Origin of the sequence: Streptomyces hygroscopicus, assembly GCF_026168105.1 — a bacterium.
Lineage (GTDB): Bacteria > Actinomycetota > Actinomycetes > Streptomycetales > Streptomycetaceae > Streptomyces > Streptomyces hygroscopicus_D.
Genome location: NZ_LBMW01000025.1, coordinates 1 through 56,586, shown reverse-complemented (window position 1 = coordinate 56,586; position 56,586 = coordinate 1). Strand labels below are relative to the sequence as shown.

The following is a 56,586-nucleotide window of genomic DNA, read 5'->3' as shown; positions in this document are numbered from 1 at the left end:
GCCGGGGTACCGCCGAGGCCGTACGGCACCCGTCGGCCGTATGCCTTACGACAGACCGCGTGCCGTGCGGCCGGATCGACCCGGTGCCGAGCACGGGCGAGCCGTGCCCTGCGCGTCTAGAACCCGTGCCGTGCTCCGCCGTCCACCGGCAGCATGACGCCCGTCAGGTACGACGCCGCGGGTGACAGCATGAACGCTGCCGTGCGGCCGAACTCCTCGGGGGTGCCGTACCGGCGCAGCGGGATACGGAACTCGTTGGCCGAGCGCGTCGCCTCCGGGTCGGCGGACAGCGCATCCAGCTCGCGCACGCGGTCCGTGTCGATGCGGGCCGGGAGCAGACCGACGACCCGGATGCCGCGCGGGCCCAGCTCGTCCGCGAGGGACTTGGCGAATCCCGCGAGGCCGGGGCGCAGACCGTTGGAGATGGTCAGGCCCGGGATCGGCTCGTACACGGAACCGGAGAGCACGAACCCGATGACGCCGCCCTCGGTCAGCTCCGCGGCGGCCGCGCGGGCCAGCCGCACCGCGCCAAGGAACACCGAATCGAACGCGGCCCTCCACTGGTCGTCCGTGTTGTCCGCGAGATAGCCGGTCGGCGGGCCGCCGACGCTGATGAGGATGCCGTCGAAGCCGCCGAAGTGCTCGCGCGCCGCCGCGATCAGCCGCGTCGGCGCCTCGGGGTCGGCGTTGTCGACGGCTAGACCCACCGCGTCCGCGCCCAGCTCGGCCGCGGCCTGAGCGGCTCGCTGCCCGTCGCGGCCCGTGAGGACCACCTTCGCCCCATCGGCGACGAGTTCCCGCGCGGCCGCGTTGCCCAACCCGCGCGTGGCGCCGGTGGCGACGTACACACGGTCCTTCAGTCCAAGATCCATGGCCCTATACTGCCGTCTCGGCCCCGTAGAGGGCGAGGGCGGTCCCCACCAGGCCCAGGTGGCTGAAGGCCTGCGGGAAGTTCCCGAGCAGGCTGCCGGTCTCCGGGTCGTACTCCTCGGCGAGCAGACCGACGTCGTTGCAGACCCCCACCAGCCGTTCGAACAGCTCGCGGGCCTCGTCCGGCCGGCCGATGAGGTGCAGGGCCTCCGCGAGCCAGAACGAGCAGACGATGAAGGCACCTTCGCTGCCGGGCAGCGGGTCCACGTCGGAGCGGTCCTGGGAGTACCGGCGCAGGAATCCGTCGTACGACAGCTCCGCGCGCACCGCGTCGATCGTGCCGGTCACCCGCGGGTCGTCCGGCGGCAGGAAGCCCACGCGGGGGATCAGCAGCAGCGACGCGTCGAGCGCGCGCGAGCCGTAGTACTGCGTGAAGGTGTTCCGCTCGGGGTCGTAACCGCGTTCGCAGACCTCCCGGTGCACCTCGTCGCGCATGGCCCGCCAGCCCTCGAGATCTCCCGCGAGCCCGGGGCTGCTCTCCAGGGCGCGTACGGCGCGGTCGGCGGCCACCCACGCCATCACCTTCGAGTACACGAAGTGGCGGCGCTCGCCGCGCACCTCCCACAGCCCGGCGTCCGGCTGCCGCCAGGCCTTTCGCAGGAACTCCATCAGCGCGCACTGCACCCGCCACATGTGCGGCTTGACCGGCAGGCCCGCTCTGCGTGCCAGCGACAGCGAGTCGATGACCTCGCCGTACACGTCGAGCTGGAGCTGCTTCACCGCCTCGTTGCCGATGCGGACCGGCGCCGAGCCCCCGAAGCCGGGCAGCCAGGACAGCTCGTACTCGGGCAGTCGCCGCTCGCCCGACAGGCCGTACATGATCTGCAGGTCCGCCGGGTCGCCGGCGACCGCGCGCAGCAGCCAGTCGCGCCAGGCCTCGGCCTCCTCGTGGTAACCGGCCCCCAGCAGGGCCTCCAGGGTGAGCGTCGAGTCGCGCAGCCAGCTGTAGCGGTAGTCCCAGTTGCGGACGCCGCCCAGCTTCTCCGGCAGCGAGGTGGTGGGGGCGGCGACGATGCCGCCGGTGGGCGCGTAGGTGAGGGCCTTCAGGGTGATCAGGGAGCGGACCACGGCGTCCCGGTGCGGGCCCCGGTAACGGCACTGCGCCGCCCATGCGCGCCAGTCCTCGACGCTGCTGTCCAGCGCCTCGAAGGGGTCGCCGAACGCAGGGCGGGGCCGGTGCGAGGGATGCCAGGTGAGGACGAAGGCGACCTTGTCCCCCTTCTCGAGGGTGAACTCGAAGTGGGTGGCGAAGTCCTTGCCCCAGGTGCGCACCTCGGGGTGGCTGCGCACCCACGCCGAGTCGGGTCCCGCGACGGCCACGCGGTGACTGTCGGCTCGCCGCATCCACGGAATGATCGAGCCGTAGTCGAAGCGCAGCCTGAGCTGGCCGCGCATGGCGACGTGGCCGTCGAGGCACTCGACGACGCGTACGAGGTCGGGGGCGCGGTCGCGCTGGGGCATGAAGTCGGTGACGCGGACCGAGCCGTCCGGGGTGTCCCACTCGGTGTCGAGGACGAGGGTGTCGGGACGGTAGGCGCGGCGGGTGCACAGCTGGGCGCCCTTCGGTGCGATCCTCCAGTGGCCGTGGTCCTCGGTGCCGAGCAGCTTGGCGAAGCAGGCGGGCGAGTCGAAGCGCGGCAGGCACAGCCAGTCGACGGAGCCGTCGCGGCCGACCAGGGCTGCGGTGTGCTCGTCGCCGATGAGCGCGTAGTCCTCGATGCGCAGGTCCACGCAGTTCCCGGTTCCCGATGGGCGGACGGGGCAATCAGGGGCGGGGCCGGGTGAGTGACGGTCGCCCGCCGTCGGGCGGTCCGGCCGTACGTCAGGCCGCGGCCGGCGCCGGTTCCTTGTTCGTCTCCTCGGCCGCCTTCGCACGCTCCCGTGCCTCACGGCGGACCAGGATCACCCAGCCGACGGGGACACCCGCCGCGAACAGCCACCACTGGATCGCGTACGGCAGATTGATGTCACCGAGCCCGATCCAGCTGGTGTCCTCCTTGGGCGACGGGATCAGTTCGGGGCTGCCGCCCTTGGGGGCCGGAGAGGTCAGCTCGATGTAGCCGCCGAGCACTTCCTTGGCGGAGGTGTCGCCCGCGTCGCGCAGGAGCGTGCCGATCTGCTTGCTGCTGATCAGCATGATCTGGCGGTCCGGCAACCCCTTGACGTTCTTGATGCCGCTCGCGGCCGTCGTCTCGTCCTGCATCAGCCGACCGGTGACCGTGATGTCACCCTGGGCGGGTGCCGGGATCTTGGGGAAGGCGGTCTGCGAGGCGGGGGAGGCGATCCAGCCCCGGTTGACGAGCAGCGTCCTGCCGTTGTCCAGCACGAACGGAGTCAGGACGTGGTAGCCGACCTGGTCGTCCGTGCTCGTACGACGGCGCACCACCAGTTCGTGCGCCGTGTCGAAGTGGCCCTTCGCGGTCACCCGGCGGTAGATGTCGCCGTGCGCGACCGCGCCGCCGACCGAGGTGAGCGACTCGACGGCCACGGGCTGCGCCGCCAGCGAGTCGTTGATCACCTTGTTCAGCGCCTGCCTGTGGTCGTGGCGGTGCAACTGCCAGAAACCCAGCCTGATCATCGTCGGGGTGAGCAGCAGGGCCACGAGGGTGAGGATCACCCACTGCCGGGACAACAGGAAGCGGTACACCCCACGACCGTACAACTCGGTCGTGGGGCGCATTCAGGCGGGTACCGGAAGGTCCTTCCGGTGCCGGGTCAGACGCTGTCGACGATCCCCACCCTCCCTTCGGCGCGCGCGCAGTGGGCGCCGCAGTACCAGTGGCCCTCGACCTCGACGCCCTGTCCGATGATCTGGACACGACAGTGTTCGCAGATCGGTGCCATGCGGTGGATGGCGCAGGAGAAACAGTCGAAGACGTGCACCGCGCCCTGCGCGTGCACCTCGAACGTCATGCCGTAGTCGTTTCCGCAGACCTCGCAACGTGCCATGCGCCACAGCGTGAGCCGTCGCCGCGGCACGAGCGAGGGGGCGCCGGGCGAGTCGCACGGCAATCACCCGTCCGTACGGGCCCCTGCGGGCGAGCGCCCCTCCCCGTGGGTCAGTCCCCCGACGCCGGCTCCACGTCCCGCAGCAGCTGGCCGAACGCCGCCTCGTCGATCACCGGTGTGCCGTACTGCCGTGCCTTGACCGTCTTCGACGTGCCCGAGTCGGGGTCGTTGGTGACGAGCAGGCTGGTGAGCCGGGACAGGCTCGTCGCGACATGCAGCCCCGCCTCGACGGCGCGGTCCTCCAGCAGTTCGCGGTCGACCGAGGTGTCCCCGGAGAACGCCACCCGCATGCCCTGCTTGAGTCGTTTGCCTTCTTCGTACCGTCCAGGGTTGGGGTAGGGGCAGGCGGGGCGCTTGCGTGAGGGGCGCCAACTGCCCGGAGGGTAGCTCCCCGAGGCCTGCCGGCCGATCGTGGGGGAGGCAGCCCACTCCGTCAGCGGGCGGCACTCCAGCAGCGGCAGCCGTACGCCGTCCCGCACCGCGGCCTGCAGACTCGGCCGGAACGCCTCGGCCAGCACGCGTGCGTCGTCCAGCGCGTGGTGCGCCCGCTGCTGGACGACGCCGAAGTGGGCGGCCAGGGTCTCCAGCTTGTGGTTGGCCAGCGGCAGGCCCAGCTCCTTGGAGAGCGCGATGGTGCACAGCCGCTGACGGACCGGTGCCTCGCGCTCCGCGCGCGCGTACTCCCGGGCGATCATCGACCAGTCGAAGACCGCGTTGTGCGCGACGAGTACGCGGCCGTGGAGCCGGGCCGTGAACTCCTCCGCGATGTCCCGGAAGAGCGGCGCCCCTTCGAGCGCCTCGCTCGTCAGACCGTGGATCCACACCGGGCCGGGGTCACGCTCCGGGTTGACCAGCGTGTACCAGTGGTCCTCGACCTCGCCGCGCGCGTCCAGGCGGTAGACGGCCGCCGAGATGATCCGGTCGTCCCGGGCCAGGCCCGTGGTCTCCACGTCGACGACCGCGTACCCCTCGGGATACGCGGTCGGCCAGGGTGCCGGGGGCGCTGCGGTCGTACGGTCCTTGAGCATGGTCACTGAGGATACGGGCCATGACCGACAGTCCAGCGCACCCCCGCACCTCGCATTGGGCCTGCGCCGCTTGCACGCCGGGGCGCGCACAACCCCGCGTTTCGGAAGCCGAGTTCGCCCCGGACGCTGCCGACGAGGAGTCAGTCATTGTCCCGGTTGTTCTTCTGCGCGGCTTTCGTGGCGCGTATCTGCGGGATGCGTGGAAGTCGCGAGCAGGGCGTGCACCAACGCCCGCACGGACGTGACGAACAGTCGCTCCGTGTCCAGCGGGCCGGCCAGCGCACGGGCGAGGGCCGGATCGTCCTCGGCGGGCGCGGTGCGCCACAGTTCCTCCTCTCCCGGGTTCTGCACCGGGGCGCGTTCGCGGTTGCGCTCCACCAGCACATGCCCGACCACCTGGAACTGCACGGCGCGTACGAGGTCGGCGGCCACGGTGCCACGCAGCCCCGCCGCGTGCGCCTCATGCACCAGCGCCTGCTGGGCGGGCAGGAACATCCGTTCCGTCAGACCGCGTTCGTGGACCATCGCGATCAGGTGGGGGTGGTCGCGCAGCTGCCGGCGCAGGGCGCGCGCGACGGAGACGACGCGCTCCGCGGGCGTGTACCCCGAGGGGCGGATCTCGCCGAGGTCGGCGACGGTCCGCTCGACGAGGGCGTCGAGCAGGGAGTCGCGGTTGCCGACGTGCCAGTAGATCGAGGTGACGGCGGTGCCCAGCTCGGCGGCGAGCTTGCGCATCGTCAGCACGCCCGGACCGTGCTGCCTCACCAGGCTCGCGGCAGCGTCCAGGACCTCCTCCCGGGTCAGCGCCGCTCTCGCCATGGTCCCCCCAACTTCCGCCCGTGCAGCCCTGTTTACCCCGCACGCCGTGTGCTGTAACCCTGTTACAGGTGACGGCCCATCAGAAGAAGGGCGGTACGACATGGCACGAGTGCGCTACGGCGCGCGGACCGGGGCGGAGATCGCCGCCGCGCGCGCCACGCAGACCAAGCTCCCCGATATCTGGTCCACGGGTGTGGTGGCCGTCTGGGAGAGCGACCCGGACGCGATCGCGGCGGTGCTGCCGCCGCCGCTCAAACCCATCGGGCGTCCCCTGGTGCGGGTGAACATCAGCACGGTGGATCTGCCCGGATACCCGCTGGGCGCGGGCTCGTTCGCGGTCGCCGCCGCGCACGACGGCGTCGAGGGCTGGTATCCGCTCGTCATGCCGATGACCCACGAACGCGCCCTGACCGGAGGCCGTGAGGTCTTCGGCGAGCCGAAGAAGCTCGGCGAGGTGAGCGTCGAGCGCGACGGCCCCGTCGTCCGTGCCCGTCTGGCCCGCCACGGCATCGCGTTCGTGGAGGTGCACGGCTCGGTCACCGGAGAGTTGCCCTTGCCGGGGCCGCAACGGAAGACCGACTTCTACTTCAAGTTCCTCCCGGCGGTGGACGGTTCGGGCTTCGACGGCGATCCCCTCCTCGTGCACTGCGTACGCGAGGAGAAGGTGCGCAGGCTGGAACGGATCGCGGGGGAAGTGGTCCTGCGCGAGTCGCCGTACGACCCCGTCGCCGACCTCCCGGTGCTCCGGCTGGTCGAGGTCACCCTCGGCGAGAAGACCAGCGACCAGCGGGGCACCGTGGTCGAACGGGTCGGCGCCGAGGCCCTGCTGCCGTACGTCCACCAGCGCTACGACGACCCGCAGCAGGTCCTGGACGGGCCTCCCGAGGGGAGCGTGCGATGAAGCTGGGGGCCGGACAGGTCGCCGTCGTGACGGGCGCGGCGAGCGGCATCGGGCTCGCCATGGCGCGGCGGTTCGCCGCCGAGGGTCTGCGGGTGGTCCTCGCGGATGTGGAGCAAGGGGCCCTGGAGAAGGCCGCGGCCCTGCTGCGCGAAGGAGGAGCCGTCGTCCACGCGCGCGTGGTGGACGTCGGCGAGCGCGCCGAGGTCCTCGCGCTCGCCGAGGACGTGTACGAGCGCTTCGGCGCCGTCCATGTGCTGTGCAACAACGCGGGCGTCGGCTCGGGAGCCGAGGGCCGGATGTGGGAGCACGACCCGAACGACTGGGCCTGGGCCTTCGCGGTCAATGTATGGGGTGTCTTCCATGGCATCCAGGCGTTCGTGCCGCGCATGATCGCCGGAGGTGAACCCGGGCACATCGTCAACACCTCGTCGGGCGACGGCGGTGTCGCACCGCTGCCCACCGCCTCGGTGTACGCCGTCACCAAGGCGGCCGTCGTGACGATGACCGAGTCCCTGTACGCCCACCTGAAGGCGGAGCACGCGCGCGTGGGCGCCTCCGTGCTCTTCCCGGGACCGCACATGCTGCGGACGGGGCTGTGGGAATCGCACCGCAACAGGCCGGCGCGGTACGCCAAGCGGAAGCCCCGCAGGACCCCGTACCGGGACCTCGCCCAGTGGGAGGCCGCGATGCGGGCGGCGGGGCACGAGGTGCGGTTCACACCGGTCGAGGAGGTCGCCGGTCTGGTGGTGGACGGCGTCCGCGCGGACCGCTTCTGGCTGCTGCCCGACAGCGAGCACAGCGACGCACAGATCAGGGCGCGGGCACGCTCGATGCTCGACCGCGCGAACCCGTCGTACCTCGAAAGCTTCATTCTGGACTGACAGGGGCTGCCGTGACCGACCACCAGGACCCATATCTGATCATCTCCTCCGACTGCCATGCCGGATTGCCCACCGAGGAGTACCGGCCCTATCTGGAGAGCCGTTTCCACCGGGACTTCGACGACTTCCTCGCGGGGCGGGAGCGCCGCCGTGAGGAGATGACCCGGCTCGGCATCCGCAACGAGGCGTTCGCCGACAGGTGGTTCAACGACAACGAGGAGGGCCTTCGCGGAGGCTGGGAGCCCGCGCAGCGCCTCAAGGAACTGGACGGCGACGGAGTGGCTGCCGAGGTGGTCTTCCCGGACGCCGACGCGGTCGACAGCCGGACGGCCGCGCCCTTCGGTGTGGGCCTCGGGCTCTCCGGCGACCAGGACCCGGAGCTGGGGATGGCGGGCGCGCGGGCGCACAACCGCTGGCTCGCCGAGTTCGTCTCCCACCACCCCGAACGCCACTGCGGGGTGGCCCTGCTGCCCGTCACGGCGGACACCGGCCGTGTCGTCGCGGAGGTGCATCGTGCCCGGGCCTCGGGGCTGGGCGCGCTGATGATCCCCTCTCTGTGGGGTGGCAAGGAGCCGTACCACGACCGCCGTTACGACCCGGTGTGGGCGGCTGCGGCCGAGTGCGGAATGCCGGTCCTCACCCACTCGGGTGCGGCGCCCCGGCACGAGTACGGGGACCACCTGGGGATCTTTGTGAGCGAGGTGACCTGGTGGCCCGCTCGTCCTCTCTGGTTCCTGCTGTGGTCGGGCGTCTTCGAACGTCATCCCGGTCTGAGGTTCGGCGTGGCGGAGTCGGGCTGCTGGTGGCTGCCGAACCTGCTCTGGTTCATGGACCGTCTGTACCTGGGCGCGCACGGCGGCAAGAAACTCTCCCCCTTCGCCGAACTCAAGCGCCCTCCGCACGAGTACCTGGACCGCCAGGTCTTCATCTGCGCGACCAACACCAAGCGGCGTGAACTGGCCCAGCGGTACGAGATCGGCGTGGACAACATCCTCTGGGGCAGCGACTTCCCACACCCCGAGGGCACCTGGCCCGACACCCGCGCATGGCTGAAGCGGACCTTCCACGACATCCCCGTGGCGGAGACGCGGCGCATGCTCGGCCTCGCCGCTGCGGAGGCCTTCGGATTCGACGTGGCGAAGCTGACCCCGCTCGCCCGGCGCATCGGCCCGACTCCGGCGGACCTCGGCCAGATCGACGACCAGGCAGCCGTCGAGGCGTCCTGGGCACGTTCGAGGCAGGTGGGCCGCCACTGGCTGACCGGCGAAGACTTTCCGGCCCTGGGGGTGACCCCGTGAGCGAGGACCGCTACACCGTGATCTCGGCGGACTGCCACGCCGGGGCCGACCTGCTGGATTACCGGCCGTACCTGGAGAAGCGGTACCACGACGACTTCGACGCCTGGGCGGCCACCTACGTCAATCCGTACGAGGACCTGCTCGCCGACACGGCCGAGCGCAACTGGGACTCGGACAGGCGCCTTGCGGAACTGGAGGCGGACGGGATCGTCGCGGAGGTCGTCTTCCCGAACACGATCCCGCCGTTCTTCCCGTCCGGGTCGCTGATGGCGCCCGCGCCCACGCGGGAGGACTTCGCGCGCCGGTGGGCGGGCCTGCGGGCGCACAACCGCTGGCTCGCCGACTTCTGTGCGGCGGCCCCCGGCCGCCGGGCGGGCGTCTTCCAGATCCTCCTGAACGACGTCGAGGAGGCGGTGCGGGGGATCAGGTGGGCGGTCGGCGCGGGCCTGCGGGGCGGCCTGCTGCTGCCCGGCACACCGCCGGGCTCGGGCCTGCCCGAGCTGTATGCGTCGTCGTACGACCCGATCTGGGCGGTGTGCGAGGAACTGGACGTCCCCGTGAACCACCACGCGGGCTCCGCGTCGCCGCCGCTCGGTGACGAACCCGCGGCGCGGGCCGTCTTCATGGTCGAGACGACCTGGTTCTCGCACCGGGCGTTGTGGCACCTGATCTTCGGCGGGGCCTTCCGGCGCCATCCCGGGCTGAAGCTGGTGCTGACCGAGCAGGGCTCGGGCTGGATCCCCGGGGTGCTCGACATGCTGGACTACTACCACGGCCGGCTGGTCGAGGCGGCGACGAACGGGTCGACGGCATCGACCGCGGAGTCCAAGTTCGGTGCGGGCCTCGAGGCCTCCATGGGGAAGCGCCCCTCGGAGGTGTGGCGCACGAACTGCTTCGTCGGCGCGAGCTTCATGCGCCCGCACGAGGTGCCGCTGCGGGACCGTATCGGCCTCGACAAGATCATGTGGGGGAGCGACTACCCGCACGACGAGGGCACCCACCCCTACTCGAGGGAGGGCCTGCGCTTCGCGTACGCGGGCGTGCCGCCCGAGGAGGTGGCGGCGATGGTCGGCGGCAACGCGGCCCGGGTGTACGGCTTCGACCTGTCCGTCCTCGATCCGATCGCGGCGAGGACGGGCCCGACGGTGAAGGAGATCGCCGAACCGCTGCCCCGGCCTCCGGCGGACGCGACGAGCCCGGTCTTCGCGCGGGGAGGGTCGGTGCGCGTCTGGTGACCGGCCCGTGGCCCGAGTCGGTACGGCGATGAGGGCACTTGGGGTGCCATCCTCCCCGTGTGACGGAACCCACGCACGACGAGGCTCACGCGGGCGCGCTCGGCTCGCGACTGAACTGGCTGCGGGCCGCGGTCCTCGGCGCCAACGACGGCATCGTCTCCACCGCCGGCCTCGTGGTCGGTGTCGCCGGCGCGACGACCGACCGTTCGACGCTGCTCACGGCGGGACTGGCCGGCCTGCTGGCGGGGTCGATGTCGATGGCGGCGGGCGAGTACGTGTCGGTGTCGACCCAACGCGACTCGGAGAGGGCGGCGCTGGCCCTGGAGCGGCGGGAGCTGAGGGAACAGCCGGAGGCGGAACTCGAGGAGCTGACGGAACTGCTGGAGGAGCGGGGCCTGTCGAAGGACGTGGCGCGGGATGCAGCCGCACAGCTGACGGAACGGGACGCGCTGCGCGCCCACGCGCGCGTGGAACTCGGCATCGACCCGGACGAGCTCGCCGACCCCTGGCACGCGGCATGGGCGAGCTTCCTGGCCTTCACGGTGGGGGCACTGCTGCCGCTGCTGGCCATCGTGCTCCCGCCCGCGGGCCTCAGGCTCCCGGTGACGGTCCTCTCCGTCCTGGCTGCACTCGTCCTCACCGGCTGGGCCAGCGCCCGCCTGGGCGCCGCAAGGCCGGGACGGGCGGTGACACGGAACGTGGCGGGCGGGGCGCTGGCCATGGGGGTCACTTATGCGGCGGGAACGCTGCTGGGGGCGGCGGGCGTGTGACCGTCGGTTGGCGGAGATCACCAACAAGCAAGCGCATACCCCCGGTAATACTTGTGGGTAACAGCCCCTGGCCGCGGCCGACCGGCGGTTCTACCGTGCCTGCATGCCGAACCTCCCCGATGTCGTGGTCTGGTCCATACCTGCCTTCGTGCTGCTCACGATCGTCGAGATCATCAGCGTCCGGCTGCATCCCGACGAGGACGACGCCGGATACGAGGTCACGGACGCGGCGACCAGTGTCGGCATGGGGCTCGGCAGTCTCTTCTTCGACTTCCTGTGGAAGTTCCCGATCGTCGCGATCTACAGCGCCGTGCACGCGCTGACGCCGCTGCGCGTGCCCTTCCTGTGGTGGACCGTTCCGCTGATGCTGCTCGCGCAGGACTTCTTCTACTACTGGTCCCACCGCGGCCACCACGTCATCCGGATCCTGTGGGCGTGCCACGTCGTCCACCACTCCAGCCGGAAGTTCAACCTCACCACCGCACTGCGCCAGCCCTGGACGTCGCTCACCGTGTGGCCCTTCTACGTCCCGCTGGTCGCCGCCGGCGTGCACCCGGCCGTGCTGGCGTTCTGCTCCTCCGCCAGCCTCGTCTACCAGTTCTGGATCCACACCGAGCGCATCGACAAGATGCCCCGGTGGTTCGAGTTCGTCTTCAACACGCCGTCGCACCATCGCGTGCACCACTCGTCCCAGGGCGGCTACCTGGACCGCAACTTCGGCGGGATCCTCATCGTCTGGGACCGGCTGTTCGGATCGTTCGTCGCCGAGACCGAGCGGCCCGTGTACGGGCTGACCAAGAACATCCGGACGTACAACCCGCTCAAGGTCGCCACGCACGAGTACGTGGCCATCGCCAAGGACCTCAAGGCGGCGGGCAGTTGGGGCGAGCGGGCCGGGCGGGTGTTCCGCGGGCCCGGCTGGCGGCCGCAGGAGAGGACGCCCGCCACGGCGGCGCCCGTCGCCGGGGAGCACGCCGCGTGAGACACCGCCCGCGCGCCTCGCGCGTGTGAAGAGCAGGGCCCTGGCCGCGGCGCCGCTACTCGGGTGGGGCGGCTCTCCGACACGCTCATCGCGACCGGCGTCGCCCACCGGCCGCAGTTCCCGTGGCCCGACTTCCGGATCGTCGATCACCATGCCGCGGCGCAGTTCCTGCTGGTCCCGCGGGACCCTCGACGAGCAACGGGCGCCGGCGGCGGCGTACGGTGAAGTGCGCTCGACCACCCCCCGAGCGCACCAGCACAGCACCGAACGCACGAGAAGGACCCTCGCCATGCGCGCCACCACCATCCACGCCCCCTACGACATGCGGGTGGAGGACGTGCCCGAGCCCTTGGTGCAGCTGCCCACCGACGCGGTCGTCCGTGTGCTGCGGGCCCTGCATCTGCGGCAGCGACCTGTGGGCCTACCGTGGTGAGGCGCCCCGTCAGCCGGGCCAGCGCATCGGGCACGAGTTCCTCGGCATCGTCGAGGAGACCGGCTCGGACGTGACCGGCGTGCGGCGCGGCGACCTGGTAGTGGCGCCCTTCATGTGGTCCGACGGCGTCTGCGACTACTGCCGCGAGGGGCTCACCACCTCCTGCGAGCACGGCGGCTTCTGGGGCTCGGTCGGCTACGACGGCGGACAGGGCGAGGCCGTGCGCGTGCCGTTCGCCGACGGCACCCTCGTCCGACTGCCCCGGGAGGCCGTCTCCGACGACCGTCTGCTGTCCGCGCTGCTGACGCTCTCCGACGTCCTGGGCACCGGGCATCACGCCGCCGTCGGCGCGGGAGCCCGTCCGGGCGCCACCGTCGCCGTGGTCGGGGACGGCGCCGTCGGGCTGTGCGCCGTGCTGGCCGCCAAGCGGCTCGGCGCCGAGCGGATCATCGCCCTCGGACGCCACGAGGTCCGTACGGAGATCGCGCGCCGCTTCGGCGCCACCGACGTCGTCGCCGAACGCGGGGACGCCGCCGTGGAGGCCGTCCGCGAACTGACCCGGGGCCAGGGTGCGCACGCGGTCGTCGAGGCCGTCGGCACCGAACAGTCGATGCGGACCGCGGTGCACATCACCCGCGACGGCGGCGCCATCGGCTTCGTCGGCGTCCCGCACGGCAGCGGCACCGGACTCGACCTCAGCGTCATGTTCGACCGGAACATAGCCCTGCGCGGCGGTGCCGCACCCGTGCGCGCGTACATCCCGGAGCTGCTGCCCGACGTCCTGGACGGCACCATCGACCCCTCACCGGTCTTCGACCGGACGGTCGACTTCGAGGGCGTGCCCGAGGGCTACCAGGCGATGGACGAGCGCACCGCCCTCAAGGTGCTCGTCACCAACGGCTGATCAGGCGCCCGTCACCAACGGCCGATCATTCCGGCCGCCCGATGACCGGCCTCCGGAAGACCGGCCTCCGGAAGACCGGCCTCCGGAAGACCGGCCTCCGGAAGACCGGCCGCCGGATGGCCGGCTCCGGATGACTCCGTGCGTCGGATGACTCCCCGCGCCCGACGACTCGCGCCGCCGGGTGACTCGCCGCCGGTGAGTCCCGTCGCCAGGTGGCTCAGGCTTCCGGCGGGGCCGGTGCCCATCGTGCCGGATCGACCCCCCAGCGGCCCGGCGGGCGTGCCCAGTCGGCCGGCCCGCCGACGAACCGGACCGGCGACAGCGCGTACCGCAGCCGGCCCAGCGCGCTGTCGGTCTCCGTGAGCCAGGGACCCGGACCGTCGTACGCCGCCTGCACGCCCCCGGCGTCCCGGACGGCACCGTCCGTCAGCCAGGCCGCCGTCCGAGCCAGCGACAACCGTACGACCCGGGTGCCCCCCTCCCGCGTCTGCTCGGTGAGAGACCTCAGCACCGCCGCGGCCAGCAGATAGCCCGTGCCGTGATCGAGGGCCTGGGCGGGCAGCGCACCCGGCCGCTCCGCCGAACCCTCCCTCACCGCGATGCCGGTGGCGACCTGCACCAGGCTGTCGAAGCCCCGCCGCCCGGCCCACGGCCCGTACGCGCCCCACGCCGACAGCTGCGCCACCACGAGGCCCGGCCGCCGCTCGGCCAGCTGTTCGGGGGCGAGCCCGAACCGGTCGAGCGCGCCGGGCCGGTAACCGGTGACGACGACGTCCGCGTCCGCGAGCAGCCCGTCGAGGGCCCGCCGGTCCACGGAGGCCGTCAGGTCGAGCACGGCCGACCGCTTGCCGATGTCCATGTCCGCGTGCTGGTCGGGGATCTCGGGCAGCGCCGGGCTGTCGATCCGCAGGACGTCCGCGCCGAGCAGCGCCAGCGTGCGGGTGGCCACCGGGCCCGCGATCACCCGGGTGAGGTCCAGGACGCGCAGACCCGCGGCGGGCAGGAGCGGCTCTCCGGCGAGCGGCGGGAGCGGTCGTACGGGCGCCTTGTCGAGTCGCGCACGTCCCACCAGCGGATGTGCGGCGACTGCGTGCGCCTGTTCGTGCGTCGCCCACTCCTCGGGCGTGCGCAGTGCGACCGCGAGCCCTCCGGCCGCGTACACGCTCTCCTCCACCTCGAGGGCGGACCGCTCGGCGAGTGCGGCCCCCACGGTCTCCACGCTCGCGTCCGCCGCCAGCCCGAGGGCGCCGAGCAGCCGCTCACGATGATGGGGATAGTTCGCGTGCGTGCGCACCCAGCCGTCCGCCGTGCGCCAGAACCGCGACAGGGGAGCGAAGTTGACCGGTTCGCGGCCGTCGACCCGCAGCTGCCGTTCGCTGTGGAAGGCGGTGGCCACAGCCCCGTCGTCGACCTCGGCCTCCGGCACGGTCGGCAGTCCGGCCCGCCGTTCGCCCCACTCGGCGGCAGCCAGCGCACACGCCCCGACACAGGCGCGTGCCATCTCCCGTACGGGCAGGCGCGAGTCGAGCGCCCCCTCCCGTACGACGGTCGAGATCCTTCGCGCCAGGGCGGGATCCCCGCCGAGTGCAGCCCAGGCCACATCTGTATCCGTCATGACTGCACTATGCAGTGTGTACTGAATCAATATGGGGAGGGGGCCCGGCGTCGGCCGAGCCCCCTCCGCGCGCACCGCCTACCGGCGCGCTGCCACTACCACTTCGTCACCTGCTACTGCTTCGTCTGCTACTACTTCGTCACCGCCTTCAACGCGTTCACGGTCCCCCACCCGTAGAAGCCGTTGTGGTTCTTCGAGCCCTTGCACACCGCGTCGACCTTGCCGTCGGAGTCGATGTCGTAGGGATCGGTGCACGGCGTGGCGTCGGCCTCCGCGTACAGCAGGGCCTTCACCAGGGCGGCGGAGGCATGCGGATGCGTCGACTTGATGAGGGCGGCCACACCCGCGACATGCGGGGTCGCCATCGACGTACCCGCCATGTAGCCCCACTTGCCGCCGGGCAGCGGGCCGAGGATCTGACCGTTGGTGGCCGGCGGGGCCGGGGGCTGGTAGCGGGTGGAGTCCCCGCCGGGCGCGGCCACGTCGATGACCCCGAGACCGTAGTTGGAGAACGACGACTTGATGCCCTTCGCTCCGGTCGCCGCGACGGTCACCACGCCCGGCAGCTGGGTCGGGATGTCGAAGCACCGGTGCGGGTCGATCACCCGGTCGCCGGGCGTGCCGTCGTTCGGGGAGGACGGGTCGGTGACGGAGGCCGCGTCCAGGTCGTAGTTCTCGTTGCCCGCGGCCGCGACGTTGACCGTGCCCTTGCGCTCGGCATACCGCGACGCCCGGGTGATGGCGTCGACGAGCGCCTTCTGGTCCGGATCGTCGGTGCAGTTGAAGTACCAGGGGTCGGTGTAGTAGCTGTTGTTGGTGACGTCGACGTGGTGCTCGGCCGCCCATACGAAGCCGCAGACCACGGCCTCCGTGTAGAAGTAACCCGCCGGCGAGCCCACCTTGATGCCCGCGACCCGTACGCCGGGCGCGACACCGGTGATGCCGACGCCGTTCCTGGCGGCCGCGATCTCCCCCGCCACATGGGTGCCGTGCGGGCTCTCCGACGCGCTCGGCCGCCAGGCGCCGTCGGTGGTGTCCGGCTTGCCCGACACGCAGTTGACGGACGCGTCGCGGTTGAAGTTCGGGGCGATGTCGGGGTGGGTGTCGTCCACGCCCGTGTCGATGACGGCGACCGTGACCTCGCGGCTGCCGAGCGTCCTCTCGTGCGCCTTGTCCGCCTTGATGGCGGGCAGGTCCCACTGCAGCGGCTCCAGCGGGTCCTGTCCGCCTGCCGCATGGGCGCTCGCGACCTCCTGGGAGGTGAGCACCTTCGACGTGTCCAGGTCGGTCGTCGACTGCGCGGGCAGGGGTGCGTTACGGGTCGCGCCCGCCGACTGCACTCCGCGCACCGTGCGGATGGCCTTGGCGAAGCCGGGGTTCGAGGAGTGGACGACGATCACGCCGATGCGGTCGTACGCGACCACGATCGTGCCGCCCGCGTCCGCGATCGCCTCCTTCACGCGCGCCAGGGTGCCGTACCCGGGACGGACGTTGACGACGTAGCTGAGCGAGGTCGCGTCGGCAGCCGTGGCCCCGGGGGCCGTCTCCGCCGCCGACGCCGCGACGTTCGGCAGCAAGGCGACGGCGGTCGCCATGGCCATCCCGAGCGGAAGGGCGACGAGGCGGCGGGAGCGCTTGCGCGGCGCTGTCATGAAAGCCTCCAGTTCGTTCGCGATACCAGCGGTACGAGCCGTGGAAAGGCTCAACGGACTCATCCGGAAGGGCTACTTGACCGCACGCAGCGCGTTGACGATCCCGAAGCCGTAGAAGCCGTTCACGCGCTTGCCGCCCACACAGGTCGCGTCCACGACCCCGTCGCCGTTCCCGTCGTACGGGCCCGTGGGGCAGCCGGGGTTGTCCGCCTCCGCCTTGAGGAGCGCCTGGAGCTGCGCGGCAGACGCCCACGGATGCGCGGACTTCAGCAGTGCGGCCACGCCCGCGACGTGCGGCGACGCCATGGATGTGCCCTGCAGGAAGCCGTACTGGCCGCCGGGCATCGTGGAGAGGATGCGGCCGTTCTTCGATGGCGTGTCCGGGATCTGGTACTTGTCGCCGCCCGGCGCCGCCACGTCGATGACGCCGTCGCCGTAGCTGGAGTAGTACGACTTGGCCTTGTCGACGCCGGTCGCGCTGACCGTGACGACGCCCGGCAGCTGGGTCGGCACGTCGAAGCACTCGTGCGGGTCGACCGTGCGGGTCCCAGCGGTGGAGTCGTCGGGGCTCGAGGCGTCGGTGAGGGCGTGGGAGTCGAGGTCGTCGTTGGAGTTGCCCGCCGAGGCGACATTGAGGGTGCCCCTGCGCTGGGCGTACAGCTGGGCCCGGTTGACGGCGTCGACGATGGCCCGCTGGTCGGGGTCGTCCATGCAGTTGTACAGCCACGGGTCCACGTAGTAGCTGTTGTTCGTGATCGCGACCCCGTGGTCGGCGGCGAACACGAACGCGCACACGACGCTCTCCGGGTAGAAGAGCTCGCTGACCGGGTCGGCCACCTTGATGGCGGAGACCTTGACGTTCGGGGCGACACCGGCGACGCCGATACCGTTGCGGGCCGCCGCGATCTCGCCGGCGACATGCGTGCCGTGGTAGTGCTCCGGCTTCGCCGGCCGCCAGGCGCCGTACGAGGTGTCCGCCTTGCCGCCGACGCAGTTCGCGGACTGGGAGGCGGAGAAGTTCGGGGCGAGGTCCGGGTGGGTGTCGTCCACGCCGGTGTCGATGACGCCGACCGTGACGTTGCGGCTGCCCGGGTTGATCTTCGCGGCCTGGTCGGCCCCGATCGCGCGCAGATCCCACTGGTCCGCCTCGAGCGGCTCGCTCTCACCCGCGGCTGCCGACGCTCTCGTGATCTTCGCCGCGTCGGCCTTCGACAGGTACTGCACGGCGCCCTCGTCCGTCGTGCCGGCGGCCGTCAGCGGCGCGGTCCGGGTCGCGCCCGCGGACTGCACTCCGCGCACCGCGCGGATGGTCTTGGCGAAGTCCGGGTTCGCGGAATGCACGACGATCACACCGATCCTGTCGTACGTCACGACGATGGTGCCGCCGGCCGCGGTGACCGCCTGCTGCACAGCCGTGAGTGTGTGACGGTCCGTCCGGGTGTTGACGACGTAGGCGAGTTCGGTTCCGTCGGCGGCCCGGGCCACGGCGGAGGCGCGCGGGGCGGCCGATGCGGTGCTCGGCAGGAAGCCCAGGGAGGCGGTGAGCGACAGCACGACCGGCACGGCGAGAGCGAGCCGGCGTCTGGAACGCAGATGAGCCATGGGGTCTCCACATCATCCGGAAACGTGAACGAGCCGGAACACGGATGGGTGTCCCGGCAGGTGCATGACGAGTGTTGCCAGGGTGAAGCTATCTGCCGTCCGGACAGGTCAGCAATGACTTCGAGGGACAACGTAAAAAAGAAGCCAAGGGAGTTGAACCGGTCCACGCGTGGCGCCGTGACCCGGAAAAGGGAGCACGAGGACGATCGAGGCCCCCTGTCCGCATCACACAACGGATCGATACCGTCACAGCTGGCTATGTGGCCCAGGTCACTGTGAGGTCAGGACCCACCGCACCCGCAACGCGAGGAGACACCGTGTCCACCGACGCACCTCCCCCCTCGAAGACCGAACCAGGCCTCCCCTCCGCCGAGGAGTTCACCGCGGTCCAGGACAGCGCCGAATTCCGTGAACTGCGCCGCTCCTACCGCTCGTTCGCCTTTCCGCTGACCGTGGCGTTCATCGCCTGGTACCTCGTCTACGTCCTGCTGTCGAACTACGCGGGCGGCTTCATGGGCGCCAGGCTCTTCGGCAACGTCAACGTCGCCCTGGTGCTCGGCCTCGCCCAGTTCCTCACCACGTTCCTGATCGCGTGGTGGTACTCACGGCACGCCGCCGCCGAGCTCGACCCCAAGGCCCAGGCCATCAAGTCCCGGATGGAGGGCGACGCATGAGCCACGCAGCCTTCCTGGCCGCCGGTGAGGCGAGCAAGCACCGGCCGCTCATCATCACCCTGTTCGCGGTGTTCGTCGTCGCGACGCTCGTCATCACCGTCTGGGCGGGCCGCCAGACCAGGAACGCCGCCGACTTCTACGCGGGCGGCCGCCAGTTCACCGCCTTCCAGAACGGTCTCGCCGTCTCCGGCGACTACATGTCCGCGGCGTCCTTCCTCGGCATCGCCGGAGCGATCGCCCTCTTCGGCTACGACGGCTTCCTCTACTCCATCGGCTTCCTGGTGGCCTGGCTGGTGGCCCTGCTGCTGGTCGCCGAGCCGCTGCGCAACTCCGGCCGCTACACCATGGGCGACGTGCTCGCGTACCGCATGCGCCAGCGCCCGGTCCGCACGGCCGCAGGAACCTCCACGATCGTCGTGTCGATCTTCTATCTCCTTGCCCAGATGGCGGGCGCGGGCGTTCTGGTCTCACTGCTGCTCGGCATCACCAGCGACGGCGGCAAGGTCGGCATCGTCGCCCTGGTCGGCCTTCTGATGATCGTGTACGTCACCATCGGCGGCATGAAGGGCACCACCTGGGTGCAGATGGTCAAGGCCGTCCTGCTGATCGCGGGCGCCCTGTTGCTGACCTTCCTGGTCCTGCTGAAGTTCCACTTCAACCTCTCCGACCTGCTCGGCAAGGCGGCCGCGAACAGCGGCAAGGGCTCGGCCTTCCTGGAGCCCGGTCTGAAGTACGGCGCGACCGGCACGACCAAGCTGGACTTCATCTCCCTGGGCATCGCCCTGGTCCTGGGCACCGCGGGCCTGCCGCACATCCTGATCCGCTTCTACACCGTGCCCACGGCCAAGGCCGCCCGGAAGTCCGTGAACTGGGCGATCGGTCTCATCGGCGCCTTCTATCTGATGACCCTCGCCCTCGGTTTCGGCGCCGCCGCCCTGATCAAGCCGGAGGAGATCATCGCCTCCAACAAGGCGGGCAACACGGCCGCGCCCCTGCTCGCCCTGCACCTGGGAGGCACGGATTCCAACGGGGGCGCGATCCTGCTGGCCACCATCTCGGCGGTCGCCTTCGCCACGATCCTCGCGGTGGTCGCGGGGCTGACCCTGGCCTCGTCCTCGTCGTTCGCGCACGACATCTACGCGAACGTCATCAAGAAGGGCCGGGCCACCGAGAAGCAGGAGGTGGGCGCGGCCCGCTGGGCGACGGTCGGCGTCGGCGCCGTCTCCATCGCCCTGGGCGCCCTCGCCCGCGACCTGAACGTGGCGGGCCTGGTCGCCCTGGCCTTCGCCGTGGCAGCCTCCGCCAACCTGCCGACGATCCTCTACAGCCTCTTCTGGAAGCGGTTCACGACCCGGGGCGCACTGTGGTCGATCTACGGCGGCCTGGTCACAGCGGTCGGCCTGGTGCTGTTCTCGCCCGTGGTCTCGGGCAAGCCCGCGTCGATGTTCCCCGACGTCGACTTCCACTGGTTCCCCCTGGAGAACCCGGGGATCATCTCCATCCCGGTGGGCTTCCTGCTGGGCTGGCTCGGCACGCTCCTGTCGAAGGAGGAACCCGACGCCGGCAAGTACGCGGAGCTGGAGGTGCGGTCGCTGACCGGCACCGGAGCGCACTGAGGCCCGTACCGGCGGCCGCGTCGTAGAGATCTACGACGCGGCCGCGGCGTGCCTCGTGGGATCTGGCTGCTGTCGCTGTCGGTGGGGTCACGTAGGCTCACACATGACGGAATACATGTGGTCCGCGACGAGGGAGGGGGCCCACGTGCTCATCGACACCTATGGCCGGGTGGCCACCGACCTGCGGGTCTCGCTGACCGACCGTTGCAACCTGCGGTGCACCTACTGCATGCCCGAGGAGGGCCTGCAGTGGCTGGCCAAGCCCGACCTGCTGACCGACGACGAGATCGTCCGCCTGATCGACATCGCCGTCACCTCCCTCGGTATCGAGGAGGTCCGCTTCACCGGCGGCGAGCCGCTGCTGCGCCCGGGCCTGGTCGGCATCGTGGAGCGGGTCGCCGCCCTGACCCCCCGCCCCCGGATGTCCCTCACCACGAACGGCATCGGCCTCAAGCGCACGGCTCAGGCCCTGAAGGCCGCGGGCCTCGACCGGGTGAACGTCTCACTGGACACCCTGCGCCCCGACGTGTTCAAGGCGCTCACCCGCCGGGACCGCCACCAGGACGTGTTGGACGGCCTGCGCGCCGCCCGGGAGGCAGGCCTGACACCCGTCAAGGTCAACTCCGTCCTGATGCCGGGCCTGAACGACGACGAGGCCCCGGACCTGCTCGCCTGGGCCGTCGAGCACGACTACGAGCTGCGCTTCATCGAGCAGATGCCGCTGGACGCCCAGCACGGCTGGAAGCGCGAGGGCATGGTCACCGCGGGGGACATCCTGGAGTCGCTGCGCACCCGCTTCGAGCTGGCCCCCGAGGGCGCCGGGGAACGCGGCTCCGCCCCGGCCGAGCGCTGGACCGTCGACGGCGGCCCGCACCGCGTGGGCGTCATCGCCTCGGTCACCCGTCCGTTCTGCGCGGCCTGCGACCGGACGCGGCTGACGGCCGACGGGCAGATACGGACATGCCTGTTCGCCACCGAGGAGACCGATCTGCGCGCGGCGCTCCGTTCCGGCGCGCCCGACGAGGAGATAGCCGCCATCTGGCGACTCGCGATGTGGGGCAAGAAGGCGGGTTCGGGACTGGACGATCCGTCGTTCCTCCAGCCGGAGAGGCCGATGTCGGCGATCGGGGGTTAAGCGTCCGGCGCGTCCCACTCCTCGAGCGCCACCACGTCCTTGAGGAATCCCCGTACTCCGAGAAACTTCGACAGATACTCGCGATGCTCCTCGCACGCCAGCCATGTCTTGCGGCGTTCCGGTGTGTGGATCTTCGGGTTGTTCCACGCGATCACCCACACGGCAGCGGCGCGGCAGCCCTTGGCGGAACAGATCGGCGTATCGGGATCAGGGACAATCACCCCCCGACCCTAACGTGTCAGGACCCCCCCAAAGGCGACGCCGAGCAGCCACGGGGGGAGCTGCCCGGCGTCGGTCTGTCGCTCCGACGGGGGATGCGGAGCGCGTACGCAGTATGTCACGGGTAACCCAGTGCCCGGCACCGGAACAACATGATTGATCTGAGCTTTTCTTGAGCTTGGCGCGGAGTGCGATTCCGCTCTCCGCGACCCGCGGTCAGGTCCGCTCGTGCGGCTCGCCGTGCATTCCGGCCGCGGACTCGGCCGGAATGTCCTCCGGGACGGATTCCGCGAAACCCGGCCCGCTCCCGGCTTCGCCCGCGTGGGACCCGCCAGCGGGCGGCGCGATCATCGGAGGCACCGGGGCGGTGATGAACGTCGACGGGAGCGACGGCGCGTTCTCGCGTCCGGCATTGGCGATGACGACGGCGATGTAGGGGAGGGCGGCCCCCAGGACCAGCGCAATGATGGCGACGGGCCGCTCGACGTTCCACAGGGTGGCCGCGAGGATCACCGCCACCGTGCGCACGCTCATCGAGATGACATAGCGCCGCTGCCGCCCGCGCACATCCGCCGCGAGGCCCTGCCGGGCACCGGTGATCCGGAACACCTCGGCGTGACCGCCGTTGCTCAGCTTCCGCATCACATTCCACCACCCGCCTGCCTGGCTCTCCCCGGCCCGTTAACCGGTCCGCACCCGGTCAGGAGCCTGGCCCGGACACTCACCACGTTACGCCGTGCCCCCGCCGCCTACGAGACCGGGGGACCGTCTGCCTGGGCGAACGCCCTGCGCGCCACCGAGTACGGGCCCACCCGACATGCGTCGTATGGCGGACAGCCCGAGACTGGGCGTACTGCTCACGTCGAGCCGTACGAGGAGGCAGCCATGGGCTGGTTGTGGGCGATCATCGTGGGATTCGTGCTGGGCCTGCTGGCCAAGCTCATTCTGCCGGGCAAGCAGCACAGCCCGATCTGGCTGACCACCCTCATGGGCATGATCGGCGGCCTAGTCGGCAACGCGGTCGCCCGTGCCATCGGCATCGCGGCGACGCCGGGCATCGACTGGGGCCGCCACGGCCTCCAGCTCGCCGCCGCGGTCCTCTTCGTCTTCCTCGGGGAGATGGCGTACATGTCGATGAAGGGCGGCAAGGAGCGGGCATGACGGTACGAGGAAGGGGGGGCGGCTCCGGTGGGGCCGCCCCCCTTCCTCACCTATGCGCGGGCACGCGCGGATGGGTGCCTCAGGCGCCCATGACCTCGACCGCGGCGAGGTTCTTCTTGCCGCGGCGCAGCACCAGCCAGCGCCCGTGCAGCAGGTCCTCCTTGGCGGGGACGGCGTCCTCGGCGGTCACCTTGACGTTGTTCACGTAGGCGCCGCCCTCCTTCACCGTGCGCCGACCGGCCGACTTGCTGGGCACCAGGCCGACCTCGGCGAACAGGTCGACCACCGGGGAGAACTCGGTGACCTGGATGTGCGGCACCTCGGACAGGGCCGCGGTCAGGGTCTTGTCGTCGAGGTCCGCCAGCTCGCCCTGACCGAAGAGCGCCTTGGACGCGGCGATCACGGCGGCCGTCTGCTCCGCACCGTGCACCAGCGTCGTCAGCTCCTCGGCCAGCGCTCGCTGTGCCGCGCGGGCCTGCGGACGCTCCTCGGTCTGCTCCTCCAGCTCCTCCAGTTCCTCGCGGGACTTGAAGGACAGGATCCGCATGTACGTCGAGATGTCCCGGTCGTCCACGTTCAGCCAGAACTGGTAGAACGCGTACGGCGTCGTCATCTCCGGGTCGAGCCAGACGGCGCCGCCCTCGGTCTTGCCGAACTTGGTGCCGTCCGCCTTGGTCATCAGCGGAGTCGCGAGCGCGTGGACCTCGGCGTGCGGCTCCAGCTTGTGGATCAGGTCCAGGCCCGCCGTGAGGTTGCCCCACTGGTCGCTGCCGCCCTGCTGGAGCGTGCAGCCGTACCTCCGGTTGAGCTGCAGGAAGTCCATGCCCTGCAGGATCTGGTAGCTGAACTCCGTGTAGCTGATGCCCTCGGAGGATTCCAGGCGCCGGGCGACGGAGTCTTTCGTCAGCATCTTGTTGACGCGGAAGTGCTTGCCGATGTCCCGCAGGAACTCGATCGCAGACAGACCCTCGGTCCAGTCGAGGTTGTTGACCATCACGGCCGCGTTCTCTCCCTCGAAGGAGAGGAACGGCTCGATCTGACGGCGCAGCCTGTCCACCCAGCCGGCCACCGTCTCCGGGTCGTTCAGCGTGCGCTCGGCGGTCGGGCGGGGATCGCCGATCAGGCCCGTCGCACCGCCCACCAGTGCCAGCGGCCGGTGCCCGGCCTGCTGGAGCCGGCGCACGGTGAGCACCTGCACCAGGTGTCCCACGTGCAGGGACGGCGCGGTCGGGTCGAAGCCGCAATAGAACGTGACGGGACCGTCCGCGAGCGCCTTGCGCAAAGCGTCCTCGTCGGTGGAGAGGGCGAACAGCCCGCGCCACTTCAGCTCGTCGACGATGTCCGTCACGGTTCTCGTGTCTCCTCGGATGGTCTTCGGGTAGTCGGGTGACAGCCGACTACGAGGTTATACGCCCTGACTGACAGAGCTCATGTTGAAATCGGGCACCCGCACGGGCGGCATCGCGGCGCGGGTGAACCAGTCGCTCCACTCTCGTGGCAGCGTCTTCTCGGTGCGGCCGGCCTCGGTGGTCCGGCCCAGCAGATCGACCGGGGACTCGTTGAAGCGGAAATTGTTGACCTCACCGGTGACCTCGCCGTTCTCGACGAGGTAGACGCCGTCCCGGGTCAGTCCGGTCAGCAGCAGCGTCGCCGGGTCCACCTCGCGGATGTACCAGAGGCAGGTCAGCAGCAGTCCGCGCTCGGTGTTCGCGACCATCTCCTCCAGGGTCCGGTCGGTGCCCCCCTCCAGGACCAGGTTCCCGATGGACGGTGCGAGCGGCAGGCCCGTCAGGCCCGCACTGTGCCGGGTGGTCGTCAGATGCCTGAGCTCGCCCTCGGCGATCCACTCGGTGGCCCCCAGCGGCAGCCCGTTGTCGAAGACCGACGCGTCGTCGCCCGAGGAGTGCGCGATCACGAAGGGCGAGGTCTCCAGGCCCGGCTCGTGCGGATCGCTGCGCAGGGTCAGCGGCAGTCCGGACAGCTTCTCGCCGATGCGCGTGGCGCCGCCGGGCTTGCTGAACACGGTGCGGCCCTCGGCCGCGTCCCGGGCGCCGGCCGACCACATCTGGTAGATCAGCAGGTCCGCGACCGCGGTGGGCGGCAGCAGCGTCTCGTACCGGCCCGCGGGCAGTTCCACGCGGCGCTCCGCCCATGCCAGCCGGCGGGTCAGCTCCGCGTCCAGGGCGGCCGGGTCGACGTCCTTGAAGTCCCGGGTCGAGCATCCCGCCCACGCCGACCGCGTACGGTCGGGCGACTTCGCGTTCAGCTCAAGGGTGCCGCTCGGCTGGTCGTGCCGCAGGCGCAGCCCGGTCGATGTGCCGACATACGTAGACACCAGTTCGTGGTTGGCGAAGCCGTACAGCTCGCGGCCGCCGGCATGCGCGCGTGCGAACGACTCGCCGAGCGCCGGCGCGAAGTCCGAGAAGACGGCGGACGACGTCTCGGCGGGGGCGTCCGTGAAGTCCGGCGACTGCGGAACCCCCGTCACCAGCGGCTGCGCGTCCTCGGCGGCCCCCGCGCCGCGCGCCGCGGTCTCCGCCGCCCGTACGAGCGACTCCAGTTCGTCGGCGGTGACGGCCGAGCGGGAGACGACCCCGGACGCCGTGCCCTCCTTGCCGTCGACGGTCGCGATGACGGTGAGGGTGCGCCCGCGGGTGACCCCGTTCGTGGTCAGCGCGTTGCCCGCCCACCGCAGATTGGCGGTGGAGTGCTCGTCGGCGATGACGACGCACCCGTCCGCGCGGGACAGCTCGAGTGCACGCTCGACGATCTCGTGCGGCTTGTTCGTGCGGGCACTCATCGGCCGGCCTCCTGCGTGGTGTTCAGAATGTTGACGCCCTTGAAGAGGGCCGACGGGCAGCCGTGCGAGACGGCCGCGACCTGGCCCGGCTGGGCCTTGCCGCAGTTGAACGCACCGCCGAGGACATAGGTCCCCGGACCGCCGACGGCCGCCATGGAGCCCCAGAAGTCGGTGGTCGTCGCCTGGTACGCGACATCCCTCAGCTGGCCCCTGATGCGCCCGTTCTCGATCCTGAAGAACCGCTGACCCGTAAATTGAAAGTTGTACCGCTGCATGTCGATGGACCAGGAACGGTCCCCGACGACGTAGATCCCGCGGTCCACGCCCCCGATCAGATCCTCGGTGGACAGCCCGGCCGGATCCGGCCGCAGCGACACGTTGGCCATGCGCTGCACGGGAACGTGCGAGGGGGAGTCGGCGTACGCGCACCCGTTGGACCGGTCGAACCCGGTCAGCCTGGCGATGCGCCGGTCCAGCTGGTAGCCGACCAGCGTCCCGTCCCTGACCAGGTCCCAGGACTGGCTCTCGACACCCTCGTCGTCGTACCCGATCGTCGCGAGCCCGTGCTCGGCGGTGCGGTCCCCGGTGACGTTCATCAGCGCCGAGCCGTACTTCAGCTTGCCCAGCTGGTCGAAGGTGGCGAAGGACGTTCCGGCGTACGCGGCCTCGTAGCCCAGGGCGCGGTCCAGTTCGGTGGCGTGGCCGATGGACTCGTGGATGGTCAGCCACAGGTTGGACGGGTCGACGACCAGGTCGTAGACGCCCGCCTCGACGCTCGGCGCGCGCATCTTCTCGGCGAGCAGCTCCGGGATCTGCTCCAGTTCGGAGTCCCAGTCCCAGCCGGTGCCCGTCAGGTACTCCCAGCCGCGGCCGACCGGCGGCGCGAGCGTGCGCATCGAGTCGAACTCACCGGTGGACTCGTCGACCGAGACCGCGGTCAGCTGCGGATGCAGCCGCACACGCTGCTGGGTGGTCACGGTGCCCGCGGTGTCCGCATAGAACTTGTTCTCGTGGACGGTCAGCAGCGAGGCGTCGACGTGGTTGACGCCTTCGGCCGCCAGCAGCCGCGCGCTCCAGTCCGCCAGCAGCCCCGCCTTCTCCGCGTCGGGCACGGTGAAGGGATCGATCTCGTACGACGAGACCCATTGCTTCTCGGCGTGCACCGGCTCGTCCGCCAGCTCCACGCACTCATCGGACCCAGCGGCCTTGATCACCTGCGCCGAGAGCTTAGCCATCGCCACGGCCTGCGACGCGACCTTGGCCGCCGCGTCCGGAGTCAGATCGACACCCGAGGCGAACCCCCAGGTCCCGCCGTGCACGACCCGCACCGCGTACCCCAGGTCGGTCGTGTCCGACGACCCGGCCGGTTTGCCGTCGCGCAGCCGCCACGCGGCACTGCGCACCCGCTCGAACCGGAAGTCCGCGTGCTCGGCCCCCAGCGCCCGCGCGCGTGCCAGCGCTGCGTCGGCCAGGGCCCTTAGCGGCAGTGCCGTGAAGGCTTCGTCCATGGAATGAGGCACGGAGGTCTCCCTGCTGTCGTGGCCTGTCGGGTCCGATCATGGCGCGCGACCGGGTGGGCGGACCACACGTTTCCGCACGACGGCCGGGCTTTCGCCCAAGGTGTCCGCGCGCCCGTCCCGGTCGCGGCTTCTGTAGGGATCCGACAGCGAGTCCCTTACGCGACTGTCGGTGCCCGATTGTCCGCGCGGCGTGCGGGACCGATAGGTTTTCGATGAAGGCGCCTGACTTGCAGGGGTTCCAGACCGCTATCGAAAGGGTGATCCGTTGAGCCGCTCGGTTCTCGTCACTGGAGGCAACCGGGGCATCGGCCTCGCCATCGCCCGCGCGTTCGCCGACGCCGGCGACAAGGTCGCGATCACATACCGCTCGGGTGAGCCGCCGGCCGGCTTCCTCGCGGTCAAGTGCGACATCACCGACACCGAGCAGGTGGAGCAGGCCTACAAGGAGATCGAGGCCGAGCACGGCCCGGTCGAGGTCCTCGTCGCCAACGCCGGCGTCACCAAGGACCAGCTCCTGATGCGCATGTCCGAGGAGGACTTCACCTCGGTCATCGACACCAACCTTGTCGGAGCGTTCCGCGTCGTCAAGCGCGCCAACCGCGGCATGCTGCGCGCCAAGAAGGGCCGCGTGGTGCTGATCTCGTCGGTCGTGGGACTGCTCGGCTCCGCCGGGCAGGCGAACTACGCCGCCTCCAAGGCCGCCCTGGTCGGCCTCGCGCGCTCGCTCGCCCGTGAGCTGGGCTCGCGCAACATCACCTTCAACGTCGTCGCGCCCGGCTTCGTCGACACCGACATGACCAAGGCGCTCACCGACGAGCAGCGCGAGAACATTGTGTCGCAGGTACCGCTCGGTCGGTACGCGCAGCCCGAGGAGGTCGCCGCGACGGTGCGGTTCCTCGCCTCCGACGACGCCTCGTACATCACTGGAGCCGTCATCCCCGTTGACGGCGGACTGGGAATGGGTCACTGATCACCATGAGCGGAATTCTCGAGGGCAAGCGCGTCCTGATCACCGGTGTGCTGATGGAGTCCTCCATTGCGTTCCACACCGCGAAGCTGGCCCAGGAGCAGGGCGCGGAGATCATCCTGACCGCGTTTCCGCGGCCCACGCTGACCGAGCGCATCGCCAAGAAGCTTCCGAAGCCCACCAAGGTCATCGAGCTCGACGTCACCAACGACGAGCACCTCGGGCGCCTGGCCGACGTCGTCGGCGAGGAGCTGGGCGGCCTCGACGGTGTGGTGCACTCGATCGGCTTCGCCCCGCAGGACGCCCTCGGCGGCAACTTCCTCAACACCCCGTTCGAGTCCGTGGCCACCGCGATGCACGTCTCGGCGTACTCCCTGAAGTCGCTGACCATGGCCTGCCTGCCGCTGATGCAGAACGGCGGCTCGGTCGTCGGCCTCACCTTCGACGCGCAGTACGCCTGGCCGCAGTACGACTGGATGGGTCCCGCCAAGGCCGCCCTGGAGGCCACCAGCCGTTACATGGCGCGCGACCTGGGCAAGCAGAACATCCGCTGCAACCTCATCTCCGCCGGGCCCATCGGTTCCATGGCCGCCAAGTCCATCCCCGGCTTCAGCGAGCTGGCCGCCGTGTGGGACAGCCGCGCCCCGCTCGAGTGGGACCTCAAGGACCCCGAGCCGGCCGGGCGTGGTGTCGTCGCCCTGCTCAGCGACTGGTTCCCGAAGACCACCGGCGAGATCATCCACGTGGACGGCGGTCTGCACGCCATCGGCGCCTGAGCGTCCGAAAGGCGCGCTTCAGCGGCGCGCAGGCGGCCACGCCCCCGTTGTGAGCCTGTTGGCTTGCGAGTGCGACGCCCCGCTCCCCGCACCTGCGGGGAGCGGGGCGTCGCCCGTTCGGAGCAACTGGCGGGGGTCCGTCGGGCACACAGCCCGCACGCTGGGAGTAACGCACCGCCCCGCAGCCGAACGGCCGAGGAGGTTTGCTTGTGCGCTCGTCCCGCCGCTTCGCCCCGGTCTTCCTCGCCATTGCCCTGGTGACGGCACTGCCGTACGACGCCATGCCGCACGCGCGTGTGCAGCACGCCGTGCCGCACGCGCGCGTGAAGGACGGAAAAGCCGACGACGCGCCCTTCGGGTCGGAGTGCCGTGTCGGCGTCACCGGCTCGCACGTGGTCGCCTACTGCCACAACCCGTATCCCGTGACCGACCACGTCAGCCTGCACATCGAGTGCGATCCCTGGTGGGACCTGGACACCGACACCGCCCCGGTCGACGCCGGGCCGGCAATGACCGTACGGCTGACCGGCCGGTGCTGGCAGCACGTACGCTCCGCGTGGGTCGGCCACGCGCGGTGAACCGCGGTCAGCGGCTCCCGGGACGGGGCCGGCCCGGACGGCACATGGACGGATAGCTCGCCGCCGCCGCGGCCGCCGCTGCGGCGTCGCCCGCACGGATGGCGTCCACGAGCCCCGTGTGGTCCATGTACGTCTCCGGTGTCAGCTCCTCGCCGACGTCGCCGCGCAGCCAGTCCCGCAGCACCTCACCGAGATCCGCGTACATCGCCGTCATCACGTCGTTGTGGGACGCCGCCACCACGGCCATGTGGAACGTCGCGTCGGCGGTCACGAAAGCCTCCGCGTCCCCGGACTCCCAGGCCTCCTCACGGCGTACGAGGAGTGCGTCCAGCTGTTTGAGGTCGCGCTCGGTGCGCCGCTCGGCGGCGAGCAGGGCCGCGCCCGACTCGAGGGTGGAGCGCAACTCGGCGACATGGCCGGCCTCCGCGTCGGCGAACCGGCGGTGCATCACGCCCGCCAGCTCGCTGGTGGCCACCACATAGGTACCGGACCCCTGGCGGATGTCCAGCAGACCGTTGTGCGCGAGCGCGCGGACGGCCTCGCGGACCGTGTTGCGGGCGACCCCGAGCTGTTCGACCAACTCGGGCTCGGTGGGGATACGGGAGCCCACCGGCCATTCGCCCGAGGTGATCTGGTTCCGCAGCTCGGCGATGACCTGTTCGGACAGCGCGGATCGGCGCGGGTGGCTCAGCGGCATGACGGTCCTTCGTGCGGGCCTGTGTGCGGGGCTGGAGGGTCCGGAGCGTAACGCAACCCAATTGGACAGCAAATCATCCCATGATTCTATGATGGCCCTTATGCTGAGCAAGGAGACCGGAACGACGACGTCCATACCGATACGCGGTTCCGCGGAGCCGAAGGCGGAGACGGGGCCGAGGAGGGAGCCCGGGACGGGGCCGGAGGGCGGACCGCTCGCCACGCGCACGTGGACGACACGGCTGCTGGTCGTCGGTATCGTCCTTGCCGCGCTCAACCTGCGCCCGGCCATCACCAGCCTCGGCGCCCTCCTCGAGGAGGTGCGCGACGGGCTCGGCATGAGCGGCGCCGTCGCGGGACTGCTCACCTCGGTGCCGCCCCTCTGCTTTGCCGTCTTCGGCGTCATGGCGCCGCGGCTGGCCCGCCGCTTCGGACCGGCCGCGGTCGTCTGCGCCGGAATGGCCGCGATCACCGCCGGGCTGGTGCTCCGTCCGTATGCCGGAACCACCGCCGGCTTCCTGGCCGCCAGTGCGCTCGCCCTGATGGGCATCGCCGTCAGCAACGTCCTGATGCCGGTGATCGTCAAGCGCTGGTTCCCGGACCGGGTGGGCTCGATGACGGGCCTGTACTCGATGGCCCTCGCCCTCGGCACATCCGTCGCGGCGGCGGCCACGGTGCCCATGACCGACGCGCTGGGCGGCCGTTGGCAGACGGGGCTTGCCGTCTGGGCGGCCCTCGCGGCGGTGGCCGTCCTGCCCTGGATCCCGTTCGTCCGCGGGCGAGAGGCCGTTTCCGCGGAGAGCGACCCGGCCGCCGGGCCCGGCCGGGACGAGCCGGACGGCCCGCGGATCACCCGCAGTGGTACCGCCTGGGCGCTGGCCGTCTTCTTCGGCCTCCAGGCCACGGCCGCGTACATCACGATGGGGTGGATGCCGCAGATCTTCCGTGACGCCGGGGTGCCCGCCGGCACCGCCGGTGTGCTCCTGGCCGTCACGATGGTGATGGGCGTGCCCCTCGCCTTCGTCATCCCGCGACTGGCCACGCGGCTGCCGCACCAGGGACCGATCGTGGCCGCGCTCGGTGTCTGCGGTCTCGCCGGGTACGCGGGCCTGTACTGGGCCCCGGAGCGCGGCGCCTGGGCTTGGGCCCTGCTGCTCGGCATCTCCAACTGCGCCTTCCCGCTGGCACTCACCCTGGTCGGCATGCGGGCGCGGACGGGTGCGGGCGTGGCCAGGCTGTCTGCGTTCGCGCAGAGCGCCGGGTACCTGCTGTCGATCCCGGGGCCGCTGCTGGTCGGCATCCTCTACCAGCGCAGCGGCGGCTGGGGCCTGCCGCTCGCCCTCATGGCCGCACTGATGGTCCCGCAGGTCGTGGCGGGTGTCCTGGCCGGCCGCAACCGGACCGTGGAGGACGAGGCGGCGCGCTGAGCCGTCGGCCGGACCGTCGGGCGTCGCCGCCGACCCCGCCCCGCCCCGACCCCGCCGGAGCCGGGGCGGGGGAGGGGTGCGAAACTGACCGTATGCCCGTGCTCGACCCGAACCCCCAGAACGGCCAGAAGAAGATGCTGCTCGTCTTCGGCGCGTTCTTCGCCATCTTCGTGATCATCGCCGTCATCGCCACGCTCGCCTCACCCTGATGGAGGGTGGGGCCAGCCCCACCATCCCCTAGGGGGCCAGTGTCAGGGTCAAGTGGGTGGGTCACCGGATGGGTTGAGGGCCGCGCAGTCCCTACCTTCGAGATGTGGCCGCGAGCGGCGGACCACGGATCGTCCGAGGACCCACGGAGGCAGTCATGTCGGCCCGCACGCACACCCGGCCCCACCCGGCGACCACGGGCGGCATCGACATCAGGCTGCCCTGGTGGGCGCTCGCCCTGCCCACGCTGGCCTTCGTCGTCCTGCTGGCGCTGATACTCAACCCGGCGGACCCCGGTGCCGGCGGCGCCCCCACCCTCAGCCATCTCGTCCAGCGCATCCAGCAGACGCTGACCCACCACGCATCGTGACCCCGCCCGGCCGGGCGCGCCTCGACACACCGGTGCGTCCACGTCCGGCGCCATGTTCCCTCCGGGCGAGGCAGGGGCGGCCGGAAGGCCCGGGTGAGCCGCCGATGCGGGGACGCGCTGACGACGCCGCCAACTGCCTGCGCCCGTTGGCCTGTTTCATGCGAAGCTGGGACGCATGAGCTCCGCAGAACCCCGCAGGATTGTCCTCTTCCGGCATGCGAAGGCCGACTGGCCGCAGGTCCCCGACCATGAGCGTCCGCTCTCCGACCGGGGCCGCACGGACGCGGTCGTCGCCGGACGCAAGCTGGCGGACACAGGCATCCACATCGACCTGGCCCTCTGCTCCACCTCGACCCGCACCCGCGAAACCTGGAAGCTCGCGGTCCAGGAGCTTTCGGAGCGGCCGAAAACCGTCTATGAGGAGCGGCTCTACGAAGCCTCGCCAGGCGAGCTGATCACCGTGCTCAACGAAACGCCCGACGACGCCCACAACGCGGTCATGATCGGCCACAACCCGGGGATCCACGGCCTGGCCGAGATTCTCCCCGGCGCGGCCGAGGACGACGCCCGCGAGCGCATGACCCGACGCGGCTTCCCGGCTGCCGCCTTCGCCGTGCTCGCCTTCGAGGGCTCCTGGAAGTCGCTGGAGCCGGGTGCGGCCACCCTGATCGACTACTGGGCGCCGAGCGAGTAATCCCTACGAGCGCGACGGGCCGGCACCCGCACGGTGCCGGACCCCGTCGACGCACGACATGCCGAGGCCGTGCGTGCGGCCGGGCGTACATGCGAGCCCGCACGTGTACGTGTAAGCGGTGTACGCACGCATGCGGCGATGCCGTACCGGGACCGCTTGGCGGCGCCCGGGGTGCGGACGGCGCTCAGTGCGCGCATCCAGCGGGCCCAGCGCGGAGTGACCCGCGGACTCAGCGCGGAGTGACCTGCGGGCTGACCTGCGGACTCAGCCCGGAGTGACCTGCCTGGTCGTCCCGCTGACTCAGCGAGCGTCGTCCTGCGTGTCCGCCGCCTCGACCTCTTCCCGGGTGACCCCGAGCAGATACAGCACGGTGTCCAGGAAGGGGAAGTTCACCGCGGTGTGCGCCGCCTCGCGGACGACCGGCTTGGCGTTGAAGGCGACGCCCAGTCCGGCCGCGTTCAGCATGTCGAGGTCGTTGGCCCCGTCCCCGATCGCCACGGTCTGCGCCAGCGGCACGCCCGCCTCGGCGGCGAACCGGCGCAGCAGCCGCGCCTTGCCCGCCCGGTCCACGATCTCGCCGACGACCTTGCCGGTCAGTTTCCCGTCGACGATCTCCAGCGTGTTGGCGTGCGCGAAGTCGAGCCCCAGCCGTTCCTTCAGATCGTCCGTGACCTGGGTGAAGCCACCGGAGACGACACCGACTTGGAAGCCGAGTCGTTTCAGCGTGCGGATCAGGGTGCGGGCGCCCGGGGTGAGCCGCACCTCGGCACGCACCTTGTCCACGACCGACGCGTCGAGCCCCTTGAGCAGCGCCACACGCGCGTGCAGTGACTGCTCGAAGTCCAGCTCGCCGCGCATGGCGGCCGCCGTCACCTCGGCGACCGCCGCCTCGCAACCGGCGTGCGCGGCGAACAGTTCGATGACCTCGTCCTGGATGAGCGTCGAGTCCACGTCCATGACGACCAGACGCTGGGCCCGCCGGTGCAGACCGGCCGCGACGACGGCGACGTCGACACCGAGGGCCGCGGCGTCGGTGACCAGGGCGGTGCGCAGCCGCTCCGTCTCCACACCCGACACCGCGAACTCGACGGCGGTCACGGGGTACTTGGCGAGCCGGAAGATACGGTCGATGTTGCCGCCTGCCGCGGCGATACGGGCCGCGATGGCGGACGTCGACTCGGCGGTCAGCGGGTGGCCGAGGACGGTGACGAGTGAGCGCCCGAGGCCGCGAGGACGGTTGTCGCCGATGCCGGAGATGATCTCCGCCTGCATCTTCATGGACTCCGCCCAGCCGTGGACGGTGGCGCGCAGATCACCCTCGAGCCCGGGCGGGGGCATGGTCACGAGGGCGCACAGCACCATCCGTCCCCGGGTGACGACCTGCTCGATGTCGACGACTTCGACGTGATAGGCGGCCAGGGTGTCGAACAGGCCGGCGGTCAGGCCGGGCCGGTCCTTGCCGAAGATCTTGACAAGGAGAGTGGGGGCGTCGGAGGTCTGCGAAGCGCTCATGGTGCTTCCACCGTATCCGGCACCCAGTGCCTTCCGCGTGCCCGGTCCGTCTAGCGGACGGGGAACAGTGGGTGGCGGGCATATGGCGTACGACTTGACCGGCGCCGAAGGCGCAGAGTACGGGCCGCGGGCGGCCGATGGAGCCGGGTCGCGTCAGCCGCGTCCCGGGGGCCGCCCGGGCGGGGGAGGCGGCGGGGGCGGACCCTGTTCCGGCCAGGACGGCGTCCGCCCGGGCCGCCCTGGTGGCCGGGACGGCGGCTCGGTCGGCCGGAGCATGGTGGGAGCGCCGTACATGTCACCGGGACCGGGCGGAGGGGCAGCGCCCGGGGGCGGCGGTGTGCCCGTGCCGGAGGGTGCCTGGGGGTGTACGGGACGGCGGGGCTCCGGTGTGCCCGTTCCGGGGGCGTCCTGCCGTGATCCGGTCCCGGCCGGCCCCTCCGGCAGCCGCAGATACGGGTTCGTGTCGGGGTTCGGCGGGCGGTACGGCCTGCTCGGCGCATAGGGGCCCGCCTCCTGCGGCACCGGTCCGTACGCCGGCGGAGCGGTCGGCCGCCCCGCGTCACTCCGTGCCATCGGCGCCGCCCGGCTCCCTGCCGCGCCCGTCGCACAAGCGAGCAGCGCCCCGGCCGCCCCGGCTCCCGCGCCCCACGCGGCCCCCAGCAGGAGCGCCATGCCGAGGTGCCCGTGCAGTTCGATCCCCGCCCCGAAGGCGTCGAATCCCAACACGGACAGCGAGGCGTCCACCGACACGTCCGTCAGCAGCACCAGGAGCGGCAGTGCCAGTGCCGTCGCGACCCCGAGCCGCAGACCGCAGTGCCCTGCGAAGGCGAGGGGACCCGGATCCCGTGCTGCGGTGGGGGCGGAACCCGGTACGGACGCGCCGCCCCGGACTCGTACGAGAGGCGTACGTGCCGCCGTCAGCACCCCCGCGAAGAGCATCATGAGCGCCGCGGCGACCGCCAACAGCCATACGCGATGGTCCAGTTCGGCCAGTCGGCCCAGCGTGACCGGCTGGTCCGTGCGCACGCTCAGCAGCCGGTCCAGCGGGTCGGGCAGCACTTTCGCCAGTTCTCCCGTGGCCTTGCCGTCCCACGGTACGAACAGGCCGAGCGGCACACCGAGCCACACTCCGTTGGGCGCACCGAGCAGCGCCGCCCCCGCGATGCGCGCGGGATGGTCGTCGCCGATCGCCGCATACAGCGCTGCGGCGAGGCCGGCGGCCACCGCGACCAGCACCACGGTGACCAGCGCGGACACAGCCGGCCGTACCACCCGGTGGACCGCGTCCCAGCCGGGCGGCAGGGGCGTGCGCCGCGACGCCAGGAGCGCGATCACCAGGACACCGGCCGCCCACCCGGCGCCGCCGAGCAGCGTGGGCACCGTGTCGACGGAGAAGCCGACCGCGGCCTTCGCATGCACGAGGTCGCCGATCCGGCTCGGCAGCAGCCCCCCGATGTTCCCGAGTCCGGGGATGTCGACGCCTCCGCCTCCGCCCGTGCCCGGCAGCCCACCGAGCCCGAGCGCGTTCCCGTCGATGGTGATGACGTCGTGGCCGGCCCAGGCGAGGCCGCCCAGCATCGCCACGAACAGCACGACCACCGCGCCCGCGCGTGCGATGAGTTCACCCGGCGGCACCACAACTCCGCGCGCGCGTAAGGAACGCAGGATGAACCAGCAGAGCAGCAGCGCGCCCACCAGGGACACGCCCAGTGGCGTGATCTCAATGGCGGTCGCGGCCTCCGCGCCCTTCAGGCCGAACGCCGACACGTTCCCGGACGGTGTGACCGATCCGTTCGCCCCGAGGGCCACCATCGCCGCGGTCATCGGCCCGAGCGAGCCCGTCGCATCCGCCCGGAGCAGATGCAGACCGAGTGCCGCCGTTCCCGCCATCCCGGTCAACGCCCAGCTCACCGAGGCGATCGCGGACAGCAGTACATCCGTCCACGGCAGCCGTCCGTCGTCCATCGCGGTCCCGATGCCCATACCAGCCCCCGATCCGCGCCGCGGCGATCCACCGCGATGTCCCCCTCGGGTGGGATTACCACTCTCCGGGCCGGTTTCAACCCCGTCAACGGGACGCGTCCGGGCGCGCGTCATCTCTCTTCACAAGGCCCGACTTTCAGTCAGGGCGCTGAGCCTGAAATAGTTCCCCACGATGTTCGACATCCCTAGACTCCCTGTGATGGGGGTAACTCGGGGGACAACTCAGTGGGGCATGGAGTGCCTGAACTCGTACTCGAATTGAACGGACGCACCTGGACGCTGGACGCGTCCAGGTCATACACCCTCGGACGCGATCCGCAGGGAGACATCGTCCTCGACGACGCCAGGGTTTCCTGGCGCCACGCCACGATCAGCTGGAACGGCCGCAGTTGGGTCGTCGAGGACCACGGCAGTACCAACGGCACGTTCGTGCGGGGCCAGCGGATCCAGCAACTGGAGATCGGCCCGGGCTCGGCGGTGCATCTGGGCAACGCGACCGACGGGCCGCGTCTGAGCCTGTCCGGCGCCGCGGCCGCGGTCGCCGCTCCGCAGGCGCAGCCCGCCCAGCAGCCGTACGCGGCCCAGGGCGCGCACGCCGGCTGGGCGCAGCAGACCCCGCAGCAGCAGGCGCCCGAGCAGGGCCGGCCGCAGCCGCAGCAGGCCGTTCCGCAGATCCCGCAGCAGCAGGGACCCGGTGTCGGCGCGGGGGCGCCGCCGGTGTACGGCGACCGCAGCCCGACGACGTTCCACCAACTCGCCCTCGGCCGTGTGATGCGCATCGGTCGTGCGCTGGAGAACGAGCTGGTCGTCTCCGACCTGCAGGTCTCCCGCCACCACGCCGAGTTCCACGCCACGCCCGACGGCCGGTTCGAGATCCGTGACCTCGGCTCGCACAACGGCACGTTCGTCAACGGCATGCCGATCGGCAAGGGCGGCTCGGCGCTCCTCGGCCCGAACGACATCGTCGGCGTCGGCCATTCGACGTTCCGCCTGGTCGGCGACCGGCTCGAGGAGTTCGTCGACACCGGGGAGGTCTCCTTCTCCGCCCGCCACCTCACCGTCACGGTCGACGGCGGCAAGCAGATCCTCAAGGACGTCTCCTTCGGCGTCCCGGAGAAGTCGCTGGTCGCGGTCATCGGCCCGTCCGGCTCCGGCAAGTCGACGCTGCTGAAGGCGCTCACCGGCTACCGGCCCGCCAACCAGGGCGATGTCCTCTACGACAACCGGAACCTGTACAAGCAGTTCGCCGAGCTGCGCCAGCGCATCGGTCTCGTCCCGCAGGACGACATCCTGCACAAGGAACTCAGCGTCAAGAAGGCTCTCAAGTACGCGGCCAAGCTGCGCTTCCCCGCCGACACCACGGCCGCGGAGCGCGAGGCCCGCATCGACGAGGTGCTGCGTGAGCTGAAGCTGGACATCCACAAGGAGAAGAAGGTCACCTCCCTCTCCGGCGGCCAGCGCAAGCGTGTGTCGGTGGCCCTGGAGCTGCTCACCAAGCCGTCGCTGATCTTCCTGGACGAGCCGACCTCCGGCCTCGACCCGGGCATGGACCGCGACGTCATGCAGCTGCTGCGCGGCCTGGCCGACGACGGCCGTACGGTCCTCGTCGTCACCCACTCCGTGGCCGAACTGGCGCTGTGCGACAAGCTGCTGGTGATGGCGCCCGGCGGGTCCGTCGCCTACTTCGGTCCGCCCGAGGAGGCACTGAACTTCTTCGGCTACGAGACATGGGCGGATGTCTTCTCCGCCTTCGAGAACTACCGCGACTACGACTGGGCGGGCCGCTGGAAGGGCTCGCAGCACTACCAGATGTACGCCGCGGATATCGACGCCGTCGCCCCGCAGTCGGTGCACATGCCGCCGCCGCAGGCGATCAAGCCACCCAAGCCGCAGGGCTGGCTGTCCCAGCTCGTCACCCTGGTCCGGCGGTACGTCGCGGTCATCGCCTCCGACAAGGGCTTCCTGGCGCTGACGGTGATCCTGCCGGCGGTGCTCGGCGCGGTCAGCCTGCTCATCGACCACAAGAGGGGTCTGCTGGTCGGCCCGGTCAACCCCAGGACCGGAATCCACATCCCGAACGGCACGGCCACCACGGTCCTGCTGATCCTCGCGGTCGGCGCGTGCTTCGCGGGCGCCGCCAACTCCGTCCGTGAGCTGATCAAGGAACGGGTCATCTACGAACGCGAGCGCGCCACCGGACTGTCCCGCTCCGCGTACCTGATGTCGAAGGTGATCGTCCTCGGTGCCGTGACCGTGCTGCAGGGCCTCATGGTCGGCGTTATCGGCTTCTCCAGTCGTGAGATCCCTGCGGAGGGCGTCGTCCTCGGCAACGCCACGCTGTTCGAGCTGTGCCTGCCGATCATGGCGCTGGGCTTCACGTCGATGATGTTCGGGCTGGTCATCTCGGCGCTCGTGAAGACGGCCGAGAAGACGATGCCGCTACTGGTCATGTTCGCGATCATCCAGGTCGTCTTCACCGGCTGCCTCTTCACCCTGCACGGCACCCTCGGCGTCAACGAGTTCTCGTATCTGATGCCCTCACGCTGGGCGGTCGGAGCCGCCGGTGCGACGCTGGACTTCAACAACATCTCCCCGAACACGGACGACCCGACCAGCACGGACCCGCTGTGGAACCACACGGCGGCGGCCTGGACCCTGGACATGGCCGCCCTGATCGCCCTGGGTGCTATCTGCGGCTTCCTCGTGGCCCGGTTCCTGCGTCGGCACGAGCCCGAAGTAATGCGGAACTAGTCGTCCGTCCGACGACGCCGAAGGGCGGCACCCGGCAGGGGTGCCGCCCTTCTGTCCATCTGTCTGTGCGAGTAGAGGCCCGCGCTGCCTCAGTACGCGCTGTTGACGTTGTCGATGGAGCCGTACCGGTGAGCCGCGTAGTTGGCCGCAGCCGTGATGTTCGCCACCGGGTCGTAGATGTTCGACGAGGTGCCGGACACGTGGTACGCGTTGAAGGTCGGGTCGATCACCTGGAGCAGACCCTTGGACGGGATGCCGTTGGCGGCGTTGACGTCCCAGTTGTTGATGGCCGTCGGGTTGCCCGAGGACTCCCGCATGATGTTGCGGTACAGGCCGTTGTAGGAGCCCGGGATGCCCTTCTGCGCCATGATGTCGAGCGCCTGGTGGATCCAGCCGTCGAGGTTGTTGGCGTAGGACTGGGGGGCGGCCTGCTGGACCTGGGGGCGCTGGGCCGAGCGGCTCGAGGCCGCCTGCGCCCTGTGCTGCTCCGCGGCCTTCTGCGCCGCCTGCTGGGCTGCCTGCTGAGCGGCGTGCTGCTTGGCGGCGGCCTCGACGGCGGCCTTCTGCTTCGCGGCGATCGCCTCGGCCTTCAGGGCGGAGGGGGCCAGCTGGTCGGTGACGGCGACCTGGTAGCCCTTGGCCGGCTGGTTGCCGAGCGTCACCGCTGCGGAGACGACGCTCGCCTGCTTGGCCGGGGTCTCGGCCTGGCTCGGTGCGGCGGTGAGCGCGAGGGCGGCGACACCGAGGGCGGCCACACCGGCGATCGAGGCCTGCTGGGCCTTGGTCAGCGCACGGCTACGATCGCGAAGCTTCTGGGGCAGGCGGATGTTCTGGGGCATCAAGTAATGGACCTCTTCGAATTGCGCGGAGGTCGCTCTGGTGCCGGCGGGAACAGGTGTTTCCAGCACAAGCGCCGTGGGTAAGCACCCGCGGCGCCGAGCGACGGCAGCAATTCTTAGCGGCCGCAAAAACTCTAGGCAAAGACGTGACGTACTATCCGTGATAGTGCGACCAGGTGGGGTAAAACCGGACAGATCACCCTGTCTTCCCCGTTCATAAGGTACTTCTTTATCTCCTATGGAGCGTCGTACGTGACCTGCGTCCTATGCGCGGCTTCACATCCAGGACACATCGGTTTCACAAGCAGTTGCTGAAGCAATGCTCTGTGTGATGCCCCTCCGGCGGCAAGATGAGGTGAGTGTCACCGAACTCGTGCCACAGGTACCGCCCGGCCAGAGCCTCCTCGTAACCACGGTCGATCGCGGTCCGCCCCGCCACCGCCTCCAGCATCAGCAGATGCGACGCCTCCGGCTCGTGCAGCCCGGTCAGCAGCCCGTCCACCACCCGCACCCCGCGCTCGGGGGTCACCACCAGATCCGTCCAGCCCTCTCGCGCCCGTACGACACCGTCGGCGCCCACCGCCGACTCCACCGCCCGCACGGCCGTCGTACCCACCGCGACGACCCGCCCGCCCGCCCCTCTCCCGCCACGACCCCTCCAGCGAAGCGCCTCGCGCCTTGCTCGATCGGCCTTCACCGCGTTGATGAGCCGAGCCGACGCCTCCGGCACCGCGAAGCGCTCCGGGTACGGCGGCTCGTGCGCCTCGGCCGACGCCACCCCCGTGTGCAGGGTGATCGGCGCGAAAAGCACCCCTCGGCTCACCAGCTCCGCCACCATCCGCTCGGTGAAGGGCCGCGCCGCGCTCGGCATCTCCGCACTGCCCACGCCGTGCGCGGAAGGCAACGCGAACACCGTCTGGTGGACGGACAGCGGCTGGTCCCGCTCCGTGTAGGAGTAGCGAATGGGACGCCCGTGCCGGTCCATCAGTCCTCCCACGTCCGGATCCGACGGGCGGGCCCACCACAGCCGGTCCCCCCGCTCCGACAGGGCCTCCTCCAGGACGAGTCGCCGCCCGCCCGGAAGCCGCACCTCTGCTCCCGGGGGCCCGCCCGCACGCGCGCGCGTGGTGCCCAGCCCGTCCGGATCACGCAGCTCGACGGCCCACCGCCCGTCGTCCCCGCGGGTCGAGAAGTGCACGACCACGCGCGCGTGCCCGATCCGCCCGTCCACCGCGGCCGCCAGCGTCGGAGAGGTGTTGACGACGAGCAGGTCCCCGGCCCGCAGGAGCCGTGGCAGGTCCACGAACGCGTGGTGCGACACCTCGGTGCCGCGCGAGACCAGCAGCCGCACGGAGTCCCGGCCCAGACCCGGCCCGCGCTGCTCGGCCGGAACCCGCGCCGACAGCTCCTCCGGAACACGCACCGCCCCGGACGTCGGGGAGTCGAAGGTCATCGCTGCTCCAGCAGGGAGGTCGCACCGTAGCGGCCGCTCGCCGGACGCTCGTCCAGCAGCCTGAGGAAGGCGGGCACCACGCTCCGCGGTGCCGGCCGCGGACCGTCGTCGTCCGGTACGGCCGCCGCGTACAGGTCCGTGGCCATGTCCCCCGGGTCGACCGCCCACACCCGCAGCCCGCGCTCCTCCTCTCCGAGCACCGCCGCCAGATGGTCAAGGGCCGCCTTCGACGCGCCGTACCCGCCCCAGGTCTCGTAGGCCTCGGCCGCCGCGTCCGAGCTGATGGTGATCAGCGCTCCCACGCCCGACTCCCGCAGCAGCGGCAGCGCCTCCTGGACGAGGCCCAGCGCGGCGACCGCGTTCACCTCGAGCGCCCGCCGCAGCCCGTCCAGTGCCAGCTCCTCCAGCCGCACCAGCGGCTCCGCGCCCAGCGCGCTCGCGTTGTGCACCAGCAGGTCGAGCCCGCCCAGCCTGCGGGCCGCGGCGACCAGCTCGCCCCGGTGCCCGGCGTCCGTGACGTCCCCCGGCACAGCCGTCACGCGCGCCCCGGAACCGGACAGGGCCCTGGCCGTCTCCTCGAGGACCTCTGCGGTCCTGGCGTCCAGCACCAGGTCCCAACCCCGCTCCGCCAGCGCCGCGCCCAGCGCCCGCCCCAGCCCCTTCGAAGCCCCCGTGATGATCGCAACCGGCATGATTACCGTCCCCTCGTCCCTGGGCCGCCGGTGATCGGCGGTGACCTCAACGTAGGAACGGCACCTTCCCGGCCGCCTCGGACGCGGGCCGCAAAGAACCGGGGCCCTTCGCCCTAGGCCCACCGGACCAGGCCCGGCCGCCACAGGTCGGATACGCGCTGTCACACCGCGCCGGTACGGTGAGGTCATGAGCCATGGACCCCGGTCGGGCCTGTACGCGGTGAGCTCCGCGCTGCTGGCCATGAGCAGGCACCTCGAGGTGCGCGACGTCCTCAAGACGATCGTCGCCTCCGCCCGCGAGCTGCTCGACGCGGAGTACGCGGCGCTGGGCGTCCCGGACGACCACGGGGGCTTCGCCCAGTTCGTGGTGGACGGCGTCAGCGAACAGCAGTGGAGAGCGATCGGACCGCTCCCGCGCCAGCACGGCATCCTGGCGGCGATGCTGCACGAGGCGAAGCCCGAGCGGCTCGCCGACGTCCGCAGGGACCCCCGCTTCGAGGGCTGGCCGAGCGCCCATCCCGAGATGTCCGACTTCCTGGGCCTGCCCATTCGCGACGGCGACGAGATCATCGGCGCGCTGTTCCTTGCCAACAAGCGGTGCTCGAAGCCCCGGGGCGGCTGCGGCTTCACCGAGGCCGACGAGGAACTGCTCTCGATCCTCGCCCAGCACGCCGCGATCGCCCTCACCAACGCCCGGCTGTACGAGCGCAGCCGGGAGCTGACCATCGCCGAGGAGCGCTCCCGGCTTGCCCACGAACTGCACGACGCGGTCAGCCAGAAGCTCTTCTCCCTGAGGCTCACCGCCCAGGCCGCCGCCGCCCTGGTCGACCGTGACCCGGGCCGAGCCAAGGGGGAGCTGCAGCAGGTGGCGGCGCTCGCCGCGGAAGCCGCGGACGAACTGCGCGCCGCCGTCGTCGAGTTGCGCCCCGCGGGCCTCGACGAGGATGGTCTGGTCGCCACCTTGCGCACCCAGATACAGGTCCTCGACCGCGCTCACACCGCGCGCGTGACCTTCACCAGCTGCGGTGTCCGCGCACTCCCGGCCGGCCAGGAGGAGGCACTCCTGCGCGTCGCCCAGGAAGCCCTGCACAACGCCCTGCGGCACTCCGGTGCCGAGCGGGTCGATGTGGCCCTCGAGAAGCGCGGACCGGCCGTCGTCCTGCGGGTCATGGACGACGGCAGCGGTTTCGAGCCCAACGTGACACGCCGCGCGGGGCGCCACCTGGGACTGGTCTCCATGCGTGACCGGGCCGGCGGGGTCGGTGGCACGCTGACCGTGGAATCGGCGCCCGGGAAGGGCACCACGATCGAGATGGAGGTCCCTGGTGGCTGACGCAATCAAGGTGCTGCTCGTCGACGACCACCAAGTGGTCCGCCGCGGTCTTCGTACCTTCCTGGAAGTGCAGGACGACATCGAGGTCGTCGGAGAGGCCTCCGACGGAGCCGAAGGAGTCGCCCGGGCCGAGGAGCTGAAACCCGACGTCGTCCTCATGGACGTCAAGATGCCGGGCATGGACGGCATCGACGCGCTGCGCAAGCTCCGCGAGCTCGACAACCCCGCGCGCGTGCTGATCGTCACCAGCTTCACCGAGCAGCGCACGGTGGTCCCCGCGCTGCGCGCAGGAGCGGCCGGTTACGTCTACAAGGACGTGGACCCCGACGCGCTCGCCGGGGCCATCCGGTCGGTGCACGCCGGGCACATTCTCCTCCAGCCGGAGGTCGCGGGCGCGCTGCTGTCGCAGGAGGAGGCCAACGCGGGCCAGGGCAGGGCGGGTTCCCTCACCGAGCGGGAGCGCGAGGTGCTGGCTCTGATCGCGGACGGCCGCTCGAACCGAGAAATCGCCCGCGCCCTGGTCCTCTCCGAGAAGACGGTCAAGACCCATGTCTCGAACATCCTGATGAAGCTCGACCTGGCGGACCGCACCCAGGCCGCCCTGTGGGCCGTACGGCACGGGGTGGACGGCTGACCAGGAGTCACAGGCCATCCGCGATCCGCACGGCAAGGGAAGGTTCCGCGCCGGGCTGAGATTCATACCGTCGGGTGTACGTCCCCCGAACGGCGCATCCTCGGGGGAGTCCGGGCGTTCTCCAAGGCGTGCTGCGGCGCCTGCCGCGCAGTGATCGCAAGGAGAGGGCTCAGAAGTGAAGAACCTGAAGAAGGCCGTGGCCGTCACGATGGTGGCCGGTGGCCTGGTCGCCGCCAGTGCCGGCCTCGCCTCCGCCACCGAGGGGTCGCACGCCGACGGCAAAGCCGTGGGCTCCCCGGGTGTCGTCTCGGGCAACGTCATCCAGGCCCCGGTCCACATCCCCGTGAACGCGGTCGGCAACACCGTGAACGTGATCGGCGTCCTGAACCCGGCCTTCGGGAACCTGGGCATCAACGACTGACGCCGTCGAGGACCCACCCTCGACCACACCGGCCTCCCGGACCACGTCCGGGAGGCCGGTTACATGCCCATGCCGGCCCGGCCCCAACCAGCCTGTCCGGCGTTCGAGGCCAGGGCCGTTCAGGCCGAAGCGGGAGACTGGGGGCGACAGCCCCCAGGGACGGTGCCCCGACCGCAGGGCAACACAAAACCCCCGATCACCGCATCCCCCACCCCTCCACAACGGAGTTGTACGCCGCGACCTGCGCTCGCCGGGCCGTTCGCTCCACCGGACGCAGCGCCTGCGCCCGGGCGGACATCTCGGAGGCACTCACCGCACCCCCGTGCCCGTTGTCGTACGCCACCGAGATCAGCAGCCCCACCCGCTGGGCCAGCTCGAGCACCCGCACGGCCCGCGGCGGATATCCCGGAGCCAGAAGTTCCCGCCCCCGCTCCGCCCGCGCCCGGTACGCGTCGATGGCCGCCTCGGCCACCGGTCCCGACGCCGCCACGTCCAGCCGCGACAGCGCCTCGGTCGCCTCGCGCAGGGCCTCCGCCAGCTCCCGCTCGGCCTCCCCGAGCGACGGCACATCGGCGGGCGGCGCCTCCCGCACGGACAGACAGTGCCAGACGACCTCGACGTGCACATCGCCGTCCGGCCCGGCCTCGTACACCTCCGGCACCAGCCCGAACGCGGCCCCGTGGCAGACCACCGCCTCCTCGGCCTCCATCGCCCGGGCATTGAACTCCGGCGGCCCGCTCAGCCCCAGCGGATGTCCCGGCGCGGGCAGCGCCACCCGCAGCCCGCTCACCCCGAGCATCCGCAGCCGCCCCAGCGCGAGCGTGAGACCGACGGGCGCCGACTCACCCGGCAGCCCCTCCACCCGGTGCACCGCGTCCTCCCCAACGATGGCGGACGCGGCGTCATCCGGCGAAACAAGTCCGGCCAACAGTGCATTTCCCCATGCGGCCAGCCGTCCTGAGCGTGGTTCCGAGAGCATGCCCCCACCCTAAGGACCGGGCCTATGGAATGGACCGGGCGACCGGTGGCGTAGATTTCTTGGGGGGCTGCGCCCACCGGCGTGGCGGACCGCGCCCACAGGCGTACGCGAGAGCCGACACTGGCCACACTGCAAGGGGAGACAACGCGCTCATGAGCGATGTTCTGGAGCTGGAGGACGTATCCGTGGTCCGTGAGGGCCGGGCTCTGGTGGAGGAGGTCTCCTGGTCGGTCAAGGAGGGCGAGCGCTGGGTGATCCTCGGCCCGAACGGCGCCGGCAAGACGACCCTCCTGAACGTCGCCTCCAGCTACCTCTACCCCACCAACGGCACCGCCACCATCCTCGGCGAGACCCTCGGCAAGCCCGGCACCGACGTCTTCGAGCTCCGCCCCCGCATCGGCATGGCCGGCATCGCCATGACCGAGAAGCTCCCCAAGCGCCAGACCGTCCTGCAGACCGTGCTGACCGCCGCCTACGGCATGACCGCCGGCTGGCAGGAGGAGTACGAGGACGTCGACGAGCAGCGCGCCCGCGCCTTCCTGGACCGCCTCGGCATGAACGAGTACCTCGACCGCAAGTTCGGCACCCTCTCCGAGGGCGAGCGCAAGCGCACCCTCATCGCCCGCGCCCTGATGTCCGACCCCGAGCTGCTGCTCCTGGACGAGCCCGCCGCCGGCCTCGACCTCGGCGGCCGCGAGGACCTCGTACGCCGTCTCGGCCGCCTCGCCCGGGACCCGATCGCCCCCTCCATGATCATGGTCACGCACCATGTCGAGGAGATCGCCCCCGGCTTCACCCACGTCCTGATGATCCGCCAGGGCAAGGTGCTCGCCGCGGGCCCGCTGGAGCTCGAGCTGACCTCGCGCAACCTCTCCCGCTGCTTCGGCCTCCCGCTCGTCGTCGAACAGGTCGGCGAGCGCTGGACGGCCCAGGGCCTGCCCCTGTCCTGACACCCGAGGCGCGCGCTCGGGCGCACGGGGTGCGCCCGCGGGAAAGCCGTCAACCGCCCGTCGGCAAAACCCGATAAGAAGCTCCTCCGGTCGGATCGGCGCCCTGTCCGCGACCGACCCGCGGTCCTACCATGACCATGTGAACATCGACGCGTGGCTGTGGTGGCTGATCGGCGCGGCCGGGCTCGGCATCGGGCTCGTGATCACCGCGATGCCGGAGCTCGGCATGCTCGCGGTGGGCGCCATCGCGGCCGCCGTCGTGGGGGGATTGGGCGGAGACGCCGTCCTCCAGGTCGTGGTCTTCGCGGTCGTCTCGGTCGCGCTCATCGCCGTGGTCCGGCCCATCGCCGCCCGGCACGGTGCCCAGCGACCCCAACTCGCCACGGGCATCGACGCGTTGAAGGGCAGACAGGCCGTCGTCCTGGAACGCGTGGACGGCAACGGCGGCCGGATCAAGCTCGCCGGAGAGATCTGGTCGGCTCGCGCCCTCAACACCGAACTCACCTATGAAGTAGGCCAGGAAGTGGATGTCGTGGACATCGAGGGGGCCACAGCGATCGTCATGTGACCTCGAAGGACGCAACTGAACCGAACAGCCCACAGGGGACGCGAGGGTCTGTCAGACTCGACCAGCAAGATCTTGAACAACCATAAGATCTTCCACAGGGCGCCGAGGCGGAGAAGGGGTACGGGGACTCACGATGGAACCGATCATCATCGTCCTGATCATTCTGGTGGTGTTGGTCTTCATCGCCCTCATCAAGACGATCCAGGTCATTCCACAGGCGAGCGCGGCCATCGTCGAGCGCTTCGGCCGCTACACACGGACACTGAACGCCGGCCTGAACATCGTGGTCCCGTTCATCGACTCCATCCGCAACCGCATCGACCTGCGCGAACAGGTCGTGCCGTTCCCGCCGCAGCCGGTGATCACCCAGGACAACCTGGTCGTCAACATCGACACCGTCATCTACTACCAGGTGACCGACGCCCGGGCCGCCACCTACGAGGTCGCCAGCTACATCCAGGCGATCGAGCAGCTCACCGTCACCACGCTCCGCAACATCATCGGCGGCATGGACCTGGAACGCACCCTGACCTCCCGCGAGGAGATCAACGCGGCGCTGCGCGGCGTCCTCGACGAAGCCACCGGCAAGTGGGGCATCCGCGTCAACCGCGTCGAGCTGAAGGCCATCGAGCCGCCCACCTCCATCCAGGACTCGATGGAGAAGCAGATGCGCGCCGACCGTGACAAGCGCGCCGCGATCCTCACCGCCGAAGGTACGCGCCAGGCCGCCATCCTCACCGCCGAGGGCGAGAAGCAGTCCCAGATCCTGCGCGCCGAGGGCGAGGCCAAGGCCGCCGCTCTGCGCGCCGAGGGCGAGGCCCAGGCGATCCGTACGGTCTTCGAGTCCATCCACGCGGGCGACCCCGACCAGAAGCTGCTCTCCTACCAGTACCTCCAGATGCTCCCGAAGATCGCCGAGGGCGACGCCAACAAGCTCTGGATCGTCCCCAGCGAGATCGGCGACGCTCTGAAGGGCCTCTCCGGCGCGATCGGCAACTTCGGCCCGATGGGCGGGGGTTCGGGCAACGGCGGCGGCTCCGGGTCCTCCACCCACCACGGCGGCGCGAGCACGGAGCGCCGCGAGAAGCCGTCGATCGACTGACACCACAGCGGTCGTACGACACTGGGGCCCGCTTCCCGAAGGAGGCGGGCCCCAATTCCATTTCCGCGACTCGCGGCTGCCACGGCCGAACGAGAGGCCGCTGAGGGCGCCCTACGCCGCCGCCTGCGACAGCCACTCCGGCAGCGCCTCGAACTCGTCCTGCCCGAGCGCCAGCAGCATCGCGTCCGCGGGCGTCGGCTCGAACGGCTGCCGCAGCAGCGGCATTCCGGCCTGCTCCGGAGTGCGATTCGCCTTGCGGTGATTGTCCTCGGCGCACGAGGCCACCGTGTTCAGCCAGGTGTCGGCACCACCCTGCGACCGCGGCACCACGTGGTCCACGGTCGTCGCCCGCCGCCCGCAGTACGCGCACCTGTGCCGGTCCCGCACCAGGACACCCCGCCTCGACCATGGAGCTTGTCTTCGGAAGGGCACCCGTACGTATCTGCAGAGCCTTATGACCCGGGGCGCGGGTATGTCCACATACGCGCCCCTCATACGGAGTTCGGGGTGGGACTGCTCGACGACGGCCTTGGCCTGCAGCACCAGAACGACGGCTCGGTTCAGCGTCACCGTCGACAGCGGCTCGAAGCTCGCGTTCAGTACCAGCGTGTCCCGCATCCAGCCCACCTCCCGTGTGCACCTGCCCACTCCCTGGCGGGCTTGGATCAACTCTGGACGGGCGCGCCGAGATGGACAACGCAATAAAAACTGCCCGCCTCTGATCAATTCCAAGACCAGAGGCGGGCAAACGTTCAGTGAACGTCAGTCACCGAGGTGTGTACGTCAGCCCTGGGCCGGGTTCTCGTACTCCCCGATGAGCTGGGCGCGCGCCAGCGAGTGGAACCGCAGATTGAAGCCGACCACCGCGGGAGAGGCGTCCGAGTCCGGACCGAGCCTCTCCTGGTCGACCGCGTACACCGTGAACACATACCGGTGCGGACCGTCTCCGGGCGGCGGCGCGGCACCGCCGAAGTCCTTCGTCCCGTAGTCGTTGCGCGCATGGACCGCACCTTCGGGCAGCCCCTCGAACTTCGCGCTGCCCGCACCCGCGGGCAGCGCGGTCACCGAGGCCGGGATGTCGAACAGGACCCAGTGCCAGAACCCGCTGCCCGTCGGGGCGTCCGGGTCGTAGCAGGTCACGGCGAAACTCTTCGTCTCCGGCGGGAAGCCTTCCCACCGCAGCTGCGGCGAAGTGTTCCCGGCCGCGTGGACCTGAGCGTCCTTGAGCCTGGCGCCCGGCTGGACGTCCTCGCTCGTCACCGTGAACGACGGCACGGACGGATGGAAGTCATGGGGCAGTGGCCGCCTCTTGGACTCGGTCACCTCGGTACCTCCCAGTCAGTGGATCAACCGATTCCAGTCGCTCCCGAGCCTAGAACCAGCTGCGCTTGCTGCCGACCTCCGACAGCCACTGGTGGAGGTACGCGGCCCAGTCCGTGCCGTGGAAGTCGTGCACACCCACCTGGAAGGCACGGTAGGAATCGCTGCCCTCACTGAACAGACCCGGCTTCTTGTCCATCTCCAGCACGACGTCCATCGCATGCTCGTCCGCGACGAAGCTCAACTCCACCTGGTTCAGGCCACGGTACTGCGACGGCGGGAAGAACTCGATCTCCTGGTAGAACGGCAACCGCTGCCGCGTGCCCCTGATGTGACCACGCTCCATGTCGGCGCTCTTGAACCGGAAGCCCAGCCGGATGAACGCGTCCAGGATCGCCTTCTGCGCCGGCAGCGGGTGCACATGGATCGGGTCCAGGTCGCCGGAGTCCACGGCACGCGCGATCTCCAGCTCCGTCGTCACCCCGATGTGCATTCCGCGCAGCGCCTGCCCGTCGATCATGGTGACCGGGGTCTCCCACGGGATCTCGAGCCCGAACGGTACGGCGTGCACGGCCCCCGCCTGGAGTTCGAAGGCACCCCCGAGCCGGACCTTCGTGAACTCGATGTCCTGCTTGTACTCCGTGTCGTCGTGCCCTTCGACCTCGACCTTGGCCTGCAAACCGACGTTCAGGCCCTCGATCGCCTGGTTCACGGACCCGCCCTGGATCCGCACCTCACCCTGGACGACACCGCCCGGCACGACATTGACCTCGGTCAGCACCGTCTCGACCGAAGCCCCGCCGGCTCCCAGACTTGCGAGCAGCCGCTTGAACCCCATGCATCTTCCTTCCCAGGCGACACCATGACGCGCACATGGATCATTGATCCCGACAAACGCGATCCGGCCCCGGCCGGTCCCGCGTCCCCACCCTTCCAAGGGGGAGGACTCTGGACCACCCCTTTGGTACGCACCCATCTGGACTACGCTCGTACGCCATGATCGCGACCCCCGACCGTACGCCCCTCCCCAGGGAGTTCTTCGACCGCCCTGTCCTGGAGGTCGCCCCCGACCTGCTGGGGTGCCTCCTCGTCCGCAGCACCCCGGACGGTCCGATCGAACTGCGCCTCACGGAGGTCGAGGCCTACGACGGCCCGAACGACCCCGGCTCCCACGCCTATCGCGGCCGCACACCCCGCAACGACGTGATGTTCGGTCCGCCCGGCCATGTGTACGTCTACTTCACCTACGGCATGTGGCACTGCATGAACCTGGTGTGCGGCCCGGAGGGCCGGGCGAGCGCCGTACTGCTGCGCGCCGGGGAGATCACCGAGGGCGCCGAGCTCGCCCGGACCCGTCGACTCTCGGCCCGTAACGACAAAGAACTGGCCAAAGGCCCCGCGCGCCTGGCGACGGCCCTGGGTGTGGACCGCGCCCTCGACGGCACGGACGCGTGTGCCGCCGGGGAGACGCCGTTGCGCATCCTGACCGGCACTTCCGTGCCCTCCGACCAGGTACGCAATGGTCCCCGCACGGGAGTCGCGGGGGACGGAGGCATCCACCTGTGGCGCTTCTGGATCGCCAACGACCCGACGGTGAGCCCCTATAGGGCCCACACTCCGAGGCGGCGCCGAAGTTGACGTGCTCCTGGGCGATGCGTAATGTAGCCCGAGCCGCTTGAACCGGGTACGGCGTTCCGCCGGCAGCCGGAAGCGGTTTACCCACTATAACGATTCCCTCGCAGAGGGCGTTTTCGGCGTGCCCGCATGCCCGAATTCGAACTCGCGGGGCTCGATTATGAGCTCCGGCAGGAATCGGCTAACGTAGTGAATGTCGAAAGGCCGAGAGGCGAAAAGCCTCGGGTTCAAGACAAATCCCGCCGACAGGGAATCGGATCGAGAAAAGGTCTGATAGAGTCGGGAACACCGAAGGGAAGCGCCCGGAGGAAAGCCTGAGAGAGTCTCTCGGGTGAGTACGAAGGAAGCGTCCGTTCCTTGAGAACTCAACAGCGTGCCAAAAGTCAACGCCAGATATGTTGATACCCCGTCTCCAGCTCTGCTGGGGCGAGGTTCCTTTGAAGTAAAACACAGCGAGGACGCTGTGAACGGTCGGGACTATTCCTCCCGGCTGTTCCGCTCTCGTGGTGTTCGCCCCGATCACGGGGAAAGCATTCACGGAGAGTTTGATCCTGGCTCAGGACGAACGCTGGCGGCGTGCTTAACACATGCAAGTCGAACGATGAACCGGTTTCGGCCGGGGATTAGTGGCGAACGGGTGAGTAACACGTGGGCAATCTGCCCTGCACTCTGGGACAAGCCCTGGAAACGGGGTCTAATACCGGATACAACCACTGACCGCATGGTCCGGTGGTGGAAAGCTCCGGCGGTGCAGGATGAGCCCGCGGCCTATCAGCTTGTTGGTGAGGTAGTGGCTCACCAAGGCGACGACGGGTAGCCGGCCTGAGAGGGCGACCGGCCACACTGGGACTGAGACACGGCCCAGACTCCTACGGGAGGCAGCAGTGGGGAATATTGCACAATGGGCGAAAGCCTGATGCAGCGACGCCGCGTGAGGGATGACGGCCTTCGGGTTGTAAACCTCTTTCAGCAGGGAAGAAGCGAGAGTGACGGTACCTGCAGAAGAAGCGCCGGCTAACTACGTGCCAGCAGCCGCGGTAATACGTAGGGCGCAAGCGTTGTCCGGAATTATTGGGCGTAAAGAGCTCGTAGGCGGCTTGTCACGTCGGTTGTGAAAGCCCGGGGCTTAACCCCGGGTCTGCAGTCGATACGGGCAGGCTAGAGTTCGGTAGGGGAGATCGGAATTCCTGGTGTAGCGGTGAAATGCGCAGATATCAGGAGGAACACCGGTGGCGAAGGCGGATCTCTGGGCCGATACTGACGCTGAGGAGCGAAAGCGTGGGGAGCGAACAGGATTAGATACCCTGGTAGTCCACGCCGTAAACGGTGGGCACTAGGTGTGGGCGACATTCCACGTCGTCCGTGCCGCAGCTAACGCATTAAGTGCCCCGCCTGGGGAGTACGGCCGCAAGGCTAAAACTCAAAGGAATTGACGGGGGCCCGCACAAGCGGCGGAGCATGTGGCTTAATTCGACGCAACGCGAAGAACCTTACCAAGGCTTGACATACACCGGAAAACTCTGGAGACAGGGTCCCCCTTGTGGTCGGTGTACAGGTGGTGCATGGCTGTCGTCAGCTCGTGTCGTGAGATGTTGGGTTAAGTCCCGCAACGAGCGCAACCCTTGTCCCGTGTTGCCAGCAGGCCCTTGTGGTGCTGGGGACTCACGGGAGACCGCCGGGGTCAACTCGGAGGAAGGTGGGGACGACGTCAAGTCATCATGCCCCTTATGTCTTGGGCTGCACACGTGCTACAATGGCCGGTACAATGAGCTGCGATACCGTGAGGTGGAGCGAATCTCAAAAAGCCGGTCTCAGTTCGGATTGGGGTCTGCAACTCGACCCCATGAAGTCGGAGTCGCTAGTAATCGCAGATCAGCATTGCTGCGGTGAATACGTTCCCGGGCCTTGTACACACCGCCCGTCACGTCACGAAAGTCGGTAACACCCGAAGCCGGTGGCCCAACCCCTTGTGGGAGGGAGCTGTCGAAGGTGGGACTGGCGATTGGGACGAAGTCGTAACAAGGTAGCCGTACCGGAAGGTGCGGCTGGATCACCTCCTTTCTAAGGAGCACTTCTCACCAACTCCGGTTGGTCAGGGGCCAGTACATCAGCGAACGTCTGGTGCTGGTTGCTCATGGGTGGAACGTTGACTACTCGGCATCTTGCGTCAACTCGGGTTGTTAGTACTGCTCTTCGGAGCGTGGAACGCGGACCGTGAGGGGCGGGGGTGTCGGGCACGCTGTTGGGTGTCTGAGGGCATGGCCGTGTGGTCTGTCTTCGGTGCCGGCCCCGGTGAACTTGCTGGTTTTTCGGCAGGGTGACGGGTGGTTGGTCGTTGTTTGAGAACTGCACAGTGGACGCGAGCATCTGTGGCCAAGTTTTTAAGGGCGCACGGTGGATGCCTTGGCACCAGGAACCGATGAAGGACGTGGGAGGCCACGATAGTCCCCGGGGAGTCGTCAACCAGGCTTTGATCCGGGGGTTTCCGAATGGGGAAACCCGGCAGTCGTCATGGGCTGTCACCCGCTGCTGAACACATAGGCAGTGTGGAGGGAACGCGGGGAAGTGAAACATCTCAGTACCCGCAGGAAGAGAAAACAACCGTGATTCCGGGAGTAGTGGCGAGCGAAACTGGATGAGGCCAAACCGTATGCGTGTGAGACCCGGCAGGGGTTGCGTATACGGGGTTGTGGGATTTTCCTTCTGCGGTCTGCCGGCCGTGGGACGAGTCAGAAACCGTTGATGTAGACGAAGGACATGCGAAAGGTCCGGCGTAGAGGGTAAGACCCCCGTAGTCGAAACGTCAGCGGCTCGTTTGGAAGACACCCAAGTAGCACGGGGCCCGAGAAATCCCGTGTGAATCTGGCGGGACCACCCGCTAAGCCTAAATATTCCCTGGTGACCGATAGCGGATAGTACCGTGAGGGAATGGTGAAAAGTACCCCGGGAGGGGAGTGAAATAGTACCTGAAACCGTGTGCCTACAAGCCGTGGGAGCGTCGGACATCAGCTTGCTGGTGTCTCGTGACTGCGTGCCTTTTGAAGAATGAGCCTGCGAGTTTGCGGTGTGTTGCGAGGTTAACCCGGGTGGGGTAGCCGTAGCGAAAGCGAGTCCGAATAGGGCGGTGGAGTAGCACGCTCAAGACCCGAAGCGGAGTGATCTAGCCATGGGCAGGTTGAAGCGGAGGTAAGACTTCGTGGAGGACCGAACCCACCAGGGTTGAAAACCTGGGGGATGACCTGTGGTTAGGGGTGAAAGGCCAATCAAACTCCGTGATAGCTGGTTCTCCCCGAAATGCATTTAGGTGCAGCGTCGTGTGTTTCTTGCCGGAGGTAGAGCACTGGATAGGCGATGGGCCCTACCGGGTTACTGACCTTAGCCAAACTCCGAATGCCGGTAAGTGAGAGCGCGGCAGTGAGACTGTGGGGGATAAGCTCCATGGTCGAGAGGGAAACAGCCCAGAGCATCGACTAAGGCCCCTAAGCGTACGCTAAGTGGGAAAGGATGTGGAGTCGCACAGACAACCAGGAGGTTGGCTTAGAAGCAGCCACCCTTGAAAGAGTGCGTAATAGCTCACTGGTCTAGTGATTCCGCGCCGACAATGTAGCGGGGCTCAAGCGTACCGCCGAAGTCGTGTCATTCGTACATGAGGGCTAACGCCTGTACGGATGGGTAGGGGAGCGTCGTCTGCCGGGTGAAGCAGCACCGGAAGGTAGTTGTGGACGGTTGACGAGTGAGAATGCAGGCATGAGTAGCGATTCACACGTGAGAAACGTGTGCGCCGATTGACCAAGGGTTCCTGGGTCAAGCTGATCTGCCCAGGGTAAGTCGGGACCTAAGGCGAGGCCGACAGGCGTAGTCGATGGATAACCGGTTGATATTCCGGTACCCGCTGTGAAGCGTCAAACATTGAATCCAGTGATGCTAAGCCCGTGAAGCCGCCTGCCCTCAGCTTTGCTGTGGGTGGGAGTGGTGGAGCCGGTGGCCCGAGCTGGTAGTAGGTGAGTGATGGGGTGACGCAGGAAGGTAGTCCATCCCGGGCGGTGGTTGTCCCGGGGTAAGGGTGTAGCCCGAGTGGTAGGTAAATCCGCCACTCTTGTGGGTGAGACCTGATGCCGAGCCGATTGTGGTGAAGTGGATGATCCTATGCTGTCGAGAAAAGCCTCTAGCGAGTTTCATGGCGGCCCGTACCCTAAACCGACTCAGGTGGTCAGGTAGAGAATACCGAGGCGTTCGGGTGAACTATGGTTAAGGAACTCGGCAAAATGCCCCCGTAACTTCGGGAGAAGGGGGGCCACGCCTGGTGATGGAGTTTTCCTCCTGAGCTGGGGGTGGCCGCAGAGACCAGCGAGAAGCGACTGTTTACTAAAAACACAGGTCCGTGCGAAGCCGTAAGGCGATGTATACGGACTGACGCCTGCCCGGTGCTGGAACGTTAAGGGGACCGGTTAGCTCACTTTCGGGTGGGCGAAGCTGAGAACTTAAGCGCCAGTAAACGGCGGTGGTAACTATAACCATCCTAAGGTAGCGAAATTCCTTGTCGGGTAAGTTCCGACCTGCACGAATGGCGTAACGACTTCTCGACTGTCTCAACCATAGGCCCGGTGAAATTGCACTACGAGTAAAGATGCTCGTTTCGCGCAGCAGGACGGAAAGACCCCGGGACCTTTACTACAGTTTGATATTGGTGTTCGGTTCGGCTTGTGTAGGATAGCTGGGAGACTGTGAAGCCTGGACGCCAGTTCGGGTGGAGTCGTCGTTGAAATACCAGTCTGGTCGTGCTGGATGTCTAACCCGGGTCCGTGATCCGGATCGGGGACAGTGTCTGATGGGTAGTTTAACTGGGGCGGTTGCCTCCTAAAGGGTAACGGAGGCGCCCAAAGGTTCCCTCAGCCTGGTTGGCAATCAGGTGTTGAGTGTAAGTGCACAAGGGAGCTTGACTGTGAGACCGACGGGTCGAGCAGGGACGAAAGTCGGGACTAGTGATCCGGCGGTGGCTTGTGGAAGCGCCGTCGCTCAACGGATAAAAGGTACCCCGGGGATAACAGGCTGATCTTCCCCAAGAGTCCATATCGACGGGATGGTTTGGCACCTCGATGTCGGCTCGTCGCATCCTGGGGCTGGAGTCGGTCCCAAGGGTTGGGCTGTTCGCCCATTAAAGCGGTACGCGAGCTGGGTTTAGAACGTCGTGAGACAGTTCGGTCCCTATCCGCTGTGCGCGTAGGAGTCTTGAGAAGGGCTGTCCCTAGTACGAGAGGACCGGGACGGACGAACCTCTGGTGTGCCAGTTGTTCTGCCAAGGGCATGGCTGGTTGGCTACGTTCGGGAGGGATAACCGCTGAAAGCATCTAAGCGGGAAGCCTGCTTCGAGATGAGGACTCCCACCCACTTGATGGGGTAAGGCTCCCAGTAGACGACTGGGTTGATAGGCCAGATATGGAAGCCGGGTGACCGGTGGAGTTGACTGGTACTAATAGGCCGAGGGCTTGTCCTCAGTTGCTCGCGTCCACTGTGT

48 protein-coding genes, 2 rRNA genes and 2 pseudogenes are annotated in these 56,586 nt (G+C 69.6%); 28 read left to right on the top strand and 24 right to left on the bottom strand.

Annotation, left to right across the window (positions count from 1 at the left end; all coding sequences use genetic code 11):
• Positions 1 to 116: 116 nt before the first annotated feature.
• The 6 genes from AAW14_RS23245 to AAW14_RS23220 all read right to left on the bottom strand — a co-directional run bounded on the left by AAW14_RS23245 (position 117) and on the right by AAW14_RS23220 (position 5,786).
• Positions 117 to 872, bottom strand: coding sequence for an SDR family oxidoreductase (locus AAW14_RS23245; protein WP_265565868.1), 756 nt, complete (start codon positions 870 to 872; stop codon positions 117 to 119).
• Between the two features lie 4 nt (positions 873 to 876).
• Complete coding sequence (locus tag AAW14_RS23240) at positions 877 to 2,661, bottom strand: glycoside hydrolase family 15 protein (protein ID WP_265565867.1); 1,785 nt, start codon at positions 2,659 to 2,661, stop codon at positions 877 to 879.
• A 91-nt stretch (positions 2,662 to 2,752) separates the two neighbouring features.
• The gene (locus AAW14_RS23235) at positions 2,753 to 3,577 is read right to left on the bottom strand and encodes an SURF1 family protein (protein ID WP_265565866.1); all 825 of its coding nucleotides are present in this window, start codon (positions 3,575 to 3,577) and stop codon (positions 2,753 to 2,755) included.
• Positions 3,578 to 3,645: 68 nt separating this feature from the next.
• A complete protein-coding gene (locus AAW14_RS23230; RefSeq protein WP_265565865.1) occupies positions 3,646 to 3,879 on the bottom strand; it encodes a hypothetical protein in 234 nt (77 codons plus the stop codon).
• 110 nt (positions 3,880 to 3,989) lie between these two features.
• Positions 3,990 to 4,967: a DEDDh family exonuclease gene (locus tag AAW14_RS23225; RefSeq protein WP_265565864.1), complete on the bottom strand. Its 978-nt coding sequence runs from the start codon at positions 4,965 to 4,967 to the stop codon at positions 3,990 to 3,992.
• 144 nt (positions 4,968 to 5,111) lie between these two features.
• Positions 5,112 to 5,786 (bottom strand): TetR/AcrR family transcriptional regulator, encoded by a 675-nt coding sequence (locus AAW14_RS23220; protein WP_265565863.1) that lies wholly within the window; start codon positions 5,784 to 5,786, stop codon positions 5,112 to 5,114.
• 100 nt (positions 5,787 to 5,886) lie between these two features.
• On the opposite strand from AAW14_RS23220, the gene AAW14_RS23215 reads away from it, so the two are divergent.
• The 7 genes and pseudogenes from AAW14_RS23215 (at position 5,887) to AAW14_RS23185 (ending at position 13,190) form a co-directional block, all read left to right on the top strand.
• Entirely contained in the window at positions 5,887 to 6,687 is an 801-nt protein-coding gene (locus AAW14_RS23215) for an acetoacetate decarboxylase family protein (RefSeq protein WP_265565862.1), read from the top strand.
• The gene (locus AAW14_RS23210) at positions 6,684 to 7,568 is read left to right on the top strand and encodes an SDR family NAD(P)-dependent oxidoreductase (protein ID WP_265565861.1); all 885 of its coding nucleotides are present in this window, start codon (positions 6,684 to 6,686) and stop codon (positions 7,566 to 7,568) included. The genes AAW14_RS23215 and AAW14_RS23210 overlap by 4 nt, the downstream gene beginning before the upstream one ends.
• Before the next feature lie 11 nt (positions 7,569 to 7,579).
• Positions 7,580 to 8,866, top strand: a complete 1,287-nt coding sequence (locus AAW14_RS23205; protein ID WP_265565860.1) for an amidohydrolase family protein — start codon at positions 7,580 to 7,582, stop codon at positions 8,864 to 8,866.
• Positions 8,863 to 10,101 carry an amidohydrolase family protein gene (locus tag AAW14_RS23200; protein ID WP_265565859.1) on the top strand — a complete coding sequence of 413 codons (1,239 nt, stop codon included), beginning with the start codon at positions 8,863 to 8,865 and terminating at the stop codon, positions 10,099 to 10,101. The genes AAW14_RS23205 and AAW14_RS23200 overlap by 4 nt, the downstream gene beginning before the upstream one ends.
• Positions 10,102 to 10,160: 59 nt before the next feature.
• Positions 10,161 to 10,871 (top strand): VIT1/CCC1 transporter family protein, encoded by a 711-nt coding sequence (locus AAW14_RS23195; RefSeq protein WP_265565858.1) that lies wholly within the window; start codon positions 10,161 to 10,163, stop codon positions 10,869 to 10,871.
• Positions 10,872 to 10,974: 103 nt separating this feature from the next.
• Positions 10,975 to 11,853, top strand: a complete 879-nt coding sequence (locus tag AAW14_RS23190) for a sterol desaturase family protein (RefSeq protein WP_265565857.1) — start codon at positions 10,975 to 10,977, stop codon at positions 11,851 to 11,853.
• A 289-nt stretch (positions 11,854 to 12,142) separates the two neighbouring features.
• Positions 12,143 to 13,190 (top strand): annotated as a pseudogene (locus AAW14_RS23185) (zinc-dependent alcohol dehydrogenase family protein).
• Between the two features lie 217 nt (positions 13,191 to 13,407).
• On the opposite strand, the gene AAW14_RS23180 reads toward AAW14_RS23185, so the two are convergent.
• The 3 genes from AAW14_RS23180 to AAW14_RS23170 form a co-directional block, all read right to left on the bottom strand.
• Complete coding sequence (locus tag AAW14_RS23180; protein ID WP_265565856.1) at positions 13,408 to 14,805, bottom strand: CoA transferase; 1,398 nt, start codon at positions 14,803 to 14,805, stop codon at positions 13,408 to 13,410.
• A gap of 131 nt (positions 14,806 to 14,936) precedes the next feature.
• Positions 14,937 to 16,457, bottom strand: a complete 1,521-nt coding sequence (locus AAW14_RS23175) for a S8 family peptidase (protein WP_265565855.1) — start codon at positions 16,455 to 16,457, stop codon at positions 14,937 to 14,939.
• Between the two features lie 72 nt (positions 16,458 to 16,529).
• A complete protein-coding gene (locus AAW14_RS23170) occupies positions 16,530 to 18,059 on the bottom strand; it encodes a S8 family serine peptidase (protein WP_265565854.1) in 1,530 nt (509 codons plus the stop codon).
• Positions 18,060 to 18,376: 317 nt separating this feature from the next.
• On the opposite strand from AAW14_RS23170, the gene AAW14_RS23165 reads away from it, so the two are divergent.
• From AAW14_RS23165 to moaA, 3 genes are all read left to right on the top strand, one after another.
• A complete protein-coding gene (locus tag AAW14_RS23165; protein ID WP_265565853.1) occupies positions 18,377 to 18,733 on the top strand; it encodes a DUF485 domain-containing protein in 357 nt (118 codons plus the stop codon).
• On the top strand, positions 18,730 to 20,349 hold the full coding sequence (locus AAW14_RS23160) for a cation acetate symporter (protein WP_265565852.1): 1,620 nt from the start codon (positions 18,730 to 18,732) through the stop codon (positions 20,347 to 20,349). The genes AAW14_RS23165 and AAW14_RS23160 overlap by 4 nt, the downstream gene beginning before the upstream one ends.
• A 145-nt stretch (positions 20,350 to 20,494) precedes the next feature.
• Entirely contained in the window at positions 20,495 to 21,484 is a 990-nt protein-coding gene (gene moaA / locus AAW14_RS23155) for a GTP 3',8-cyclase MoaA (RefSeq protein ID WP_265565926.1), read from the top strand.
• Here the strand turns inward: moaA and AAW14_RS23150 are convergent.
• Positions 21,481 to 21,705, bottom strand: a complete 225-nt coding sequence (locus tag AAW14_RS23150) for a hypothetical protein (RefSeq protein ID WP_265565851.1) — start codon at positions 21,703 to 21,705, stop codon at positions 21,481 to 21,483. The two genes, moaA and AAW14_RS23150, sit on opposite strands and share 4 nt — an antisense overlap.
• A gap of 214 nt (positions 21,706 to 21,919) precedes the next feature.
• Positions 21,920 to 22,345: a DUF3099 domain-containing protein gene (locus AAW14_RS23145; RefSeq protein ID WP_265565850.1), complete on the bottom strand. Its 426-nt coding sequence runs from the start codon at positions 22,343 to 22,345 to the stop codon at positions 21,920 to 21,922.
• Between the two features lie 243 nt (positions 22,346 to 22,588).
• On the opposite strand from AAW14_RS23145, the gene AAW14_RS23140 reads away from it, so the two are divergent.
• Complete coding sequence (locus AAW14_RS23140) at positions 22,589 to 22,864, top strand: GlsB/YeaQ/YmgE family stress response membrane protein (RefSeq protein WP_265565849.1); 276 nt, start codon at positions 22,589 to 22,591, stop codon at positions 22,862 to 22,864.
• Positions 22,865 to 22,943: 79 nt separating this feature from the next.
• Here AAW14_RS23140 and tyrS read toward each other — a convergent pair whose 3' ends face one another.
• The 3 genes from tyrS to AAW14_RS23125 are packed head-to-tail and all read right to left on the bottom strand — an operon-like array spanning position 22,944 to position 27,172.
• A complete protein-coding gene (gene tyrS, locus AAW14_RS23135) occupies positions 22,944 to 24,212 on the bottom strand; it encodes a tyrosine--tRNA ligase (protein WP_265565848.1) in 1,269 nt (422 codons plus the stop codon).
• A 57-nt stretch (positions 24,213 to 24,269) separates the two neighbouring features.
• Positions 24,270 to 25,664, bottom strand: coding sequence for a TldD/PmbA family protein (locus tag AAW14_RS23130; protein ID WP_265565847.1), 1,395 nt, complete (start codon positions 25,662 to 25,664; stop codon positions 24,270 to 24,272).
• Positions 25,661 to 27,172 carry a TldD/PmbA family protein gene (locus AAW14_RS23125; protein WP_416223358.1) on the bottom strand — a complete coding sequence of 504 codons (1,512 nt, stop codon included), beginning with the start codon at positions 27,170 to 27,172 and terminating at the stop codon, positions 25,661 to 25,663. Before AAW14_RS23125 ends, AAW14_RS23130 begins: the two co-directional genes overlap by 4 nt.
• A gap of 277 nt (positions 27,173 to 27,449) precedes the next feature.
• On the opposite strand from AAW14_RS23125, the gene fabG reads away from it, so the two are divergent.
• The 3 genes from fabG to AAW14_RS23110 all read left to right on the top strand — a co-directional run bounded on the left by fabG (position 27,450) and on the right by AAW14_RS23110 (position 29,505).
• Positions 27,450 to 28,154 carry a 3-oxoacyl-[acyl-carrier-protein] reductase gene (fabG, locus tag AAW14_RS23120; RefSeq protein ID WP_265565845.1) on the top strand — a complete coding sequence of 235 codons (705 nt, stop codon included), beginning with the start codon at positions 27,450 to 27,452 and terminating at the stop codon, positions 28,152 to 28,154.
• 5 nt (positions 28,155 to 28,159) lie between these two features.
• A complete protein-coding gene (fabI, locus tag AAW14_RS23115; protein WP_265565844.1) occupies positions 28,160 to 28,927 on the top strand; it encodes an enoyl-ACP reductase FabI in 768 nt (255 codons plus the stop codon).
• Positions 28,928 to 29,136: 209 nt separating this feature from the next.
• Positions 29,137 to 29,505, top strand: coding sequence for a hypothetical protein (locus tag AAW14_RS23110; RefSeq protein WP_265565843.1), 369 nt, complete (start codon positions 29,137 to 29,139; stop codon positions 29,503 to 29,505).
• A 7-nt stretch (positions 29,506 to 29,512) separates the two neighbouring features.
• Here the strand turns inward: AAW14_RS23110 and AAW14_RS23105 are convergent, their stop codons facing one another.
• The gene (locus AAW14_RS23105) at positions 29,513 to 30,202 is read right to left on the bottom strand and encodes a FadR/GntR family transcriptional regulator (protein ID WP_265565842.1); all 690 of its coding nucleotides are present in this window, start codon (positions 30,200 to 30,202) and stop codon (positions 29,513 to 29,515) included.
• A gap of 88 nt (positions 30,203 to 30,290) precedes the next feature.
• Here AAW14_RS23105 and AAW14_RS23100 point away from each other — a divergent pair, with 88 nt between their 5' ends.
• From AAW14_RS23100 to AAW14_RS23085, 4 genes are all read left to right on the top strand, one after another.
• Entirely contained in the window at positions 30,291 to 31,628 is a 1,338-nt protein-coding gene (locus AAW14_RS23100) for a CynX/NimT family MFS transporter (protein WP_265565841.1), read from the top strand.
• Positions 31,629 to 31,720: 92 nt separating this feature from the next.
• Complete coding sequence (locus AAW14_RS23095; RefSeq protein ID WP_265565840.1) at positions 31,721 to 31,837, top strand: SGM_5486 family transporter-associated protein; 117 nt, start codon at positions 31,721 to 31,723, stop codon at positions 31,835 to 31,837.
• A gap of 155 nt (positions 31,838 to 31,992) precedes the next feature.
• Positions 31,993 to 32,205 (top strand): hypothetical protein, encoded by a 213-nt coding sequence (locus AAW14_RS23090; RefSeq protein WP_265565839.1) that lies wholly within the window; start codon positions 31,993 to 31,995, stop codon positions 32,203 to 32,205.
• Positions 32,206 to 32,380: 175 nt separating this feature from the next.
• Positions 32,381 to 32,899: a SixA phosphatase family protein gene (locus AAW14_RS23085; protein ID WP_265565838.1), complete on the top strand. Its 519-nt coding sequence runs from the start codon at positions 32,381 to 32,383 to the stop codon at positions 32,897 to 32,899.
• A gap of 300 nt (positions 32,900 to 33,199) precedes the next feature.
• On the opposite strand, the gene serB is transcribed toward AAW14_RS23085, so the two are convergent.
• The gene (serB, locus tag AAW14_RS23080) at positions 33,200 to 34,411 is read right to left on the bottom strand and encodes a phosphoserine phosphatase SerB (RefSeq protein ID WP_265565837.1); all 1,212 of its coding nucleotides are present in this window, start codon (positions 34,409 to 34,411) and stop codon (positions 33,200 to 33,202) included.
• A gap of 153 nt (positions 34,412 to 34,564) precedes the next feature.
• On the bottom strand, positions 34,565 to 36,394 hold the full coding sequence (locus AAW14_RS23075) for a streptophobe family protein (protein WP_265565836.1): 1,830 nt from the start codon (positions 36,392 to 36,394) through the stop codon (positions 34,565 to 34,567).
• Positions 36,395 to 36,631: 237 nt separating this feature from the next.
• Between AAW14_RS23075 and AAW14_RS23070 the strand changes: the two genes are divergently transcribed.
• Positions 36,632 to 39,145 (top strand): FHA domain-containing protein, encoded by a 2,514-nt coding sequence (locus tag AAW14_RS23070; protein ID WP_265565835.1) that lies wholly within the window; start codon positions 36,632 to 36,634, stop codon positions 39,143 to 39,145.
• A gap of 89 nt (positions 39,146 to 39,234) precedes the next feature.
• Here the strand turns inward: AAW14_RS23070 and AAW14_RS23065 are convergent, their stop codons facing one another.
• From AAW14_RS23065 to AAW14_RS23055, 3 genes are all read right to left on the bottom strand, one after another.
• Positions 39,235 to 39,984 carry a transglycosylase SLT domain-containing protein gene (locus AAW14_RS23065; RefSeq protein ID WP_265565834.1) on the bottom strand — a complete coding sequence of 250 codons (750 nt, stop codon included), beginning with the start codon at positions 39,982 to 39,984 and terminating at the stop codon, positions 39,235 to 39,237.
• A gap of 298 nt (positions 39,985 to 40,282) precedes the next feature.
• A complete protein-coding gene (locus AAW14_RS23060) occupies positions 40,283 to 41,437 on the bottom strand; it encodes an S-adenosylmethionine:tRNA ribosyltransferase-isomerase (protein ID WP_265565833.1) in 1,155 nt (384 codons plus the stop codon).
• The gene (locus AAW14_RS23055) at positions 41,434 to 42,129 is read right to left on the bottom strand and encodes an SDR family NAD(P)-dependent oxidoreductase (RefSeq protein ID WP_265565832.1); all 696 of its coding nucleotides are present in this window, start codon (positions 42,127 to 42,129) and stop codon (positions 41,434 to 41,436) included. The genes AAW14_RS23060 and AAW14_RS23055 overlap by 4 nt, the downstream gene beginning before the upstream one ends.
• A gap of 187 nt (positions 42,130 to 42,316) precedes the next feature.
• Between AAW14_RS23055 and AAW14_RS23050 the strand changes: the two genes are divergently transcribed.
• From AAW14_RS23050 to AAW14_RS23040, 3 genes are all read left to right on the top strand, one after another.
• Positions 42,317 to 43,462, top strand: coding sequence for a GAF domain-containing sensor histidine kinase (locus AAW14_RS23050; protein ID WP_265565831.1), 1,146 nt, complete (start codon positions 42,317 to 42,319; stop codon positions 43,460 to 43,462).
• Positions 43,455 to 44,096 carry a response regulator gene (locus AAW14_RS23045; protein WP_265565830.1) on the top strand — a complete coding sequence of 214 codons (642 nt, stop codon included), beginning with the start codon at positions 43,455 to 43,457 and terminating at the stop codon, positions 44,094 to 44,096. The genes AAW14_RS23050 and AAW14_RS23045 overlap by 8 nt, the downstream gene beginning before the upstream one ends.
• A 175-nt stretch (positions 44,097 to 44,271) precedes the next feature.
• A complete protein-coding gene (locus AAW14_RS23040; protein ID WP_265565829.1) occupies positions 44,272 to 44,517 on the top strand; it encodes a chaplin in 246 nt (81 codons plus the stop codon).
• Positions 44,518 to 44,713: 196 nt separating this feature from the next.
• Here AAW14_RS23040 and AAW14_RS23035 read toward each other — a convergent pair whose 3' ends face one another.
• Complete coding sequence (locus AAW14_RS23035) at positions 44,714 to 45,496, bottom strand: hypothetical protein (RefSeq protein ID WP_265565828.1); 783 nt, start codon at positions 45,494 to 45,496, stop codon at positions 44,714 to 44,716.
• Here AAW14_RS23035 and AAW14_RS23030 point away from each other — a divergent pair.
• The 3 genes and pseudogenes from AAW14_RS23030 to AAW14_RS23020 form a co-directional block, all read left to right on the top strand.
• Positions 45,460 to 46,179: pseudogene (locus tag AAW14_RS23030) on the top strand (ABC transporter ATP-binding protein); the annotation flags it as partial. The gene AAW14_RS23035 and the pseudogene AAW14_RS23030 overlap by 37 nt on opposite strands.
• Before the next feature lie 406 nt (positions 46,180 to 46,585).
• Positions 46,586 to 47,014 (top strand): NfeD family protein, encoded by a 429-nt coding sequence (locus tag AAW14_RS23025; protein ID WP_265565826.1) that lies wholly within the window; start codon positions 46,586 to 46,588, stop codon positions 47,012 to 47,014.
• A 133-nt stretch (positions 47,015 to 47,147) separates the two neighbouring features.
• Entirely contained in the window at positions 47,148 to 48,116 is a 969-nt protein-coding gene (locus AAW14_RS23020) for an SPFH domain-containing protein (RefSeq protein WP_265565825.1), read from the top strand.
• Positions 48,117 to 48,227: 111 nt separating this feature from the next.
• Here AAW14_RS23020 and AAW14_RS23015 read toward each other — a convergent pair whose 3' ends face one another.
• The 3 genes from AAW14_RS23015 to AAW14_RS23005 form a co-directional block, all read right to left on the bottom strand.
• Positions 48,228 to 48,734, bottom strand: coding sequence for an HNH endonuclease (locus tag AAW14_RS23015; protein WP_265565824.1), 507 nt, complete (start codon positions 48,732 to 48,734; stop codon positions 48,228 to 48,230).
• Between the two features lie 165 nt (positions 48,735 to 48,899).
• Positions 48,900 to 49,439 carry a YbhB/YbcL family Raf kinase inhibitor-like protein gene (locus AAW14_RS23010; protein ID WP_265565823.1) on the bottom strand — a complete coding sequence of 180 codons (540 nt, stop codon included), beginning with the start codon at positions 49,437 to 49,439 and terminating at the stop codon, positions 48,900 to 48,902.
• 49 nt (positions 49,440 to 49,488) lie between these two features.
• Positions 49,489 to 50,274 (bottom strand): sporulation protein, encoded by a 786-nt coding sequence (locus AAW14_RS23005; protein ID WP_265565822.1) that lies wholly within the window; start codon positions 50,272 to 50,274, stop codon positions 49,489 to 49,491.
• Positions 50,275 to 50,432: 158 nt separating this feature from the next.
• On the opposite strand from AAW14_RS23005, the gene AAW14_RS23000 reads away from it, so the two are divergent.
• The 3 genes from AAW14_RS23000 to AAW14_RS22990 all read left to right on the top strand — a co-directional run bounded on the left by AAW14_RS23000 (position 50,433) and on the right by AAW14_RS22990 (position 56,565).
• Positions 50,433 to 51,074: a DNA-3-methyladenine glycosylase gene (locus tag AAW14_RS23000; RefSeq protein ID WP_265565821.1), complete on the top strand. Its 642-nt coding sequence runs from the start codon at positions 50,433 to 50,435 to the stop codon at positions 51,072 to 51,074.
• A 530-nt stretch (positions 51,075 to 51,604) separates the two neighbouring features.
• A 16S ribosomal RNA gene (locus tag AAW14_RS22995) occupies positions 51,605 to 53,132 on the top strand.
• Positions 53,133 to 53,442: 310 nt separating this feature from the next.
• Positions 53,443 to 56,565 (top strand): 23S ribosomal RNA (locus tag AAW14_RS22990).
• Together the 16S and 23S rRNA genes form the textbook arrangement of a ribosomal RNA operon.
• Positions 56,566 to 56,586: the final 21 nt, after the last annotated feature.

What these genes read in the sequence shown, in the direction of transcription:
- fabI (WP_265565844.1), top strand. Translation starts at nt 28,160, where the DNA reads ATGAGCGGAATTCTCGAGGGCAAGCGCGTCCTGATCACCGGTGTGCTG.
- AAW14_RS23095 (WP_265565840.1), top strand. Translation starts at nt 31,721, where the DNA reads ATGCCCGTGCTCGACCCGAACCCCCAGAACGGCCAGAAGAAGATGCTG.
- AAW14_RS23245 (WP_265565868.1), bottom strand. Translation starts at nt 872, where the DNA reads ATGGATCTTGGACTGAAGGACCGTGTGTACGTCGCCACCGGCGCCACG.
- AAW14_RS23225 (WP_265565864.1), bottom strand. Translation starts at nt 4,967, where the DNA reads ATGCTCAAGGACCGTACGACCGCAGCGCCCCCGGCACCCTGGCCGACC.
- AAW14_RS23230 (WP_265565865.1), bottom strand. Translation starts at nt 3,879, where the DNA reads ATGGCACGTTGCGAGGTCTGCGGAAACGACTACGGCATGACGTTCGAG.
- AAW14_RS23035 (WP_265565828.1), bottom strand. Translation starts at nt 45,496, where the DNA reads ATGCTCTCGGAACCACGCTCAGGACGGCTGGCCGCATGGGGAAATGCA.
- AAW14_RS23100 (WP_265565841.1), top strand. Translation starts at nt 30,291, where the DNA reads ATGATGGCCCTTATGCTGAGCAAGGAGACCGGAACGACGACGTCCATA.
- AAW14_RS23190 (WP_265565857.1), top strand. Translation starts at nt 10,975, where the DNA reads ATGCCGAACCTCCCCGATGTCGTGGTCTGGTCCATACCTGCCTTCGTG.
- serB (WP_265565837.1), bottom strand. Translation starts at nt 34,411, where the DNA reads ATGAGCGCTTCGCAGACCTCCGACGCCCCCACTCTCCTTGTCAAGATC.
- AAW14_RS23170 (WP_265565854.1), bottom strand. Translation starts at nt 18,059, where the DNA reads ATGGCTCATCTGCGTTCCAGACGCCGGCTCGCTCTCGCCGTGCCGGTC.
- AAW14_RS23090 (WP_265565839.1), top strand. Translation starts at nt 31,993, where the DNA reads ATGTCGGCCCGCACGCACACCCGGCCCCACCCGGCGACCACGGGCGGC.
- AAW14_RS23050 (WP_265565831.1), top strand. Translation starts at nt 42,317, where the DNA reads ATGAGCCATGGACCCCGGTCGGGCCTGTACGCGGTGAGCTCCGCGCTG.
- AAW14_RS23215 (WP_265565862.1), top strand. Translation starts at nt 5,887, where the DNA reads ATGGCACGAGTGCGCTACGGCGCGCGGACCGGGGCGGAGATCGCCGCC.
- AAW14_RS23065 (WP_265565834.1), bottom strand. Translation starts at nt 39,984, where the DNA reads ATGCCCCAGAACATCCGCCTGCCCCAGAAGCTTCGCGATCGTAGCCGT.
- AAW14_RS23000 (WP_265565821.1), top strand. Translation starts at nt 50,433, where the DNA reads ATGATCGCGACCCCCGACCGTACGCCCCTCCCCAGGGAGTTCTTCGAC.
- AAW14_RS23175 (WP_265565855.1), bottom strand. Translation starts at nt 16,457, where the DNA reads ATGACAGCGCCGCGCAAGCGCTCCCGCCGCCTCGTCGCCCTTCCGCTC.
- AAW14_RS23015 (WP_265565824.1), bottom strand. Translation starts at nt 48,734, where the DNA reads ATGCGGGACACGCTGGTACTGAACGCGAGCTTCGAGCCGCTGTCGACG.
- AAW14_RS23085 (WP_265565838.1), top strand. Translation starts at nt 32,381, where the DNA reads ATGAGCTCCGCAGAACCCCGCAGGATTGTCCTCTTCCGGCATGCGAAG.
- AAW14_RS23140 (WP_265565849.1), top strand. Translation starts at nt 22,589, where the DNA reads ATGGGCTGGTTGTGGGCGATCATCGTGGGATTCGTGCTGGGCCTGCTG.
- AAW14_RS23220 (WP_265565863.1), bottom strand. Translation starts at nt 5,786, where the DNA reads ATGGCGAGAGCGGCGCTGACCCGGGAGGAGGTCCTGGACGCTGCCGCG.
- AAW14_RS23130 (WP_265565847.1), bottom strand. Translation starts at nt 25,664, where the DNA reads ATGAGTGCCCGCACGAACAAGCCGCACGAGATCGTCGAGCGTGCACTC.
- AAW14_RS23210 (WP_265565861.1), top strand. Translation starts at nt 6,684, where the DNA reads ATGAAGCTGGGGGCCGGACAGGTCGCCGTCGTGACGGGCGCGGCGAGC.
- AAW14_RS23060 (WP_265565833.1), bottom strand. Translation starts at nt 41,437, where the DNA reads ATGACCTTCGACTCCCCGACGTCCGGGGCGGTGCGTGTTCCGGAGGAG.
- AAW14_RS23005 (WP_265565822.1), bottom strand. Translation starts at nt 50,274, where the DNA reads ATGGGGTTCAAGCGGCTGCTCGCAAGTCTGGGAGCCGGCGGGGCTTCG.
- AAW14_RS23125 (WP_416223358.1), bottom strand. Translation starts at nt 27,172, where the DNA reads ATGGACGAAGCCTTCACGGCACTGCCGCTAAGGGCCCTGGCCGACGCA.
- AAW14_RS23180 (WP_265565856.1), bottom strand. Translation starts at nt 14,805, where the DNA reads ATGACGGATACAGATGTGGCCTGGGCTGCACTCGGCGGGGATCCCGCC.
- AAW14_RS23055 (WP_265565832.1), bottom strand. Translation starts at nt 42,129, where the DNA reads ATGCCGGTTGCGATCATCACGGGGGCTTCGAAGGGGCTGGGGCGGGCG.
- AAW14_RS23075 (WP_265565836.1), bottom strand. Translation starts at nt 36,394, where the DNA reads ATGGGCATCGGGACCGCGATGGACGACGGACGGCTGCCGTGGACGGAT.
- AAW14_RS23105 (WP_265565842.1), bottom strand. Translation starts at nt 30,202, where the DNA reads ATGCCGCTGAGCCACCCGCGCCGATCCGCGCTGTCCGAACAGGTCATC.
- AAW14_RS23145 (WP_265565850.1), bottom strand. Translation starts at nt 22,345, where the DNA reads ATGCGGAAGCTGAGCAACGGCGGTCACGCCGAGGTGTTCCGGATCACC.
- AAW14_RS23160 (WP_265565852.1), top strand. Translation starts at nt 18,730, where the DNA reads ATGAGCCACGCAGCCTTCCTGGCCGCCGGTGAGGCGAGCAAGCACCGG.
- AAW14_RS23020 (WP_265565825.1), top strand. Translation starts at nt 47,148, where the DNA reads ATGGAACCGATCATCATCGTCCTGATCATTCTGGTGGTGTTGGTCTTC.